Source organism: Methylosinus sp. KRF6 (assembly GCF_018887255.1).
In the GTDB taxonomy this organism is placed as follows: Bacteria; Pseudomonadota; Alphaproteobacteria; order Rhizobiales; family Beijerinckiaceae; genus Methylosinus; species Methylosinus sporium.
In genome coordinates this window covers 1591292-1647177 of record NZ_JAHLJF010000001.1, presented here as the reverse complement: position 1 = coordinate 1647177, position 55886 = coordinate 1591292, and the positions used below count along the sequence as shown (strand labels likewise).

Genomic DNA, 55886 nt, shown 5'->3' with positions numbered 1-55886 from the left:
TCGGCGCGCAGCCGCTCGAGATCGGCAAGCCCTTCTCTTATGCCTATCGCATCACCTCGCTGCTCGATCAGCCGCGTCTGTCGCCCAATGGCCGCGCGGTGAACACTTTCGACACGCCGGCGCGAGCGCTCGGCTCGGGCGAGTCGACGGCGCCCGGCGCGCATCGCTTCCTCGTCGATTTCGCCGGCGGCGATCTCGCTTATTACGTCAATGATCCCTCGCAGGTGGAGGTGGTCGCCTCGGCCGCGAACGGCTCCGTCATTCGCTCGAGCGTCGCCGCCAATCCGCATATTGACGGGATACGCGTGATGTTCGACGTGGCGGCGAAATCGGGACAGACGGCGGATGTCCGCGTCTTCCTCAAGGCCGGTCCGCTCACGTTGACGGAGACGTGGACGTATCCGTGGACGCCGTGAGGAGCCGATGGAGGCCGGCGAATAGCGAGCAGGCGGCTCGCCGCCTGCTCGCTATTCGCGTCACACCCCCAAGCTCAGCTGCGAATCGACGGCTTCGCCCGCCGGCGCCAGCGACGAGAGCGTGACGCCGAGCAAACGCACGCCCTTCGGCGAGGGAAACAGCGGATGCAGCAGCGCCCGCGCCGCCGCCTCCAGCGCGGCGCGCGAGGCGATCGGCGCCACGCTGGTGCTGCGCCGCGTGATCTGCTGAAAATCCGCATATTTGACTTTGACCGTAACCGTGCGTCCCGTGATTCGCGCGCCCTCGCAATGGGCGGCGACGCGCGTGACGATGGGCGCGAGAGCGGCGACGGCCTCGTCCAAAGCGAAGAGGTCCTGCGCGAAGGTCACTTCGGCGCCGATCGATTTTCGAATGCGGTCCGGCCGCACCTCGCGATCGTCGACGCCGCGCGCGATGCCGTAATAATAGCCGCCCGCTTTGCCGAAATGCATTTGCAGGAAAGGCAGCGTCTTGGCGCGCAGATCGAGGCCCGTCTCTATGCCGAGCGCATTCATTTTCTTCGTCGTCGCCGGCCCGACGCCGTGGAACTTGCCGATCGGCAGGGCGGCGACGAAATCGGCGCCCTTGTCCGGCGGGATGACGAAGAGACCATTCGGCTTGTTCTGGTCGGAAGCGAGCTTGGCGAGAAATTTGTTGTAGGAGACGCCGGCCGAGGCCGTGAGCCGCGTCTCCTCGCGAATGCGCGCTCTGATCTCTTCTGCGATACGAGTTGCGGAGGCGATGCGCTTGCGATTGTCGGTGACGTCGAGATAGGCCTCGTCCAGCGAGAGCGGCTCGACCAAGGGCGTATAGTCGAGAAAGATCGCGCGAATGCGGCGCGAGACCTCGCGATAGACGTCGAAGCGCGGCGGCGCGAAAACGAGATCGGGACAGCGCCTCATCGCAGTGACCGAGGGCATGGCCGAGCGCACGCCGAAAGCGCGCGCCTCATAGCTCGCCGCCGCCACGACGCCGCGCGCGCGCGGCGAGCCGACGGCGACGGGTCTTCCGCGCAATTGTGGATTATCGCGCTGTTCGACCGACGCATAGAAAGCGTCCATGTCGACGTGAATGATCTTGCGTTGTGACGCCATATGGACGCTTTGTGGGCGAAACGCCGAGCGAGCCGCTGCGGGAGCGCGAAAAATCTCACGTCGGCGCGCGGGATTCAACCCGAGGGCGTCGCTGGCGACTCGACCGCTCTTTCGAAAGGCGAGCTCGAGCGTCGCGCCGCCGCACCTTGGAACCCCGGCCGCGCGCGACAGATGAAGGACGTCAGCCCCGACGTCGCGGCGCAGTCATGATCCGATTGGAGCATGTCAGTAAATGTTTCGGCGGCGCGCGCGTCGTCGACGACGTCACGCTGACGATAGAGCCCGCGCGCGCCACGGCGCTGATCGGCCCCTCCGGCTCCGGCAAATCCACGCTTCTGTCCATGATCGTCGGGCTCACGACGCCCGATGACGGCGAGATCGAGGTGGCGCGCCATCTGCTGACGCCGCTCTCGGCGGAGAAGCTCCGGCGCCTCATGGGCTATGTGATTCAGGAGGGCGGCCTTTTCCCGCATCTCACCGCGCGCCGCAACATTGAGCTGATGGCGCGCGAGACGGGCTGGCCGGCGGAGCGTCGCGCGGCGCGGCTCGAGGAGCTGCTACAGCTCACGCGCTTTCCGGCCGAGGCGCTGGAGCGCTTTCCGGCCGAGCTTTCCGGCGGCCAGCGGCAGCGCGTGGCGCTGATGCGCGCGCTGATGCTCGATCCCGAGATTTTGCTGATGGACGAGCCTCTCGGCGCGCTCGATCCGCTGATCCGCGCCGATCTTCAGGACGATCTCGCCGCGATTTTCGCGCGGCTGCGCAAGACCGTCGTCATCGTCACGCATGATCTCGCCGAGGCCGGCTTCTTCGCCGAGAGAATCGTGCTGATGAATCGCGGCCGCATCGTCCAGCAAGGACGCTTCGCCGATTTCGTCGAGCGGCCGGCGGAAGAATTCGTGACGCGCTTCGTGCGCGCCAGCGCGCGGCGGCTGTCCGATCTGCCGCTTCCGCCCGGGGGCGCGCGATGAGGCGCGCTCTCGCAATGCTGCTCGCGCTTCTTCTGCTCGGCGCCTGCGCGCGCGAGGGAGACGCTGTGCGCATCGGCTCGAAGACCTTCACCGAATCCGTCATTCTCTCGAACATTGTCGCCGATCTCGCCGCCGCCTCGGGCGCGCGCGTCATTCGCCGGCCGGCGCTCGGCGGCACGCGGCTCGTCTGGAATGCGCTGCTCTCCGGCGAGATCGACGCCTATCCCGAATATACGGGCACGCTGCGGCAGGAGATTCTCGCCGAGCTGCGGCTCGCCAATGATCGCCAGCTCGCCGACGCGCTCGGCGAGCTCGGGCTGCGCATGAGCCTGCCGCTCGGCTTCGGCAATGGCTATGCGCTGGGAATGCGGCGCGACAAGGCCGAGGCGCTGGGCGTTCGCGATATCTCCGATCTCGCGCGGCATCCTTCGCTCGTCTTCGGCTTGAGCGAGGAATTGCTCGCCCGCGCCGATGGCTGGCCGGCGCTGCGCGCCGCCTATGGGCTCGCCGCGGAGGATGTGCGCGGGCTCGATCACGACATCGCCTATAAGGGTCTCATCGAGGGCGCGATCGATGTCGTCGATCTCTACGCCACCGATCCGCAGATCGCCGATCGGCGCATTCTCGTGCTCATCGACGACCGCAAGCTCTTCGCGGAAAATCGCGCCGTCCTGCTCTATCGCGCCGATCTCGAGCAGCGCGCGCCGCGGGCGGTCATGTCCATGCTGCGGCTCGAGGGCCGCATCGACGCGCCGGCGATGATCGCGATGAATGTCGCGGTGAGGACGGGACTTCGCACAGAACGCGAGGCGGCGGCGAATTTCGTCGCCACGCAATTCGGCGTCGAGGCGCCGGCGCCTTCGCAGAGCCTCGCCGAGCGCCTGTGGCGACGCACGCGCGAGCATCTCTTTCTCGTCGGCGTCTCGCTCGCGGCGGCGATCCTCGTCGCTGTGCCGCTCGGCGTCGCGGCGGCGAAGCGCCCGCGCCTCGGCCATGCGATTCTCGGCCTCGCCAGCGTGCTGCAGACGATTCCCTCGTTGGCTCTGCTCGTCTTCATGATTCCGCTGCTCGGCATCGGCGCGCCGCCCGCCATCGTCGCGCTCTTCCTCTATAGCCTGCTACCGATCGTGCGGAATGTCGCGACCGGCCTCACGACGATTCCGCGCGCGATCGAAAATTCGGCGATCGCCATCGGCCTTTCGCCCTGGCGGCGCTTGCTTCTCGTCGAATTGCCGATGGCTTCGCCGGCGATACTCGCGGGGCTGAAGACGGCGGCGGTCATCAATGTCGGCACGGCGACTTTGGGCGCGCTCATCGGCGCCGGCGGCTATGGCCAGCCGATCTTCACCGGCGTGCGGCTGGACAATTTCGCGCTGATCCTCGAGGGCGCGATTCCGGCGGCGCTGATGGCGCTCGCCGTGCAAGGGCTGTTCGATCTCGCCGAGTCGTGGATCGTGCCGAGAGGCTTGCGGCTGAAGGCGAGCGGATGATCTTTTCGCGCAATGTCGGCCGCGTCACTCCTTCGGGAAATCCAGCCGCATCTCGCGATAGCGCTCGGGGTCGTCGGCCCAGTTCTCGCGCACCTTCACGAACAAGAAGAGATGCACCTTCTGCTCGGCGGCCTCGGCGATCTCGCGGCGCGCGGCCTGGCCGATCGCCTTTATGGTGCGGCCGCCTTCGCCGATGACGATCTTCTTCTGCCCGTCGCGGGTGACATAGATCGTCTGCTCTATGCGCGCCGAGCCGTCCTTCTGATTTTGCCAGGAATCGGTCTCGACCGTCGATTGATAGGGCAATTCGTCGTGCAGACGCTCGAAGATTTTTTCGCGCGTGATCTCGGCGGCGAGCAGCCGCAGCGGCGCATCGGAGAGCTGGTCTTCGGGATAGAGCCAGGGCGAGGGCTTCATCAGCGCGGCGAGCTCGGCTTTGAGATCGGCGACGCCGTCGCCGTTCAGCGCCGAGATCATATAGGTCTCGATGAAATTCGCCTTTTGCGTGAGCGCCGCCGTGAGCGCCAGCAGAGAGTCGCGCGGCACGAGATCGATCTTGTTGAGCGCGAGAATCTTGGGCGCGGAGAGCGCGGCGAGCTTGGCGACGATCTCCTCCACCTCGGGAACGAGGCCGCGGCGCGCGTCGACCAGCAGCACGATGGCGTCGGCGTCTCCGGCGCCGGAGATGGCGCTCGCCACCATGGCGCGGTCGAGCCGGCGCTTTGGCGCGAAAATGCCGGGCGTGTCGACGAGGATGATCTGCGCCTCGCCCTCCAGCGCTATGCCGCGCACGAGGGCGCGCGTCGTCTGCGCCTTGCGCGAGACGATGGAGACTTTCGCGCCGACGAGCTGATTGAGCAGCGTCGATTTGCCGGCGTTGGGCGCGCCGACCAAGGCGACGAAGCCACAGCTTGTTTCGGTCACGAGAATGCGCCTTTCGATGTTGGCATGAAGCCCTGGTCCAAGTCAGCGCCCTCACCTCGAGGAGCCGGCGTCTCGAAGGGTCGCGACGCCGCGCGCTGGAGCATCCTTCGAGGCTTTTTGCGTTCCGCAAAAAGCACCTCGGGACGAGGGGATTGTGTTTTCGTGGTCGCGGAGCTGTTTCTCACGCGTCCTCCCGCTCGATCCCCTCGCGGTCGAGAAAGGCTTGGGCGGCGGATTGCTCCGCGGCGCGCTTGGAGGCGCCGGCGCCGCGCGCGGCCTCGAAACCCTCCACCTCCACCGCCACCTCGAAGAAGGGCGCGTGATCCGGCCCGCTGCGCGCGGCCAGCAGATAGCGCGGCGTGGCGAGACGTCGGGCCTGCGCCCATTCCTGCAGCGCGGTCTTGGCGTCGCGCAGCCGGCGCCCCGGCGCGCGCATACGTTCGGCGAAAGCGGCGCGCACCACGGCCTCGGCCGCCTGCGGGCCGCCGTCGAGATAGACCGCCCCGATGATCGCCTCGCACATATCGCCCAATATGGCGCGTTTCTTCCGCCCGCCCGTCTGCGCCTCGCCGTCGCCGAGCCGCATGAAGGGGCCGACGCCCCAGCGCTCGGCGACTTCGGCGCAGGATTCCTTGCGCACGAGATCGGCGAGTCGCCGCGACAATTCCCCTTCGCTCTCCTGCGGGAAATGCTCATAGAGCATATGGGCGACGACGACGCCGAGCACACGATCGCCGAGAAACTCCAGCCGCTCGTAGGATTCCGGCCGTGCGGCGGAGGCGCTGACATGGGTCAGCGCATGTTCCAGCAGGCCGCGATTGGCGAAGCCATGGCCGACATTCGCCTCGAGGACGGCGAGGTCCTCTCGACTGCGAGCGCCCATTTGCGTCTGCTTTTTGCCGAGCGGCGTCAATGCGCCGGCTTGAACAGGCGATCCCATCTGACCGTCCATGGCCAGCGCCAGAAGGCCAGAGCATATTCGTCCTTCTGCACCGAGAAGAAGATGATCTCGGCGCGGCCCACCAGATTTTCGAAGGGCACATAGCCGACGCCGCCTTCCGCCGGCGCGAAGCGCGAATCGGTGGAATTGTCGCGATTGTCGCCCATCATGAAATAATTGTTCGGCGGCACCACGAAGAGCTCGGTGTTGTCCTTATAGCCGTGATCGCCGTCGATCTCGATGATCGTATGGGCGACGCCGCCGGGCAAGGTCTCGATATAGGTCGGGACCTCGGTCTCGCGGCCGTCGCGGCTCTCGTGCTTTTCCCGGGGCTTGGCCTCGCGCGGCACGATCTCGCCGTTGAGATAGAGGCGGCCGTCGATCATCTGGACGCGGTCGCCGGGCAGACCGATCACGCGCTTGATGTAATCGGTCTCATTGTCGCGCGGCAGCTTGAACACGACGACGTCGCCGCGCTTGGGCTGCGAGCCGAGCACGCGGCCGGAGAAGAGATCGAGCCGCCAATCGAGATAAGGCACGGAGGGCAGCGAGTAGTTCGAATAGCCATAGGCGTATTTCGAGACGAAGACATAATCGCCGATCAGCAATGTCGGGATCATCGAGCCCGAGGGAATGTTGAAGGGCTGAAACAGCAGCGTGCGAATGACGAGCGCGATGACCAGCGCCTGGACGATCACCTTGATCGTCTCGAGCAATCCACCTTCGTCGCGCCGTTCGGCGACCGAGACGTTCCTGCTCAAACCACGTCACTCCTTAAGTTGGCCAAAGCCGCTCTTGGTCGTCCGCTTGCGAGCGAGCCTGAAGGCGCGGGTCCATCGGGCTTCGGACCGCGCGCCTTCAGGCTCGCTCGCAAAGCTCGTCTATCACGTCAGCGCCTCTATGAGAACCTGGGCCTGCGCGAGCGGATATTCGTCGGTCAATGTGAGGTGAATGACGATCCGCGCGCCCTGCGGCGCGATCGCGGCCAGACGCTCGGCGGCGGCGCCGGTCAGCTCGACCGTCGGCTTGCCGGAGGGCAGATTGACGACGCCCATGGTTTTCCAGGTAATTCCGTCGCTTATGCCGGTGCCGAGCGCCTTGGCGCAGGCCTCCTTGGCGGCGAAGCGCTTGGCATAGGAGGCCGCGCGGGCGGCGCGTCCTTCCGATTTCTCGCGTTCGACATCGGTGAAGCAGCGGCGGACAAAGCGCTCGCCATAGCGCTCGAGCGCCTGCTCTATGCGGCGAATGTCGCAGAGATCGCTGCCGAAGCCGATGATCATGCGGCGCCCGCGCCTTCGTCGATCGCCCGGCGCATGGCGCGGATCGATTCGGCGAGGCCGATGAAGACCGCCTCGCCGACGAGGAAATGGCCGATGTTCAGCTCGACGATCTGCGGCAGCGCCGCGATGCGCCGCGCCGTCGCATAGTCCAGCCCATGGCCGGCGTGGCACTCGAGCCCGCGCACCGTCGTATGGGCCGCGGCCGCCACGATGCGGGCGAACTCGCGCTCGGCCGCCTCGAGCTCCCCCACCTCCACCGCATGGCACCAGGCGCCCGTATGCAGCTCGACGACCGGCGCCTTGATCGAAGCCGCGGCGTCGATCGCCTCCGCGCTCGGCTCGATGAAGAGCGAGACGCGAATGCCGGCGCGATTCAGCTCGTCGACGAAGGGGACGAGATGGTCATGTCCGCCGATGACGTCGAGCCCGCCCTCGGTGGTGCGCTCGGTGCGGCGCTCCGGCACCAGGCAGACGGCGTGCGGCTTGGTCTGGAGCGCGATATCGAGCATCTGCTCGGTCGCGGCCATTTCGAAATTGAGCGGCTTTGAGATTTCGGGCTTGGAGATTTCCGCCTTCAGCCGCGCCATGTCGGCGTCGCGAATATGGCGGCGATCCTCCCGCAAATGCGCTGTAATGCCGTCGGCGCCGGCCTCGATCGCCAGCAGAGCGGCGCGCACAGGGTCCGGCGAGAGGCCGCCGCGGGCGTTGCGAACGGTGGCGACGTGATCGACATTCACGCCGAGACGTATGCGGCGAGCAGTCATGTTTCCTCACCCGATGACGCGCTCGACCTTGCTGACCAGAGCGCTGGCCCGCAGCCGGGCGATGATGTCGTTCAAATGTTTCAAATCGGCGACTTCGAGATCGAATCGCATCTCACGGAAGTCGGGAGAATGAATGGCGAAGGCGACATTGTCGATATTGGCTCCCGTTTCGCCGATCAGCGTCGCCAGCCCGCCCAGCGTTCCCGGCTCGTTGATCGCCGTCACCACGAGCCGGGCCGGGAAGAGCTCCCGATTTTCCGGGTCGATGTCCCAGCGCACGTCGAGCCAGCGGTCCGGCTGATCGTCGAAGGCGGTCAGCGCCGGCGATTGGATGGGATAGATGGTGATGCCTTCGCCCGGCGTCAGTATGCCGACGATGCGGTCGCCCGGCACGGCGCCGCCCTCGGGCGCGAAGCGCACCGGAACGTCGCCGCGCAGGCCGCGAATCGGAATGGCGCTGGCCTGATCGGAGGCGCCCGGCGCCTTGAACACCACATTGACATTGGACTTCATGCCGAACCAGCCGGGCTCGCCCGGCTCGAGGCGCATCTGCGGGGCGGGTTTGCGCTCCTCGCTGAAATCCGGATAGACGGATTTCACCACATCGCCGGAATAGATCTCGCCGCGGCCGACGGCGGCGAAAGCGTCCTCCAGCGAGGCGCGGGCGAGCCGCGGCAGCGCAGCCTTGAGCTTCTCGTCCGAGACCGGACGCCCGGCGCGCTCGAAGGCGCGAGTGACGATCTGGCGCCCGAGCCCGGCATATTGCATCCGCACGGCCTCGCGCGTCGCGCGGCGGATGGCGGAGCGCGCCTTGCCGGTGACGACGAGCGACTCCCAGGCCGCCGGCGGCACATGGCTCTCGGCGCGAATGATCTCCACCTCGTCGCCATTCTGCAATTGCGACAGCACCGGCGCAATGCGTCCGTTGATCTTGGCGCCGACGGCGGAATCGCCGACGCGCGTATGCACCGCATAGGCGAAATCGATCGGCGTCGCGCCGCGCGGCAGAGCGATCAGCCCGCCCTTGGGCGTGAAGCAGAACACCTGGTCCTGAAACAATTCGAGCCGCGTATGCTCGAGGAATTCTTCCGGGCTGTCGCCATGGGCGAGCAATTCCAGCGTGTCCTGCAGCCATTTGAAGGCGCGGCTCTCCTTGGCCAGCTCCTCCTTGCCCTCGTCGCTGGAGGAATCCTTGTAGAGCGCATGAGCGGCGATGCCGAAGCGGGCGATCTCATGCATGGTCGCGGTGCGGATCTGCAGCTCGACGCGCTGATGGCCGGGGCCGATCACAGTGGTGTGAATGGAGCGATAGTCGTTCTGCTTGGGCGTCGAGATATAATCCTTAAACCGCCCCGGCACGCTCGGCCATTTGGTGTGCACTATGCCGAGCGCGCGATAGCAATCCTCGACATCGTCGACGATGATGCGAAATCCGAAAATATCGGAGAGCTGCTCGAAGGCGATCGACTTGCGCTCCATCTTGCGCCAGACGGAATAGGGCGTCTTCTGCCGCCCGGTGACGGCCGCGTGAATTCCGCGCGTGGCGAACTCCTGCGTCAGCTCCTTCTCGATCTTTTTGATGATGCGGCCATTTTTGGCGCGCAGATCGTGCAGGCGGGATTCGATCGCCTGATAGGCCTCTGGCGTCAGATGGCGGAAGGCGAGGCCTTCCAACTCCTCGCGCAGGCGCTGCATACCCATGCGGCCAGCGAGCGGCGCATAAATGTCCAGCGTCTCCTGCGCGATGCGCGCGCGCTTTTCCGGCGGCACGAAATGCAGCGTGCGCATATTGTGCAGCCGGTCCGCGAGCTTGACCAGAAGCACGCGCACATCCTCGGCGACGGCGAGCAGAAGCTTGCGGAAATTCTCGCCCTGCGCGGCTTTTTTGGAGACGAGGTCGAGCTTCTCGATCTTGGTCAGCCCATCGACCAGCTTGCCGATCTGCGGGCCGAATAGACGGTTGATCTCGTCGAGCGTCGAGCTCGTGTCCTCCACCGTATCGTGCAGCACGGCGGCGACGATGGTGGCGTCGTCGAGCTTGAGGTCGGTGAGGATCGCCGCCACTTCGAGCGGATGCGAGAAATAAGGGTCGCCGGAGGCGCGCGTCTGCTGGCCATGCGCCTTCATGGCGTAGACATAGGCGCGATTGAGCAGGTCCTCGTCGACCTGCGGATTATATTTTCGAACTCGCTCGACGAGCTCGTATTGGCGCATCATAGGCGTCGACCGGCGATCGGGTTGCGCGGATCGTCGGGAGGCGTCGCGGAGCTCACGGGAGAAGATCGGACGGGAGACGGCGCGAGCGCCCGAAACCGGCCGACGGCCGCATTCGAGTTCGATTGTAGAACAGCTCGTCGCCAGTCCCTAGCGTTTTCGGCGGGCGAGGGCGGGGCAATCGGATGAACGCCGAAAGGCGCGCGTCCCTCCTCATCTCCCCGGCAAAGACTTAGGGTTTCATCCCCTCCCGAGCGCCTTTTCGGGAGCCGGCAATCGGAGAAACGCCCTTCGGCGGGCGATTACTCGCCTTCGTCCTCGACCTCGGCCGGAGGCACGAGACCCTCGAGGCCGCGGAGAAGATCCTCCTCCGTCATACGGTCGAACTGCGCATCGCCGCCGCCGTCGGAATCCGGCGCCGTGGCCAGAGACGGCACGGTCTCGGTCTCGGGCTCGTCGACCTCGACATGGCGTTGTAACGAATGGATGAAATCTTCCTTGAGATCGTCCGGCGAAAGCGCGGTCTCGGCGATTTCGCGAAGCGCGACGACAGGGTTTTTGTCCTTGTCGCGCTCGACCAGGATCGACTGGCCCGAGGAGATCAGCCGCGCGCGATGCGCCGCGAGCAGGACCAGATCGAAGCGGTTCTCGATTTTGTCGATGCAGTCTTCGACGGTGACGCGCGCCATGACTTCTCGGACTCCTCTAGCGTTCGATCGGTCGGCCTGCTACACTAATTTTTCGGCTCTGGCAATGCGTGGCGTCGCCCCGAGTGTCCTCCTCCTATGGTCGCCGATGTCTATTGCTGTAGTATTTCTCTGCGGAATTTTTGCCTTCCCCTCTTGACGGCCGCCGATACATGGTCGATTTACGACCATAACGAAGGGCGTGACTGTAATGTGACCGATCCTGTACGCAAAAGGCGCGAGTTGCGGCGGCACGCTCGAGGAGCGTGAGGCGGGGGGAGCGACAGCGCTGGATTTGCGTCACTTTAAGAGTCGCGTCACTGTAGAGATGCGTGCTGCCAGTAGGGTCGACAGCGCGCGCGGCAAGCGGCGGCCCCTCGATACTGGACCCATAAGCGAGACCAACAACGATGGCAGACCCGGAACGAATTGCCTTATTCATTGATGGCGCCAACCTCTATGCGACAGCCAAATCGCTCGGATTCGATATCGACTACAAGCGGCTGCTGCGGGAGTTCCAGGGCAAGGGCCGGCTGATTCGCGCCTTCTACTACACGGCGCTGATCGAGGATCAGGAATATTCGTCGATCCGCCCGCTGATCGATTGGCTCGACTACAACGGCTACGCCGTCGTCACCAAGCCGACCAAGGAGTTCGTCGATTCGCTCGGCCGCCGCAAGGTGAAGGGCAATATGGACATAGAGCTCGCCGTCGACGCGATGGAGATGGCCGAGCACATCGACCATATGGTGCTGTTCTCCGGCGACGGCGATTTCCGTTCGCTGGTCGAGGCGGTGCAGCGCAAAGGCGTGCGCGTTTCGGTGATCTCGACGATCACCACGCAGCCGCCGATGATCGCCGACGAGCTTCGCCGCCAGGCCGACGAATTCGTCGATCTCATCCATCTCGTCGGCAAGATCGGCCGCGATCCGGGTGAGCGCGCCGAGCGTATGCAGCGTTTCCAGGAGCGCCGGCCGCAGCCGGTGACGCCGGGCGGCGCCCCCGACGACGATCACGACGCCTGATCGGCCTCGAAAATCGGATTCACGCGCGGACGAGCCGGGCCCTGATTGCCCGCTCTGTCCGCGCTTGGTCGCGTACAGGCTCGAGCTGCGGGAGCGCCATCCCGATTGGCATAATGCGCCGGTCGCCGAATTCGGGCCGCGGGACGCGCGAATGCTGGTGGTCGGCCTCGCGCCGGGGCGCATGGGCGCCAATCGCACCGGCCGCCCTTTCACCGGCGACGACGCCGGCCGTCTCCTCTATGCGACGCTCGCGGAATTCGGCTTCTCCAGCGGAGTCTATGACGCCCGCGCGGATGACGGCGTCGCGCTCGTCGATTGCCGAATCACCAATGTCCTGCGTTGCGTTCCGCCCGGCAACAAGCCGCTTCCATCCGAGCTGTCCGCCTGTCGACCCTTTCTATTCGCGACATTTCGCCGGCTGAAACGGGTGCGGCTCATTGTCGCGCTCGGCCGCGTGGCGCATGAGGGCGTGCTGCGCGCCTTCGCGCTGAAGCCGGCCGATTTTCCTTTCGCCCATGGTCGCGAACATGAGATCACGGCGAATACTAGCAAACGATCGATTATTCTTATCGACAGCTATCATTGCTCGCGTCTCAACACCAATACGGGCGCGCTGACGCCGCAGATGTTCAGCGTGATCTTCGCGCGCGCCCGGGGAATTTTGGACGAATTGCACTGAGTCCTTCAGCCGCGGTCGCGCAGCAGCCGGCTCTTCTCGCGGCCCCAGTCGCGCTTCTTCTCGACCTCGCGCTTGTCGTGCAGCTTCTTGCCGCGGCCCAGCGCGATCTGCAGCTTGGCGCGGCCGCGCTCGTTGAAATAGAGCTTCATCGGCACGATGGTCATGCCCTCGCGCTCGACGCCCTGCGCCAGCTTGGCGATCTCGCGCTGCTTCAGCAGCAGCTTGCGCAGCCTTTTGGGCTCGTGATTGAAGCGATTGCCGGAGAGATATTCGGGAATAGTGGCGTTGACGAGCCAGACCTCGCCCTTGCGATCGACATGGGCGTAGCTCTCGGCGATGGTCGCCTTGCCGGTGCGCAAAGACTTCACCTCTGTGCCCATCAGCGACAGGCCGGCCTCGAAGGTCTCACCGATCTCATAATCGAAGCGCGCGCGCCGATTGTCGGCGACGACTTTGAAATTGGGCTTTTCCTTCTCGGCCACTTGTTTCGCTTCCCGCGGCTGTCCGCTCAGGCGTCCAGCACGCCGGCGACGACCATCGCGTCGCGAATGGCCTTTTTCGTCGGCTCTGAGGAGGGGACCAGCGGCAGCCGCACCTCTTCGTTCCCGCGGCCGAGCAGAGAGAGGGCGTATTTGGCCCCGGTCACGCCGGCCTCGAGGAAGACCGCCTGCTGCAGGGCGGTCAGGCGGTCCTGCAGCGCGAGAGCGGTTTTGAAATCGCCGGCAAGCGCCGCATTCTGCAGATCGGCGCAGAGCTTCGGCGCGATATTGGAGACCACGGAGATGACGCCGATCGCGCCCACGGCGACGCTCGCCAGAGCGAGAATGTCGTCGCCGGAGAACTGCACGAAGTCCGGCCCGCAGGCGGCGCGCTGCTGGAGAATGCGGCCGACATTGCCGGTCGCGTCCTTGACGCCGGCGATGTTCTCGAGCTCGGCGAGCCGGGCCATTGTGGCGACGCCGATATCGACCACGGAGCGCGGCGGGATGTTGTAGACGATGATCGGAATGGAGATCGCGTTCGCCACCGCCGCGAAGTGCTGGTAGAGGCCTTCCTGATTCGGCTTGTTGTAATAAGGCGTGACGACCAGCACGCCATCGGCGCCGGCTTCCTGCGCATGGCGGGCGAGCTCGATCGCCTCGCGCGTATTGTTGGAGCCCGCGCCGGCGATGACCGGGACGCGGCCGGCGGCCTGGCGGATCACGGTTTCGACGACGGCGCGATGTTCTTCATGGCTCAAAGTCGGGCTCTCGCCCGTCGTACCCACCGGAACCAGACCATGCGTCCCGCTCTCGATCTGCCAGTCGACGAGCGCGCGCAGGGCTGCGTGATCGACCGCGCCATCGGCGAAAGGCGTGACCAGAGCGGTGTAGGATCCTCGGAACACTGGCTTGTCGTTCATCTGCCGTCGCTTTCGCTGCGCCACGCGGGCGCCGTATTCGCCGCGCTTACTGATTGGGACTGGTACGGAGAAATTTTTCGGCTTTCCCGTGCGGCGCCGTTCCGCTCGGGCAGTCTGCGACTGTCATAGCGTCTGGGCGTTTAGGTGAAAAGGGTCCGCGGGCCCCTCCTCACGTTAATCGGCGATCAGCTCGAGCGGTCGGTCGACGCGGAGCGGAAAATTCGAAAATCCCGCGGCTTATCGATTTAGTTGACAGTTCCGCAACGAAATGGCCGCAGGCTGGCCAGGATCGAGTGTTCGGAGGTCGAGTGATCGGAGCGTGAGGCCGATGACGAATCGCCACAGGGGCGCAGCTCGCCTCGTTCTTATAGCGGCCGCCCTGGGCGCGGCGGCGGCCTTTTATCCGGCCATGCAGCGCTCCGACCGCCGCGGTGACGATCCGCCATCCCAGGCCGCCGCCTCGCCGCAGGAGCCTTGGGCGCCGCGCAATTCTGCGCGCGAGGCGATGCATGATTTTCTCGGCGAGGGCGCGGCCGCTCCGGCCGACGCGCGCGCGGCGAGCGTCCTGCGCCGGCCGCCGGAGGGCGACGGCGCCTCCAAGCTGCTCTCCTACGCGCCGGCCGACGGCGGGCTCGATTTCGACGCCCGCGCGCCGCAGCCGCCGGAGGCCGCGGTTCTTCTCGGCCCGGATCAAGAAGCCTTCGGCAGCGCGCTCGCCGCCTACAAGGCCAATGATTTTTCCGGCGGCGATCAGGCGCTCGCGAGCGTCGAGTCGCCGCTCGCCCGCGCCGTCGCGCAATGGGCGGGCTTGCGGCTGCATCCGCGCGAGGCCGGATTCGCGCGCCTGTCGAAATTCCTCGCCGAGCATCCCGAATGGCCGGCTTCGGCCTGGCTGCGCCAGCGCGTCGAGGAGGCGCTCTATGGCGACAAGCATCAAGATCGGCTGATCCTCGATTATTTCGCCGAGCGCCCGCCCAAGACGCCGGCCGGACGGCTGGCGCTCGCCCGCGTCATGGCCCGCCGCGGCGAGCCGCTGGAGGTCGCGGCGCTGATCAAGCCCATGTGGCGGGAGGATGATTTCAACGAGGCGCTGGAAACGGCGGCGCGCAAGGAATTCGCCGATTATCTCGATGTCGCCGACCATAAATATCGCGCCGACCGGCTGCTCTACGCCGAGAAGACCGGGCCGGCGCTGCGCATCGCCGCCCATGCCGGCAAGGATGCGCTCGATCTCGCCCGCGCCCGCGCGCTGGCGATCAATGAGAGCGCCTCGGAAAAAACCTTTTCCGCCCTGCCGGCCGAGGCGCAGAAGGACCCCGGAATCCTCTTCGCGCGCATTCACATGCTGCGCCATCAAAAGAAGCTCGCCGAGGCGGCGGCGCTGCTGCGCTCCGCCCCGCGCGATCCGCGCCTCATCGTCGATGGCGACGCCTGGTGGGTGGAGCGCCGGCTCATCTCGCGCAAGCTCATGGATATCGGGCAATTCCCGCAAGCCTATGAGCTTTGCGCGCAGCATTCGGCGCGCTCGCTCTCCTATCGCGTCGAGGCGGAGTTTCATGCGGGCTGGATCGCGCTGCGATTCCTGAACGATCCCGCCAAAGCGCAGCGGCATTTCGAGGAGATCGCCCGCATCGCCGAGACACCGATTCAAAAATCGCGCGGCGCCTATTGGCTCGCCCGCGCCCGGGAGGCCGCCGGCGCGGCCGAGGCGGCGCGCGCCTCCTACGAGACCGCCGCTCTGCAATCGACGACCTTCTATGGCCAGCTCGCCCGCGCGCGGCTCGGCGCTTTCGACTCGCCTGTGCGTCCGACGCCCGAGCCCGCCCATGGCGACGCCCGCGACGAAGCGGTGCGCGCGGTGGAGCTGCTCTTCGCCGCCGGCGAGAAGGAGATGGCGGCGCAGCTCGCCGCCGACGCCGCCAAGACGCTGGTCGGCGAGGCGCAGCTCTCGGCGCTGACCGATGTGGCGCAACGCCGCCGCGAGGCGAAGATTTCGCTCACGCTCGGCAAGCTCGCCTCCTATCGCGGCATAGCGATCGACGACGCGGCTTTTCCCTCTTTCGGCATACCCGCTTTCGCGGCGCTGCCGGGCTCGGCTTCGCGGGCGATCGTCTACGCCATCGCTCGGCAAGAGAGCGCCTTCGATCCCAAGGCCGTCTCCAGCGCCGGCGCCATGGGGCTGATGCAGATGATCGCCTCCACCGCGCGCCATACCGCGCAGCAGACGGGGGTCGGCTTCGATCTGAAGCGCATGATCGATGAGCCCGCCTTCAACGCGCGGCTCGGCGCGGCGCATCTCGGCATGCTGCTCGACGAGCACAAGGGCTCCTACATCCTCGCCTTCGCCGCCTATAACGCCGGCGGCAAGAGGGTGAAGGAATGGATCGACGCCTATGGCGATCCGCGCAAGAACGAGGTCGATCCCATCGATTGGGTGGAGCGCATTCCGATCAGCGAGACGCGCAATTATGTTCAGCGCGTGATCGAGAATCTGACCGTCTATCGCGCCCGCTTCGGCGATCGCGACACGCGCGCGCCGCAGGGCGATCTGTGGCGACAGCAGGCGGCGAATTGAGGGGAGCCGATTTCTCTCCTCCTTTCGTTGGCGCGGGCGCGGCGAGCCCCTATATCGAGGTCGTCGAATAATGTGTTTTCGAGCGAAGTGGGAATAGGTTCGCGTGATGAAAACACACCAGAATGAAGGAATCGAGCGTCCCGTGTCGCAGAAGCACGATATCGACAAGCCCGCCGAGATCGAGATCCTCCCGCCCGAGAGCGAGAGCCGTCCCCGCTACCGCTCACGCACGCGCATATGGATCGGCGGGACCGAGGGCGTGAAGGTCATCAAGGTCGGGCCGGTGGGCGCCGCTCTGCTGACGCTCGCCAGCGCGGTGATCCTCGCAATGGGGCTCATCTTCTTCGCCAGCGCTTTTGTGGTGCTGCTGCCGATCGCGCTGGTCGTCGGGGCGATCGCCTATCTCACCGGCGCCGGCGGCAATCCCTTCCGCCGCGGCCACTGAGACCAGATTCCGGCTTTGCGGAGCGGGCCGGCGCTGGTAGATAGGGCCATGGTCCTGCGCCGCAGCATACGAATTATTGGCCCGGCCCGCGCTCGAGCGTGATCCAAGCTCGCGCGGCGACCGGGTTCTCGCGCCATTCGTGGCGCCCTTCCGCTTGTTTTCCCTTCCCTTTCGCGCGCCGCCCCGGCTCGGGGCGCAGCCCGCGAGCGCAGCGGTTTCCGATAAGATGAACGAGAAGACCAAAGACAAGGCCTCAGACGACAAGTCCGAGCAGGACAAGGGCCCCGATTTCTCCAAGAGCCTCTATCTGCCGCAGACGGATTTCCCCATGCGCGCCGGCTTGCCGCAGCGCGAGCCGGAAATCCTCGCGCGCTGGGAGAAGATCGGCCTCTACGCCAAGCTGCGCGAGACGGCCAAGGGCCGGCCGAAATTCGTGCTGCATGACGGTCCGCCCTACGCCAATGGCAATATCCACATCGGCCATGCGTTGAACAAGATCCTCAAGGATCTCGTCACCCGCAGCCGGCAGATGAGCGGCAAGGACAGCAATTACGTCCCCGGCTGGGACTGCCACGGCCTGCCGATCGAATGGAAGATCGAGGAGGAGAATTACCGCTCCAAAGGCAAGAAGAAGCCCGATTTCGCCGATCCGACCGCCATCGTCGCCTTCCGCCAGGAGTGCCGCGCCTATGCAGCGCATTGGCTCTCCGTGCAGCGCGAGGAGTTCAAAAGGCTCGGCGTCACGGGCGATTGGGCCAATCCCTACGCCACGATGAATTTCCCCGCCGAGGCGCATATCGCCCGCGAGCTGATGAAATTCGCCGAGAACGGATTGCTCTATCGCGGCTCCAAGCCAGTGATGTGGAGCGTGGTCGAGAAGACCGCGCTCGCGGAAGCGGAGGTGGAGTATGAGGACCATGTCAGCGACACGGTGTTCGTGGCGTTTCCTTGCCAAATAGTCGTTAGAACCGGTCCCAGTGTTAGTTCCGCGGATGTTGCTTGGAATGAGCTCGGTAAACGCATTCCGGTTGACGACCGACTCGTGCCGGCCTCGATCGTAATTTGGACGACGACGCCCTGGACCCTGCCCGGCAATCGCGCGATCTCATATTCGCATAAGATCGCATATGGCCTTTACCGTGTGACACAGGCACCCGAAAATAATTGGGCTAAGGTCGGAGCAACATACGTTCTCGCTGACAAATTGGCCGCTGAGGTCTTCAAGGCAGCGAAGGTTGACGCATTCGAAAGAATTGGAACAGTCGATCCTTCGACTCTCGCAGTCGGCGTTTGTTATCACCCGCTCGCGGGGCACGACTCCGGGGGCTATCAGTTCCGCGTTCCTCTCCTCGATGGCGACCACGTCACCGACGACACCGGAACGGGCTTCGTCCACACCGCGCCCGGCCATGGCCGCGAGGACTTCGATATTTGGATGGCGAGCGGACGCATGCTCGCCGAGCGCGGAATCGATGCGCGCATTCCCTATACGGTCGACGCCGACGGCTTCTACACCGATGAAGCGCCGGGCTTTGCCGGCAAGCGCGTGCTCACCGAGAAGGGCGATAAGGGCGACGCCAATGAGGCGGTGATTCAGGCGCTGATCGCGGCGGGAAATCTCGTCGCGCGCGGACGGCTGAAGCATCAATATCCGCATTCATGGCGGTCGAAGAAGCCGGTCATCTTCCGCAACACGCCGCAATGGTTCATCGCGCTGGATAAGAAATTCGCGCAGGACGCCGGCGCTGTCGCGAAGGGCGGCGGCGCGCCCGGCGACAATGCGCCCACGCTCCGTGACATCGCGCTCGACGAAATCTCCCGAACGCAATGGGTTCCCGCGGCGGGCGAGAATCGCATTCGCGGCATGATCGCCAATCGGCCGGATTGGGTGGTCTCGCGCCAGCGCGCCTGGGGCGTGCCGATCGCCGTCTTCGTGAAGAAGGGCGGCCACGACATTCTCGTCGATCCGCGCGTGAACGCCCGTATCGTGGAGGCCTTCGAGAAGGAGGGCGCCGACGCCTGGTATGAGGAAGGCGCGGCGAAGCGTTTCCTTTCGCCCGAATACGACCCCGCCGATTACGAGAAGATCGACGATGTTCTCGACGTGTGGTTCGACTCGGGCTCGACGCATTCCTTCACGCTGGAAGACCCGGCGCATTTCCCCGGCCTCGCGGGCATAAAGCGCAAGCGCGATGGCGGCGCCGACGAGGTGCTCTATCTCGAGGGCTCGGATCAGCATCGCGGCTGGTTCCATTCCTCGCTGCTGGAATCCTGCGGCACGCGCGGCCGCGCGCCCTATGACATTGTGCTGACGCATGGCTTCACGCTCGACGAGCACGGCCATAAAATGTCGAAGTCGAAAGGCAATGTCGTCGCGCCGCAAAAGGTCATCGCCGACGCCGGCGCCGATATTCTGCGTCTGTGGGTGGCGAGCGTCGATTACAGCGACGATCAGCGCATCGGGCCGGAAATCCTCAAAAGCGTCACCGATAATTACCGCAAGCTGCGCAACACCATCCGCTGGATGCTCGGCACGCTCGCGCATTATCGCGCGCAGGAGAAGATCGCCTACGCCGATCTGCCGGAGCTGGAGCGGCTCGTGCTGCATCGTCTGTCGGAGCTCGGCGAGGAAGTCGGCGCGGCCTATGCGGAGTTCGATTACAAGAAGGTCGTCGCTCTGCTGACGCCTTTCCTCACTAGCGATCTCTCGGCCTTTTATTTCGACATTCGCAAGGACGCGCTCTATTGCGATCCGCCGTCGAGCGGCAAGCGCAAGGCGGCGCTGACCGTGGTGGAGGAGGTTTTCCGCGCGGTGACGAAATGGCTCGCGCCCATCCTCGCCTTCACGGCGGAAGAGGCTTGGCTCTCGCGTTATCCGGACGCCGTGTCCGTGCATCTCGAGACCTTCGCCGATCTGCCCGTCGCTTGGCGCGACGAGGCGCTCGCCGCGAAATGGGAGAAGCTGCGCGCCATTCGCTCCGTCGTCACTGGCGCGCTGGAGATCGAGCGCGCGCAAAAGCGCATCGGCTCCTCGCTGGAGGCGGCGCCGCTCGTCCATGTGACCGACGCCGATCTGCGCGCGACGCTCACGGGCGTGGACTTCGCCGAAATCTGCATCGTGTCGGATATAGCGATCGACGCGGGCGAGGGGCCGGCCGAGGCTTTCCGTTTGCCCGAGGTCGCCGGCGTCGCCGTGGTTCCGCGGCGGGCGGCGGGCGTCAAATGCGCCCGCTCCTGGAAATATTTCGACCCCGCGACGGCGCAGGCCGACTATCCCGGCGTCACCCCCCGCGACGCACAGGCGCTGCGGGAGCTGACGGCGGCGGGCAAATGGCCGGCGTAAGGGTTTCTTCGTCCCTGGCCGCTAGCCTCGATCTACGTGCGCGTTCCTTCTCCCACTCGTGGGAGAAGGTGGCCTCGCGAAGCGAGGTCGGATGAGGGCCTGCGCCGCAGCCCGTGATTTGCAAGATTCAGGGACGCCTCGGGGACCCTCATCCGACCCGGCTTCGCCGGGCCACCTTCTCCCGCCGAGCGGGAGAAGGAGACGCGAGCCTTCGGGAGACGTCGCAAATTGAAGGTTCTCGCCGCCTTCCTCGCCAACACCGTCGCCAATTTCCTCATCGGCCTGCTGGTGGCGAAATTCCTCGGGCCGGAGGAATATGGCCGCTTCGCGTTCGCTTTCGCGATCGGCGTCGTCATTCAGACGGGCGCCTTCGATTGGATGCGCCTCTCGGCGACGCGCTTTTATTCGACGCGCGTGCGCGAGGCCGAGCCGGCCATACGCGCCACGCTCGATTTCGCCTATCTCGCGACCACGGCGGCGGTCATTGTCGTCGGCGGGCTGTTTCTCTTCGTCGCGCCGCCTTTTGCGCTCGGCGACATTCTCATCGCGCTGGCGCTGGCGACGGCGGCGATCAACGGACTCTTCGACTATTCCACGGCGCTGCTGCGCGCGCGCTTCGAGGACAAGAGCTATAGCCGCGTCGTTCTCGCCAAGAATATTCTGGCGCTGGCGCTCACCGGCGGCGGCGCCTTCCTCTTTCATTCGGCCGGAATGGCCATCGCCGGCAGCCTCGCCAGCCTGCTCGGCGCCGTCTTCACCGCGCGCGTCTCGCTGAAGGACCCCGGCGCCTCGCCGCGCGGCGCGCGCATGGCGACGGCGCGCACGCTCGTCGCCTATAGCGCGCCCATCGTGGCGGCCAACATGCTCTACCAATCGGTGCCGCTGGCGGCGCGCGCGCTCGTCACCGCCTATTACGGCTTCGCCGAGACGGGGCAATTCTCGCTCGCCTATGATCTCGGCATTCGCGCCATTTTCGCCATGGGCTCGGCGCTGGATGTGCTGCTGTTCCAGATCGCCGTCGCCGCCCATGAGCGGCACGGCGCCGAGAAGGGCAAGGAGCAGATCGCCCGCAATATGACGATCGTCGCGGCCTTTCTGCTGCCCGCCTGCGCCGGCATATGGCTCACAATGCCTTCGATCGAGGCGCTGATCGTGCCGGCGCAATTCCGCGGGCCCTTCGGCCATTATCTCGATTTGCTGCTGCCCGGCCTCTTCGCCATGGGGCTGATTCAATTCGCGGTTAATCCGGTGTTTCAGATCGAGAAGAAGACGGCGCCGCTCATCGGCGCGGCTTCGGTCGCCGTGGTCGCGGGTCTCGTCCTCGCCTTTCTCTTCCCGCGCGGCGCGGACGCCTCCAGCCTCGCGCTCGCCCAATGCCTCGCCTATGTGGCGGCGCTGGCGGCGCTGATCCTGTTCGCGGCGCGCACCTCGCCGCAATGGCCGCGCGGACGCGACATGCTCGGCGCGCTGGCGGCGACCGGGGCGATGGTTCTGGCGCTGCATCCGCTCGCCGGGCTCGAGCCCGGCATTCTCACCCTGCTGTTGCAGGTCGGGGTCGGCGGCTTCGTCTATTGTGGCGCAGTGCTGGCGCTCGACATTGCCGGGCTGCGCGGCCTCGCGCTCTCCCGCGTCGGCCCCATATTGGCCAGAGCTCGGGCCGCGCTATAAATTGGCGCGAGGCCGGGCGTGATCGCCCGGCGCGAGCGGGCGGCGCAGCCGGGGGAGAATGGTCGAGATGGTGCTGCCGCTACACGACGACGCGCCGCTCCATTATGTGCGGCGGCCTTATGTCAATTGGACGCTGATGGCGCTCAACATCTTCGTCTTCGTCGCCGTGTTCAGCGAATCCTTCGGCGATCCGCTCACTGTGGTGCGCGGCTTCGGCCTCATACCGGCGGTGCTGTTCGGCCGCGCCGAGCTCGCTCCCTGGATCGTCACGCCGGGACCCGAGTGGACGCTGCTGACCAGCCTCTTTTTCCATTCCGGCCTGGGCCATCTCGCGGGAAACATGATCTTTCTCTATGTCTTCGGCGATAATGTCGAGGACGCCATGGGGTCCGCCGGCTATCTCGTCTTCTATATTCTGTGCGGCGTCTCCGCCGCCATGCTGTTCGCGGTGGGCGCGCCGCTCACCATCACGCCGCTCGTCGGCGCCTCCGGGGCGATCTCGGGCGTTTGCGCCGCCTTCATCCTGCTCTATCCGCGTTCGACCATTTTCGGCCTCGTCGCCGGGATCATTCCGATCCATGCGCCGGCCTCGCTGTTCGTCGGCACGTGGATTCTCTTTCAGCTCTTCAATGCGCTGACCGACGATCAGGGCAATGTCGGCTGGTGGGCGCATATCGGCGGCATATTGGCCGGGCTCGTTCTGACGCCGTTGTTCAAGCGGCGCGGCGTGCAATGGTTCGGTCCGCGCAGATTCGAGGGGCCCTGGGGATGAAAAGCGCGGCGCCGAGAGTTTGACAGGGCAGCGAGCCGAGGCTACCAGAGCGTCTTCCGAGCTTTCCGCGCGCGCCTCGCGCCGCGCGGCGCTAATTCGTTCTCGACGCGGCGCTCGAAAAAGCCGATCGGGGCCTTTCGGCCACAGAGCGCGATTTTTCGAAACAATCGAGACGAAGGTCAATCTCGCCGGGAGTTGCGCGATGAAGGTTCTCGTGCCCGTCAAACGGGTGGTCGACTACAATGTGAAGATCAGGGTCAAGCCGGACGGTTCGGGCGTCGACGTCGCCAATGTGAAATTTTCGATGAATCCTTTCGACGAGATCGCCGTCGAGGAGGCCATTCGCCTGAAAGAGGCCGGCAAGGCGACGGAAGTCGTGCTCGTCACCATCGGCCCGGCCAAGGCGGACGAGACCTTGCGCTCCGGCATGGCCATCGGCGCCGACCGCGGCATTCACGTCAAGACCGACGAGCTGGTCGAGCCGCTGGCGGTCGCCAAGATTCTCGCCAAGATCGTCGCCGATGAGGCTCCCGGTCTCGTCATTCTCGGCAAGCAGGCGATCGACGACGACAGCAATCAGACCGGCCAGATGCTCGCCGCTCTGCTCGGCTGGGGCCAGGGCACTTTCGCCTCCAAGGTCGAGATCACTGAGGGCTCCGTGGATGTGACGCGCGAGGTCGACGGCGGCCTGCAGACGGTGACGCTGAAGCTGCCGGCCGTGGTGACGACGGATCTGCGCCTCAACGAGCCGCGCTACGCCAGCCTGCCGAACATCATCAAGGCGAAAAAGAAAGAGGTCGCGGCCAAGACCCCTGCCGATTACGGCGTCGACATCACGCCGCGCCTCGAGGTGCTGAAGACGGCCGAGCCGCCGGCCCGCAAGGCCGGCATAAAGGTCGGCTCCGTCTCCGAATTGCTGGAAAAGCTCAAGACTGCGGGAGTTCTGTAAATGACGGCGCTCATCGTCGCGGAAGTCACGGAGTCCGCGCTCGCCCCCTCCACCGCCAAGGCGCTGACGGCGGCGCTGCAGATCGGCGGCGGCGTCCATATTCTCGTCGCGGGCGAGAATGTCGGCCCGGCGGCCGAGGCCGCGGCCAAGCTCTCGGGCGTCGAGAAAGTGCTCGTCGCCGACAGCGCGGCCTATGGCCACCATCTGGCCGAGCCGCTGGCGGCGCTGATCGTCGGCCTCGCCGGCGCCTATGACGCCATTCTCGCGCCTTCGACCTCCAGCTCGAAGAATGTGCTGCCGCGCGTCGCCGCTCTGCTCGACGTGGCGCAGCTGTCGGACATCATCAAGGTCGTCTCCGCCGACACGTTCGAGCGGCCGATCTACGCCGGCAACGCCATTCAGACCGTGCGGTCCAAGGACGCCAAAAAGGTCATCACTGTGCGCACCGCCTCCTTCACGGCGACGGGCGAGGGCGGCTCCGCTTCGATCGAGGCGATCGGCGCGGGCTCCGATCCGGCGGTGTCGAGCTTCAAGAGCGAGGCGCTGGCCAAGTCCGAGCGGCCGGAGCTGACGGCGGCCAAGATCATCGTCTCGGGCGGCCGCGGCCTCGCGAGCTCGGAGAATTTCAAAGAATATATCGAGCCCGTGGCGACCCGCCTCGGCGCGGCGATCGGCGCCTCGCGCGCGGCGGTCGACGCCGGCTACGCCCCCAATGATCTGCAGGTCGGCCAGACCGGCAAGGTGGTGGCGCCGGACCTCTATGTCGCCATCGGCATTTCCGGCGCGATCCAGCATCTCGCCGGCATGAAGGACTCCAAGGTCATTGTGGCGATCAACAAGGACGAGGAGGCGCCGATCTTCCAGGTGGCCGACTATGGCCTCGTCGCCGATCTCTTCCCGACCTTGAAGGAGCTCGACGCCGAGCTGGCCAAGGCCGGCCGCTGAGGGGGTTGGGGCTCTTTTCCCGCTCGCGCGCGCAGCGAGCGGCGGAAACCGGTGGGGGCGACGTCGCAAATATCTGGCGCCGCTCTCGATTCCCAGTCGGGCCGGCGGCCCGCCGGGATTGACGCCCTCCCAGGTCAGGGTGATGAAGCGGCCTGTTTCGCTGCGGTGCAAACGCCGGTTTTCACAAAGGCCGAACGCGCGCTATACTGAATTGGAAGCGTCCCGCTTCTCGCTGGTGGTGTTCGAAAGATGGGCTCTGAAATTCGCAAGATCGGCATTGTCGGCGCCGGGCAGATGGGCAAGGGCATTGCTCAGGTCTGCGCGGTCGCGGGTTTCGACGTGGCGCTCAACGACCTCTCGGAGAGCCGCATCGCCGCCGGACTAGATGACATAGCGACGTATCTCGCCAAGGCGGTGGAGCGCGGCCAGATCGACGAGGAGGCCCGCAAGGCCGCCGTCGCCCGCATCCATCCGGCCAAGGATTACGCCGCTTTCTCGGACAGCGACCTCGTAATCGAGGCCGCCACCGAGAATGAGGAGGTCAAGCGCGGCATCCTCACCGAGCTCGGCCCCAAGCTGCGGCCGGGCGCCTTCATCGGCACCAACACCTCCTCCATTTCCATCACCCGGCTCGCCGCGGTGACGGGGCGGCCGGAGCAGTTCATCGGCATTCATTTCATGAATCCGGTGCCGAAGATGCAGCTCGTCGAGGTGATTCGCGGCATCGCCACCGAGGACAAGACCTTCGAGGCGGCCAAGCAATTCATCGGCGAGCTCGGCAAGACGGTGACGGTGTCGGAGGATTTCCCGGCCTTCATCGTCAATCGCATCCTGCTGCCGATGATAAACGAGGCGATTTACACGCTCTATGAGGGCGTCGGCTCGGTGGAGGCGATCGACACGGCGATGAAGCTCGGAGCCAATCATCCGATGGGTCCGCTGCAGCTCGCCGATTTCATCGGCCTCGACGTCTGCCTCTCGGTGATGCAGGTGCTGCACGAGGGGCTGGCCGACTCCAAATATCGGCCCTGTCCGCTGCTGGTGAAATATGTCGAGGCCGGCTGGCTCGGCCGCAAGACGCAGCGCGGCTTCTACGATTACCGCAGCGGCACGCCCGTCCCGACCCGCTGAGGCGGTTTTCGGCTCATTCGGAGAAGCGAGCCCGAAGACTCGCAAAACCCTTCACTTTCGATGAAGCGGACGAGCGCGGCCGTCGCCGCGCGCCGGTCGACGACGACGCGCGGAGCCAGAGCGCGGCAATCGACCGCGGTTGCCGACGCCGCGCCGCCTTCCCAAATGGAGTCTCGTGGGCGTTCAACGAAAGACGAAAAACATGACCAATATTGCCGTTCACAATGGGGCCTGGGTTCTCGTCGGCGACGGCCGCAGGGCCTTGTTTCTGCAAAATCACGGCGATCCCGATCTGCTCGACCTGCGCGTCATGGAGGCGCGGGTGGATGAAAATCCGCCGACCCGCGAGCAGGGCAGCGATGCGCCGGGCCGCGCCTATGGCACGGCGGGCGCGCCGCGCAGCGCCGTCGAGAACGCCGATTGGCACGAGCTGGAGAAAGAGCATTTCGCTCGCGCGATCGCCGAGCGGATCAACACCGCCGCCGAGGCCGGCGAATTGAGCGAGATCGTCATCATCGCCCCGCCGCGCGTGCTCGGCGATCTGCGGCAGGAGCTGAGCCAAAAAGCCAAGAGCAAAGTGAAGGGCGAGCTGGACAAGGATCTGACCCGCCATCCTCTGCCCGAGATCGAGAAGGCCCTGGCGCGCGAATTCCGCGCGGAAGGATGAGGCCGCCTTCGCCCCGCTCCTCGCTCATGCGGCGAGGGAGCGGGGATTCTCAATAAGGCCCCAGCGGAAAATATTTCAGATAGAGCTCGGCGTAGACGCCCTTCTGGGCGACGCGCGCGAGCGCGTAATCCAGAGCGCGGCGCAGCGCTATATTGTTCTTTTTCACGGCGACGCCGACGCCGTCGCCGAAAAAATTCGGATCGGAATAAGGCCCGTCCTTGAACATGCAGCAATCGGCGGCGTCGGCGCCGTTCAGCCAAAAGGCCAGCGATATGGCGTCGCCGAACATCGCATGGGCGCGGCCCTCCTTCAGCGCCGTACGCGCCTGCTGCGCGGTGGGATAGGTCGCCAGCGTCGATTTGGGAAAGAATTTACGCAGATAGGCCTCATGCGCGCTGTCGGCGGCGACCGCTATGGTGCGATCTGCGAGCGCTTCCGGCGCGGCGCCGGGAAGCGTCGAATCCGTGCGCGTCACGAAGCGGCCCGGCGTCGTGTAATAGGGCGCGGTGAAATCCATTTTCTTGCGCGTCTCGGCGGTGATGGCGAAGGAGGCGATGGCGGCGTCGCCGGCGTTCTCGTCGAGCGCTGCGGCCAGCGTGTCCCAGCGGCGGCGCTGAATGGTGCAGGGAAGCTCCAGCTCCTCGCAAATGGCGCGCGCCAGATCGACATTGAAGCCGGCGATCGTTCCGTCCGGCAGAGCGAAATCGAAAGGCGGAAAATCATCCTCGGTGAGAAAGCGGATCTGCTTGATCGCGGAGAGGTCGGGCTTTTCTATTTTCCGCGACGGGTCCCAGAAGGAAGGAGCGGCCGCATTGGTCGTCTCCGCAGCGCGCGACGAAGCGCCCGCTAGTAATAAAATGACGAGCGCCGAGCGAAAGCTTGTCAAAATCGAGCTTCTGCGCCAAGCTTCCGCCATTGTTCTTTTCTCGCAGATCATTCGAGGCCTCGCAGCCGCACGGCGCGGCGGGAGCCCGCGCGTCGCGGAGATTAGCGTATGAGCGTGAATCCGGTCGATAGGGTTTCGCCGTATCCGCCGATTCCGCATCGCGACGACAGCGCCGGATTTGCGCGCCGGCGTGAGGCCGCGAGCGAATCCGCGCTCGCCCGCCAACGCGCGCGCCCAGCGCCGGAGACGCCGACGCCCGGCGCGGGCCGGCCGCTCCCCGCCGAGATCGCCTTTCTCGCCGCACATGGCGCGCCACTGGTTCTGCTGCAATATGGCGCGACCATCGCCCGCCGTCAGGGCGTCACGGCCGATGTCGCGCTGATCGCCGAAGGGCTGATTCCCGAAGAGCGCTTCTATCGCATTCTGGCGACCGAGCTCAGCGTTCCCTATCTCGATCCTCCGCCCGCGCTCGAGCCCTCGGACAGCATCGAGCTGGATGTCGCGCGCGGCTACGCCCGTCTCGCCGAGGAGCCGAGGGGCCTGCGCTTTCTGTTCGCGCCGCGCGGCGAGCAGATATCCCGGCTCGTCGGCGTGACGCGGTCCTCGGCCGGGCGGCCGCTCTTCGCGCTCACGCGCCCCTTCGTGTTCGAGGAGGCGTTGCGCCGCCGCTCGGCGCGCAAGCTCGCCGAGGCCGCCGCCTATTCGGTGGAGCGCGTCACGCCGGAACTCGCCGCGCGGCGGGCGCTCCACGGCCGCGCGCCGCTCGGCTTCGCGCTCGGCAATCTCGCTCTGATCGCAGCTTGGCTCGCGCCGGCGCCGCCGATCGCCTCGAGCGTCGCGGCGCTGCTCGCTGCGCTGTTCCTCGCCAATATAGGCCTGCGTCTTCATGTCTGCGCGATGCGCGGCCGCGGGCGCGAGACGGCGCCCGCGCTGGAGGAGCGCGATCTCCCGGTCTATTCCATCGTCGTGGCGCTCTATGACGAGGCCGGCGTCGTTCCGCAATTGACCGAGGCGCTCCGCGCGATCGACTATCCGCCCGCCAAGCTCGACGTGAAATTCGTCGTCGAATGCGACGATCTCGAAACCTCCGCGGCCCTGCGCGCCGCGCGTCTGCGGCCGGGCTGGGAGATTATCGTCGCGCCGTCCGGCGCGCCGCGCACCAAGCCGCGCGCGCTCAATGTGGCGGTTCCCTTTTTGCGCGGCTCGCTGGTCGCCATTTTCGACGCCGAGGATCTGCCCGATCGCCGCCAGCTGCGCGACGCCGCCGCGCTCTTCGCCGCGGCCGATGAAAATCTCGCCTGCCTGCAAGCCAGCCTCTTCATCCACAATCATCGGCGCAATTGGATGACGGCCATGTTCTGCATCGATTACGCGGTCTTGTTCGAGGTGATCGACAAGGGCGCCTCGGCGGCCGGCCTGCCGTTTTTTCTCGGCGGCTCCTCCAATCATTTTCGCCTTTCGGCGCTGCGCGCCGTCGGCGCCTGGGACGCATTCAATGTGACGGAGGACGCCGATCTCGGCCTGCGGCTGCTGCGGCGCGGCTATGCGATCCGCACCTTCGCCTCGCGCACGCAGGAGCAGGCGCCGACGCGCTTTTCGGCTCTGTTGACGCAGCGCAGCCGCTGGATGAAAGGCTGGATGCAGACTGCTCTCGTCCATTGCCGCGACCCTTCCGCCTATTTCGCCGACCTCGGCCTCCTGCGCGGAGCGGCGGCGCTGGTCCTGCTGGCAAGCGGCTTCGTCGCGCCGCTCCATGCGCCGATTTTCTTGTTCTTTCTCGCCTATGACGCAGCCTTCGGCGCGCTGCTGGCGCCGTCGACGCTCGGCGACGGTCTCGCCAGCGGCCTTTATTGCGCCGTCGCCTGTGGCGGGCTCGCGGCGAGCGTTCGGCCGCGCCTCGTCGCCATGGGCGAGGCCGACATTCTCTGGCTCTGGCCGGCGCTGTTGCTCTGGCCGCTGTGGGGTCTGATGCTGTCTTTCGCCGCCTGGCGCGCCTTGCGCGAGCTGTGCGTCAGGCCGTTCTATTGGGACAAGACCGAGCATTTTCCGATCGCCGGAGCGCGGAGCCGATGAGACCATGACCAGACGCGCGCGCGCCAAAGACGCTTCGGCCGCGACATTCGACCCGGCCGCGGCGCAGGAGGATTCGTCTTCCACGATCGCCAAACATTCGCTGGTCATCGCCGGCCACAGCACCAGCGTTTCGCTCGAGCGTGTGTTCTGGGAGGCGTTGAAGCGGGCGGCGGAGGAGGACGGCTGCTCGCTCGCCGGCCTCGTCGCGCGCGTGGACGCCGCCCGCGGCCGCGCCAATCTCTCCTCGGCGCTGCGCGTCTACGCAATGGAGCGGGCGCTCGGCCGCGGCTGACGCGCCGGTCAGATCACGACGCCGACGCAGTCCGCGCGCGGCGAGCGGCGGGAAGCGCCCGCGCGGCCAGCAGAGCGATTGTGGCGGCGGCGTAGAGCAGGGGCTCCGCCGGCCAGGATTTCACGATCAGCAGAAAATGCGCCGCCGCCAATATGGCCGCGACATAGACGAGTCGGTGCAGCCGCGCCCAGGCAGCGGCCCCGAGCCGGCGGATCGCCGCGTTGTTGGACGTCGCTGCCAGAGGGACGAGGATGACGAAAGCCGCCATGCCGATCGTCACATAGGGCCGCTTCAAAATATCGCGGCCAATGGCGGACCAGTCGAAGCCATGGTCGAGCGCGACATAGGCGGAAAGATGCAGCGCCGCATAATAGAAGGCGAGCAGCCCCAGCGCGCGGCGATAGCGCGAGAGATCGACGCCCGCGCGGCGCAGCGGCGAGATCAGCAGGCACAGCAGCAGAAAGCGCAAGGACCAGAGCCCGAGTTCCTGCTCCAGGGCCTTGATCGGCTCCGGCCCCAGCCGGTCCTGAAGGCCGAGATAAAAGGTCCAGGTCGCCGGGACCAGGCCCGCGACATAGACGACGAGCTTTGGGATGCGGAGAGCGGCGCGCATTTAAAAATACCGCTCGAGGTCCATGCCGCTATAGAGCGAGGCGACCTGATCGGCATAGCCATTGTACATCGGCGTCGGCCGCCTTTTGGCGAAGAGTCCGCCCTCGCCGATCCGCCGCTCTGTGGCCTGGCTCCAGCGCGGATGGTCGACATTGGGATTGACGTTGGAATAGAAGCCGTATTCGCGCGGATTTTGAATATTCCAGGAGGTCCTGGGCTGCGTCTCGGTGAGCGAGATGCGCACGATGGATTTGATGCCCTTGAAGCCATATTTCCACGGAACCACCAGCCGCAGCGGCGCGCCATTCTGATTGGGCAGCGTCTCGCCATAGAGGCCGGTGGCGAGAATTGTGAGCGGATGCAGCGCCTCGTCGAGCCGCAGCCCCTCGACATAGGGCCAGGGCAGAAGCTGCAGCAGGCCCTTCTGGCCGGGCATTTCCTCCGGCCGCACCAGAGTCTCGAAGGCCACATATTTGGCGGAGCCCAGAGGCTCTACGCGCTTCAATATCTCCGAGAGGGGCGCGCCGATCCAGGGAATGACCATGGACCAGCCCTCGACGCAGCGCATTCGATAGACGCGCTCCTCGAGCGCGAGCGGTTTTATGAGGTCCTCGAGCCGATAATCCGCGGGCTTTGCGACGAGTCCGTCGATCCGCACCGTCCAGGGCTCGGTGGTCAGCGTATGAGCGTTGTCGGCCGGATCGCTCTTGCGGCCGCCGAACTCATAGAAATTATTATAGGCCAGCACATCCGCCCGCGGCGTCTTGGGCTCGTTGGTCGAGAAAGCGCTGCGCGCGGCGGCGAGCGGCGCCGCCTGCGCCGCGCCCGCGAAAGCGAGGCCCGCGCTGAAGCCGGCGAGAAACTCGCGCCGCCGCAGATAGAGGGAGCGCGGCGTGATCTCGGATGGGGCGATGTCGGGCGAATGGCGAATCAGCATTTCGCGCCTCGGGCAAAAAGAAAGAGCGGCCGGCCCTATCGGGTCCGCCGCTCCTATTTCGTCGGCCGGCGCGCGAGCGTTACGCCGCGCGCGTCTCGCGTCAGAGCGAGGCCGCGGGCAGCGCCTCGAGCCGCGCAATTCCGGCGCGCACCGCGGACTGCACCTTCTCGAAGGCGCGGACCTCGATCTGCCGCACGCGCTCGCGGGAGACGCCGAACTCCTCCGACAAATCCTCGAGCGTGACGGGATCGTCGGAGAGGCGGCGCGCCTCGAAGATGCGGCGCTCGCGCGGGTTGAGCACGGTCAGCGCGCCGCGCAGCGCGTCCAGCCGGTTGTTGCTCTCCTCCTGACGCAGGAGCACATGCTCTTGATCGGCGGACGAATCGTCGACGAGCCAATCCTGCCACTCGCCTTCGCCTTCCTCGCGCAGCGGCGCGTTCAGCGAGGCGTCGCCGGCCATACGGCGATTCATCTCGATGACGTCCTGCTTGGAGACGCCGAGGCGGGTGGCGATCGTCTCGACATGCTCGGGCGTCAGATCGCCCTCCTCGAAGGCCGAAATCTTGCTCTTGGCCTTGCGGAGATTGAAGAACAGCTTCTTCTGGCTCGCGGTGGTGCCCATTTTCACGAGCGACCAGGAGCGCAGGATATATTCCTGGATCGAGGCGCGGATCCACCACATGGCGTAGGTGGCCAGCCGAAAGCCGCGGTCCGGCTCGAAGCGCTTGACCGCCTGCATCAGGCCGACATTGCCCTCGGACACGATCTCGCCGATCGGCAGGCCATAGCCGCGATAGCCCATGGCGATCTTGGCGACGAGCCGCAGATGGGAGGTGACGAGCTTTTGCGCGGCTTGCGGGTCCTCGTGCTCGCGCCAGCGCTTTGCGAGCATATATTCTTCCTGCGGCTCCAGCATGGGGAACCGGCGGATCTCGGCGAGGTATCGCGCGAGGCCGCTTTCACCGGAGACGATGGGCAGGGCGTTCGCCATTTTCACCTCCTGACGGGCCCCCGATATGCGGCGAGCCCGTAATGCGCGACCGCGAGCGCCGGCCGCAACGCCTCAATATAGACCGATCCGAGCATGGCCGAAAGATGGCTGTTCGCTAAGCGCCGAATGGCCGTCGGGTTAAATTTCTGTAATGTGCGTAGGGGCGGAGAATTCGCGCTCAACTAGCGCGCCGCGGCGCGAGGTCACGCCCTCGGAGCGCCGATCTTTTCTTCGAACGCGCTCACGCATCTTCCCCGGGTGGATCGCCGCAGCCTTCCAAATTGCTCGCGCTGGTCACATCGTCGCGCCGAGGCGTCACATCGGGCAGGGAAGACTTTGAAAAGTCGCGATGGAGATAGGGCCGGACGGCGACATAGGTCGCGACCGAGATCACGATGATTCCGGCGCCGACGCCCATGAGAATCGACAGCGTATCAGACATGGCGCCTTCTCTCGAATCCGATTGCGCGCCGCAGTATAACAGCAAGTGTAGCAGATGGCGTGAGGATAGGAGTCGAGGCAGGCGGATCAAACAGTAACGACGATCTTGCCGATCTGCGGGGAAAAGTTGCGCATCGACGGATTCTTTCCGACGCGCCGCCCGCTGCACGTGATTTTCGACCGATCGCCTTGGCCTGCGGCTGGCGTCTTTGCGCATTTCCGCGTAGATTACGTTGACGCCAAGCCACGCTCGTGGCCGACGATCGTCCGCTGGGCGGATCGACGCGTGGAAACTCGCGCTTCCGGGAGAATATTTTGCCGCCCGAGCCGAATCGAAGAAACATATTAATTGTCTGCGCCGCCGTTGCGACGCTTCGCTTCGGCGCGGCAGCGGCTCTCGCACAGGGGGCCGCATGAAAATCGTCGCGAACGAACTTCCGTGGAGCAGTCGACCGGACGCCATGGGCTGCAATTTCGCTCTCGGCCATCTCGTCGGAAACCTGCCGCGCCGCCTGACCGTCGACGGCCGTATCCACGCCGAGACCTATATTTCTGCGGTCGGTGCGATCGCCGGCTACGCGGCGCAGCGAACGCTGTTCGCCGAGAGTCCGCCCGTCGAGGGCGGCAATATCCACCGTTTCGACACGGCGTCCGGCGAGCATTTCTGGTTCGGTGACCCGCTGAACCTTATGTTGATCCCCGAGACGGAAGCCGAAGGGAACCGGTGCGTCTGGCCATTGGCTGTCGGCGGCGCGGCGAGCGCCGGCATGGAGCCGCAAAAAGCTCCTACGCTCGATGCCATGTTCAAGCATGTCGCATCTACGATCGGCGGACCGAAGGAAGGCATGTCCTCGGTTGCGGCGGAGCATCAGGCGCATCTGCCGGCCCGCGACCTCTTGAAAGCGGTCTGGCCGCTCGCGACGATGTGCTTTTCAGGAAAGTTTCCGGGCGAGGATCACGTTTATCCGGCCGTTCCCGTCGCCTGGTGGGCGGCCATCGCCGCTCAGGCATCGAGTCGTCCGATCGGCGACGTGAAATCCGTGCTGCCGCCCGAGATCGCTCTGACGTTGCTGATGGAGTCCGCCATTTATTGCAGCAAGCTCGATCGGTCGAAAATCGAAGGGACGTGATAGGGGCGGAAGGCGGGCTGGGCGGGTCAGCTCGTTGCGAGCGCATTCTGCAAGGCCGTGAGGTCTTCCGGCAATTCGCTCTCGAACATCAACTCCTCGCGCGTCACCGGATGCATGAAGCCGAGCGAGGCGGCGTGCAGCGCCTGGCGGCCGAGCGTTTCCACAGCGGCGCGGGCGGCGGGCGCGAGCAGCGCGGTCTTGGTCTTGAAGCCGGCGCCATAGGTCGCGTCGCCGATCAGCGGATGGCCGATATGGGCCATATGCACGCGAATCTGATGCGTGCGGCCGGTCTCCAGCTGGCAGGCCACGAGTGACGCAGGTCCGAAGCTCTCGACCAGCTCCCAATGCGTCACCGCCTCGCGGCCGCGCTCTTCGGGCACGACGGCCATTTTCTCGCGCTGCGTCGAGTGGCGGCCGATGGGCGCCTCGATCACGCCATGGCGACGCTCAGGCGCGCCCCAGACGAAGGCGAGATATTCGCGCACCAGATGCAGCTTGCGGCCGTGATCCTCGAAGAGGCGCGACAGGCCCTTATGCGCGGCGTCGGTCTTGGCGACGACCAGCAGGCCGGAGGTGTCCTTGTCGATGCGATGCACGATGCCGGGCTTTTTGACGCCGCCTATGCCGGATAGGCTCGCGCCGCAATGGGCGAGCAGCGCGTTGACCAGCGTTCCCGTCTCATGGCCATGGGCGGGATGCACCACGAGGCCGGCGGGCTTGTCGACGACCAGCAGATGCGCGTCTTCGAACACCACATTCAGCGGAATATTTTCTGGCTGCGGCTCGGCGGGCTCGGGCGGCGGCACGGCGAGGGTGACGGAATCGCCCGCGGCGAGGCGGCGGCTGGCGTCGCGCGCGGCGCCGCCGCCGATCGTCAGCCGCCCGTCCTCGATCAGCGCTTTCAGCCGTGTGCGGGAGAGATGCGCGGCGACGAGCTCCGGCCGCTCGGCGAGGAAGCGATCGAGCCGCGCCCCCGCCGCCTCCGGGGGAACCTCGAAGGAGAACAGAATATCGTCTTCCTCTTCGATCAAAGCGATTTCTGCGGCGCCTTCGCGCATGGATTTCCTTCTCATGCTGTCGGCGTGCTAACCAGCGCGCCTGTCCTCGATTTCGTATCGGAGCCCGACCATCACGCCCGCCCCATCCACGCCGAATTGCGTCATCGTCGGCGGCGGACCGGCCGGTCTCTTCGCCGCGGACCAGCTCGCGCAGCAGGGCGCGAGCGTCACCGTCTATGAGCGCAAGCCGAGCGTCGCCCGCAAATTTCTGATGGCCGGGCGCGGCGGCCTCAATATCACGCATAGCGAGCCGCTCGATAGGCTTATCGCCCGCTATGGCGAAGCCGCAGATCGGCTCGGCCCGATCATCGGCGCCTTTCCGCCGCAGAGCCTGCGCGATTATTGCGCCGAACTCGGCGAAGAGACCTTCGTCGGCTCCAGCGGGCGCGTCTTCCCCAAGAGCTTCAAGGCCTCGCCGCTGCTGCGGGCGCTGCTCGGGCGGCTCGCCGCCAATGGCGTGCGCATCGAGACGCGCGCCAGTTTCGAGGGCTTTGCGGAGAGCGGCGCATTGCTGATCGCGGATGCGAGCGGCGCGCGCCGCGAGATCGCGGCGGACGCCGCGATTCTGGCGCTCGGCGGCGCCTCATGGCCGCGGCTCGGCGCCGATGGCGGCTGGGTCGAGACGCTGCTCGCGAAGGGCGTCGAGATCGCGCCGCTCCTTCCCGCCAATTGCGCCGTCGTCATCGATTGGCCTGCCGATTTCGCAAAGGCCTTCGAGGGGACGCCGCTGAAGACGATCTCTCTCCACCATGGCGAGGCGCGCAGTCTCGGCGATATCGTCGTCACGCGGACGGGAATCGAGGGCGGTCCCGTCTATGCGCTGGCTTCCGCGCTCGGACGCGCGCTCGCGCGCGGCGAGGGCGCCACATTGCATGTCGATCTGCGGCCCAGCAGCACGGCGGAAGCGCTCGCGCAAAGGCTCGCGCGCCCGCGTGAAAAGCAATCGATGGCGAGCTTTCTGCGCAAGACGCTGCGGCTGACGAAATTGGAGATCGCGCTGTTGCGCTTCTGCGGGCCATTGCCGCAGGCGCCGGACGCGCTGGCGGAGCGCGTGAAAAATCTGCCGCTCGCCATTGTCGCGACAGCGGGCCTCGAGCGGGCGATCTCCACTGCCGGCGGCGTGCGCTTCGCGGCGCTGGACGATGATCTGATGCTGAAGAATCTTCCCGGCGTCTTCGTCGCCGGCGAGATGCTGGATTTCGACGCGCCCACCGGGGGCTATCTGCTTCAAGCGAGCTTTTCGAGCGCTTTCGTGGCGGCTCGCGGCGTGGCCGGGCGGCTCGGGCTGGCGGAGCGGAAATGACGACCTCTCGTCTTCGGCCGAAGTAGCACATCGCTTCTGCAGCGTCGGCGCCGGCGAGCGAATTTCGCCGAATCGACAAAAGCCGCAATTAAGCCTATTGCTTCTATAGGAATTATAATCTTTAATGGCCGGTAATGTTTCGCACGAGGGGATCATTCCATGACGGCTGCGGCTGCGGAGGCGTTCATTGCGGCGCCGGAAACGATCACGACGAAAGGTGAGCGTCGCGCCACCCAATCGCTTCTGATACTCGATGGCGGCCGCCCCAACTATGCAGTGAGCGGCGCGGCGGCGCTCGCCTATGCGCTGGCGCTGACCGCGGTGGTGAATTTCGCGCTGCCGCATACGGAGCCGACGACGGAAGAGCCGCTCGAGCTGGTCGTCGTCCCGAGCCCTGCGGTCGATCAGCCGCCGCCGGAGGAGATTCCGCAGCCCGAGGAGATCGACGACACGCCGCCGCCGCCCGAGGCGATCGAGCCCGTCGCGCCGATCGAGCCGCCGAAACCGCCGGCGCTCAAGCCGGTTCCCAAAGTGGTGGAGAAAAAGCCGCCGACGCCGCGCCCCGCCGTCGCCGCGCGCCAGGACGCCGCGCCGTCGCAGGCCGCAACGGCCAACGCCAATGCGCAGCAATCCATCGCCGCCAATCAATTTCTCTCCTGCATGCAGCGCTCGGCGCGCAACGCGGCGCCGGACGGGCCTATTCCCAAGCATGGCCGCGTCGCCTATCGCGCGACATTCAGCGCCGGCGGCGCGATGACGGGATTCAACATCGTCTCCTCCTCCGGCAACGCCACGCTGGACGCCATAGCGACGCGCGTCGGCTCGCGCTGCGGCTCGCTGCCGGCGATCGGACGCGTCTTCGCCGTCAGCGGCGGCGTCGTCTTCTAATTCGCTCGCCGCAAACGTCTCTCTCGCCGACAAAGGACGAAAATCAAGATGAGTGATCCAGCAATCGGCGCGGCCTCGGCCGCCGTCGCCCACGCCCTCTCGCCGGTCGAGCTGTTTCTGCAGGCGGATTCGATCGTCAAGACCGTCATCGTGCTGCTGCTGCTCGCTTCGGCCTGGGGTTGGGCCGTGATCGCCGAGAAGCTCATTCGCCTGTCGCTGCTGCATCGCCGCGCCAGCGCGCTGATCGAGAGTGTCCAGAACGATCTTCCGGTGACGGAGGTCGCGCCCGCCTTCCTCGCCGCGCCGGCCAGCGATCCGCTGGCGCAGGTCTACAAGGCTGCGGTGGAGGAATATCAGCGCTCCGCCGATCTCGTCGTCTCCGAGGGCCAGCGCGACGCGCTGCAGGAGCGCGTGCATCGCGTCTGTGTGCTGGCCAGCGCCGCCGCGCTCGATCAGCTGCAGCAGCGTCTCCCGGCGCTCGCCACCATCGGCGCCGTCGGGCCTTTCGTCGGCCTGTTCGGCACGGTTTGGGGCATTATGAACTCCTTCCAAGGCATCGCCGCCTCCAACAACACCAGCCTCGCGGTGGTCGCGCCCGGCATTGCGGAGGCGCTGTTCGCCACCGCGCTCGGCCTCGTCGCCGCTATTCCGGCGGTGGTCTTCTACAACCGCATCAGCGGCGACATCGGCGCTTATGGCAAGCGCGTGACCGCCTTCATCGGCGTCTTCGAGGTCGAGCTGTCCCGTCATCTGTCGCGCAAAGGAGAGCGTCATGGCCTTCGCGTTGCGTAAGCACGATTCGGAATTCGATTCTCAGCCGATCGCCGACATCAATGTCACGCCGCTCGTCGATGTGATGCTCGTCCTGCTCATCGTCTTCATGGTCGCCGCGCCGCTGATGACCTCCGGCATTCCGGTCGATCTGCCGAAGGTGCAGGCCAAGCAGCTCAACGATCAGAAGCCGCCGATCGTCGTCAGCGTCGACGCGGGCGGAGGCTTCTTCGTCGACAAGCGCGAGGTCCCGGCGGACGGATTGCTCGCCGCGCTCAGCGAGGGCAGCGACAACAGCAAGGATCGCCGCATCCATGTGCGCGCCGACAAGACCGTGCCTTACGGGCGCGTCGTGGAGGCCATGGGGGCGATCAATTCCGCCGGCTACTCCAAGGTGGCGCTGGTCTCCGAGGCGCCGACGGGCGGAGCGAAATCCGCTTCGGCGCCGTGATGTGAATTCCGTTCGCTCCGCTCGCGGAGATCGGCTTCATACATAACGAGACACTGCCGTCATGGCCGGGACAAGCCCGGCCATGACGTCGCGGGGGCGAGGTTGCTCGCAACTTCGACCTGTTTCGAGCCGCCCCGACTTTTCTAAATCCTCGACATTTCACGCATCCTCGACTTGGCCCGACTACGGGTCGTCGGCGCAACCCCTCCCCAGGCGCGCGGGCGACCCGGCTTTTCGTTGGGGCCTCAAAACGCCGTGCGGCGCTCCAGCGCTGCGGCCAGCGTGCCTTCGTCGAGATAATCCAGCTCGCCGCCGACCGGCACGCCATGGGCGAGGCGCGTCGTCTTCACGCCGAGCGGGGCCAGCAGATCGGCGAGATAATGCGCCGTCGTCTGCCCGTCGACCGTGGCGTTCACGGCGATGATCGCCTCGCGCACGGAGCCTTCGCTCACGCGCTGCATCAGGCGCGCAATGTTGAGCTCATTGGGGCCGACGCCATCCAGAGGCGACAGCACGCCGCCGAGCACATGATAGCGCGCCGCCAGCAGTCCGGCGCGCTCCAGCGCCCAGAGATCGGCCACCGTCTCGACAATGACCAGAATGCCGGCGTCGCGCCGCGTGTCGCGGCAGATGGCGCAGGGATCGCTGGTGTCGATATTGCCGCAGGTCGTGCAGGTGAGAATGCGCTCATGCGCGACGCGCATCGCCTCGCCGAGCGGGCCGAGCAATTCCTCGCGCTTGCGCATGAGATGCAGCACGGCCCGCCGCGCCGAACGCGGCCCGAGCCCGGGCAATCGCGCCAGCAATTGCACGAGGCGCTCGATCTCGGGTCCGGCGATGCGTTCGGCCAATGGGGGGAGCCTGGTGAGTGGCGAATTGCGAGTAGCGAATAGCGAATAGGTCTACTCGCTATTCGCTATTCGCTACTCGCTCCGATCAGAACGGCAGCTTCAGCCCCGGCGGCAGCTGCAATCCGCCGGTCACTTCCTTCATCTTCTCGGCGAGCGTCTCCTCCGCCTTGGCGCGCGCCTGCGCATGGGCGGTGACGATCAGATCCTCGAGAATGTCGCTCTCCTCCGGCTTCAAAAGGCTCGGATCGATGGCGAGGCGCTGCAGCGCGCCTTTGGCGGTCATCGTCACTTTCACGAGCCCGCCGCCGGCTTCGCCTTCCACCAGAGTCTGGTCGAGCTGCCCTTGCAGCTCGGCCATCTTCGATTGCATGGCCTGCGCCTGCTTCATCAGTCCCATGAAGTCGAGCATATTTCTCTCCTCGCGCGGCGACGTTTCACACGTCGTCCGGCTCCTCGTCGTCATAAGCCAATTCGGCGCCGGCCGTCGCGGCCTGCTCCGTCTCCTTGCCGCGCACGGCGACGATCTCCGCGCCGGGAAACCGCGCCAATATGCTCGCCACCAGCGGATCGGCCTCGATCCCGGAGCGCTTCTCGCTCTCGCGGGCCACGGCCTCCTCGCGCAGCGTCGGCTCGCCGCCGGCGGCGGCGAGCGCCACCAGCCAGCGCGTCCCGGTCCAGTCCTGCAGCTTCTGCATCAAGAGCTGCGGAAGCCGCGTCGAGCCGCCCGGCGCCAGCTCGAACTCGATGCGCCCCTGCTCGAAGCGCACGAGGCGAACTTCTGTCTCGAGCGCGATCTTCAATTGTATGTCGCGTTTCTCGCCCGCCAGGGCCACGAGCGCGCGGAAATCGGCGATTTTCACTCCCGCCGCCGGGGAAGGCTCCGCCGCGCGGCGCTGGGCCGGCGCGGCGCTGGTCGCGACCACCGAAGGCGCGGGCGAGAAAGTCGCGGGCTTGGGCGCCGGCGCGAGCGCGACCGGGGGCCGCTCGCCGGGCGCCGCCGCGGGGGCCGCGCCGGGCGCGGGCCGCGGCGCGCCGCCCTGGCCGAAGCCGAGCTTGCGCAGCGCCTCCTCCGGCGAGGGCATTTCGGCGGCATGGGTCAGACGCACCAGCACCATATCGGCGCTGGCGAGAGGACGCGGCGAGCTGCGCAGCTCATCGACGCCCTTCATCAAAATCTGCCACGCCCGCGTCAGCACGGAGATGGAGAGCGTCCCCGCCGCATCGCCGCCGCGGCGGCGCTCCTCCTCGGTCAGCGCATTGGATTGCGCGGCGTCCGGCGCGAGCTTCAGCCGCGTCACGAGATGGGTGAATTCAGCGAGCTCCAGCAGTACTTGCGCCGGATCGGCGCCGCCGTCGTATTGGTCCTGCAGCAGGGCGATGGCGGCGGCGATCTCGCCCTTCATCGCCGCCTCGAAGAGATCGATGACGCGCGATTTGTCGGCGACGCCGAGCATCAGCCGCAAATCCTGCGCGGCGATCGCGCCGCCGCCCGCGGCGCCATGGGCGATCGCCTGATCGAGCAGCGACAGCGCGTCGCGCGCCGAACCTTCCGCCGCGCGGGCGACCATGGCCAGCGCCTCGTCCTCGATCGTCACGGCCTCGAGATCGCAGATCTTGCGCAAATGCGCCGCGAGCAGGCCGGCGTCTATGCGGCGCAGATCGAAACGCTGGCAACGCGAGCGCACGGTGACGGGAACCTTGTCGATCTCCGTCGTCGCGAAGATGAACTTCACATGTTCCGGGGGCTCTTCCAGCGTCTTCAAGAGGCCGTTGAAGGCGGCCTTGGAGAGCATGTGCACTTCGTCGATGATGTAGACTTTGACGCGCGCCATCACCGGGCGATAGCGCGCGTTCTCGATGATCTCGCGAATATCGTCGATGCCGGTGTGCGAGGCGGCGTCCATCTCCAGCACGTCGGGATGGCGCGAATCGATGATCGCCTGACAATGCGCGCCGAGCGCGTCCATATGGATCGTCGGGCGATCGACGCCGGGGCGGCCGTCCTGCGCGGGAAGCTCATAATTGAAGGCGCGGGCGAGAATGCGCGCGGTGGTCGTCTTGCCGACGCCGCGCACGCCGGTCAGCAGATAGGCCTGATGGATGCGGTTCAGCTCGAAGGCGTTCTCGAGCGTGCGCACCATCGGCTCCTGGCCGATGAGATCGGAAAAGCCGGAGGGGCGATATTTGCGCGCCAGCACGCGATAGGCGGCCTGCCCCTCGCGCTTGGCCTGCGGCTCGGCGGGAAACAGGGCGTCGGATGGCGCAGAATGCTCGTCGTCCATCTTATCGCCCGGAGGAGGGTCCGCCCTTTGGTCAGCGCCGGGGCGGCGGCGCAAAAAGTGGGAGGCTGGACGAAGACCCGCCCGGAACTCGTTAGGGCTGCTTCCTTCCGGACCTGACCCGGTTGGCGAGTGGAGCGTCCACCGCCAACCTCCCGCGCCCTATGTGGCAAAACTCGCGCGCCGGCGCAAGGGCGCCTTTGCTAATGCTCCCCGTTGCCCGCCTCGCGCGCCTTGGCGGCGAGCTTCTCGGTCTGCTCGCTGATGTCGGCGATGATTTTAGTGGCCGCCTCCTGGCTCGCCTTGGTCGCCTGCTCGCTCGCGCTTTGGGCGGACACGAAAGCCTCTTTGGCGAGATTGGAGCACAGCTCGCCGACGCGCGAGGCGCGGGCGAAGAAATCGCCATAGGCGTTGCGGTAGAATTCCGACTGCAATTGCACGATGTCGTCGATCTTCTGCACACGCATCAGCTTCTCGAAATAGTTGCGGCTATTGTCGAGCGACTGCTTGGAGTAGTCGGTCGCCTCCTCCGCTATGGCGCGCAGGCTCTTGGCCGTCGAGCTGGTCGCGGTGTTGAAGGCGTCGAGCTGATATTTACCGAGATCGCGAAAATCGCCGAAATTCTGATTGGCCATCGGATTCTCCCGCCGGTCGCGACACACGGGGGAGGCTGGCCCTCCGACGCTACGCACGCGCGACTCTGCTCGCTGCGCGATTCTCGGCAATGCGCGCCGCGAGGGCAAATCGTGGAATCCACGTAATCGCGCTCGCGTTCGCGGCGCCCCGCGAGGGCTCAGATCGTCAGCTGAGCGCCGAGCTCCACCACGCGGTCGGTCGGTATGGAGAAGAAGTCGGTGGCGTTGGCCGATTGCCTGGTCAAGGCCACGTAGAGCTTGTCCTGCCAGACCGGCATTTCGGAGGCCGGGCTCTCCTTGATCGAGCGGCGGCCGAGGAAGAAGGAGGTCGTCATAATATCGTATTTGACGCCAGCCTTGCGCATCGCCGCCAGCGCCGCCGGCACGCGCGGGCTCTCCATGAAGCCGAAGTGCAAAGTCGCGCGGGTGAAGTCGGGCGCGAGCTTCTCGATCTCGAAGCGCTTTTCCGGCGCGACGCGCGGCGTGTCCTCCGTATTCACGCAAATGACCAGCACGCGCTCGTGCAGCACTTTATTGTGCTTGAGATTATGCAGCAGCGCCGTGGGCGCGACCTCGGGGTCGCTGGTCAGGAAGACGGCCGTGCCGGGCACGCGCGTCGGCTTGGATTTCTCCAGCATGGCGATGAGATCGCGGATGGGGATCGAATCGCGATGCGTCTTCTCCGCGAGCAGCGAGGTGCCGCGCACCCAGGTCCACATCACCACCATGGAGCCGCCGCCGAGCAGCAGCGGAACCCAGCCGCCCTCGACCACCTTCATCAGATTGGCGGCCAGAAAGGCGAGATCGACGGTCAGAAAGGCCAGGATGAACAGCGACGCCGCCCACAGCGGCCAATGCCATTTGCGCCACACCACGATGAAGGCGAGCGCCGTCGTCGTCACCATCGTGCCGGTGACGGCGATGCCATAGGCGGAGGCGAGCGCGCTCGAGCTCTTGAAGGCCGTGACCAGCACCAGCACGCCGATCAGCAGCAGCCGATTGACGCGGCCGATATAGATCTGCCCCTCCTGCGTCGCGGAAGTGTGGGTGATCTCGAGGCGCGGCAGCAGGCCGAGCTGTATCGCCTGGCGCACGATGGAGAAGGCGCCGGTGATCACCGCCTGGCTGGCGATGACGGTGGCGAGCGTCGAGAGAATGACCAGCGGCAGCAGCGCCCAGTCCGGCGCCAGCAGGAAGAAGGGATTCTCGATCGCCTTGGGATCGGCGAGGATCAGCGCGCCCTGGCCGAGATAATTGAGGAACAGCGCCGGCAGCACAAAGAAAATCCAGGCGATCTGGATCGGCGCGCGGCCGAAATGGCCCATGTCGGCGTAGAGCGCCTCGGCGCCGGTGACGACGAGGAAGACCGAGCCCAGCACGGCGAAGCCGATCCAGCCATGGGTCAGCAGAAACATGAAGCCATGGCGCGGATCGAAGGCGCGCAGCACCTGCGGGGCATCGCCGATATGGGAGGCGCCGAGCGCCGCCATCACGATGAAGAACACCGCCATCACCGGGCCGAACAGGGCGGCGACGCGCGCCGTGCCATGGCTCTGCCCCCAGAACAGCGAGACGAGAATCGCGACGGTGATGGGGAAGACGAATTCGCCGAATTTCGGATTGACGATCTCGAGGCCCTCGACCGCCGATAGCACGGAGATGGCCGGCGTGATGATGGCGTCGCCAGAGAACAGCGCCGCGCCGGCGACGCCGAGCAGGAAGACCGGGGTCGCGCGCCGCCCCAGCGCGCTCTGCGCCAGCGCCATCAGCGAGAGAATGCCGCCCTCGCCGCGATTGTCGGCGCGCATCAGGAAGAACACATATTTCGCGGTGACGGTGAAGATCAGCGCGAAAATGAGCAGCGAGATCGTGCCGATGACGACATCCTCGCCGAGCCCGCCGGATTTGGCGTGGGCGAGCGACTCGCGCAGCGCATAGAGCGGGCTGGTGCCGATGTCGCCATAGACGACGCCGATCGAGCCGATGATGAGGCCGGCGGCGTTCGCCGAGCCGTGGCCCTCGGCGACGGGCGCCGGCTGCGTCGCCGCCGCGCCCTCCGTGTCGCATCGAGAGGAAGAGCCCGCCGCGTCGCGCGGCACATTGGGATCCATGGAAATTTCCTCGAAAGACATCGGAATGCGCGGGCGCCTCCGGCCCCTCGACATGCTGTTCGACAGGCTCGGACCCGGCTGCGCCGGCGCGGCGATATACGCCTGTTCCAGATAGAAGAGAAGCCGCCGCCGGCCATTTCTGAGGAAAATCCCGTAGACGCGGGCGCTTGCGACGCGCCGCCGCCGGCCGGGCTGGCCTCGCGGCCGCGGCGATGCTATGGCCGAGCCCTCGTCACATCGTCCCCGGCGGTCCCGGCGACGCGAACGCTCGAAAAATGATCGCGATTACCCTCGCTGGCGCCGGTCTCGTCATCTGGCTCTATCTCCTGCTCGGCAATGGCGGCTTCTGGCGCCTCACCGAGCACGACCGCCGTTTCGCGCCCACGGGGGCGCTGGTTCCCCAGGGCGCGCGCGTCGTCGCCGTCATTCCGGCGCGCGACGAGGCGGATGTCGTCGCCATCGGCCTTCGATCTTTGTTCCGCCAGGAGTTTTCGGGCCGGCTCGAGATCGTCCTCGTCGATGACGAGAGCTCCGACGGCACGGCCGAGGTCGCCCGCGCCTGCGCCCGCGAGGAGAGCGCCGAGGATCGTCTCACCGTGCTCCAGGGCCGGCCGGAGCAAGGCTGGACCGGCAAGCTCGCCGCTATGGACCGCGGCGTCGCTCATGTGCTCACTTCCGGCGTCTCGCCCGATTTCGTGCTGTTCTGTGACGCCGACATCGCCTTCGCGCCGGGCCTCGTCGAGCGGCTCGTCGCCGGGGCGGCGGCGCGCGGGACGGCGCTCTCCTCGCTGATGGTCAAGCTGCGCTGCGAGAGCCTCGCCGAGCGCTGGTTCGTGCCGGCTTTCGTCTTCTTCTTCCAAATGCTCTACCCCTTCCCCCGCGTGAACGACCCGAAAAGCCCGGTCGCCGGGGCGGCCGGCGGGGTGATGCTGGTCCGCCCCGCGGCGCTGGAGGAGGCCGGCGGTCTCCAGCAGATCCGCGGCGCGCTGATCGACGATTGCGCGCTCGGCAAGCTGATGAAGAAGCAGGGGCCGATCTGGCTCGGCCTCACCGACGACGCCTGGAGCCTGCGGCCCTATCCGCATTTGCGCGACATCGAGCAGATGGTGACGCGCTCGGCCTATGCGCAATTGGGCTATTCGCCCTGGCGTCTCGCCGGCGCGGTTCTCGGCATGGGCCTCGTCTATCTCGCGCCGCCCCTTCTCGCCTTCACGGCGTCGGAGCCGGCGGCTTATCTCGCGCTCGTCGCCTATCTATTGATGGCGCAGTCCTATATGCCGTCTCTGCGTTTCTACGGACGCAATCGGCTCGGCGCCTTCGCCTTGCCGGCGGTCGCGGCCTGCTATACGTGGTTCACGCTATTGTCCGCGTGGCGGCACACACGCGGGCGCGGCGGCGCCTGGAAGGGCCGCTATCAGGCCCCCTGAGGAGGTTGAGCGAGATCACATGAGCGACATCGCCGCCGCCGCTTCGGGGAAAGGCCATAAGGACGAGAATTTCCCCGTCGCCTCTCTGTTCGCGCCGCGCCATCGCGCGGCCGTCCTCGCCTTTTACGATTTCGTGCGCGCCGCGGACGATATCTCCGACCATGCGACGCTCCCCGGCGATCAGAAGATCGCCATGCTGGACCGCATGGAGGCCGCGCTGCTCGGCTCCGGCGAGGATATTCCCGTCGCCTCGCGGCTGCGCGCCGAGCTGGCCGCGCGCGGCCTCGAGCCCCGCCATGCGCAGGATCTGCTCATCGCCTTCCGCCGCGATGTGACGCAATTGCGCTATCGCGACTGGGACGATCTCATTGATTACTGCCGCTATTCGGCCATGCCGGTCGGCCGCTTCGTGCTGGACGTCCATGGCGAAGATCGCGCGCGGACATGGGGGCCGAACGACGCGCTCTGCGCCGCCTTGCAGATCATCAATCATCTGCAAGATTGCGCGAAAGATTATCGCAATCTCGATCGGGTCTATCTGCCGCAGGACATTCTCGCCGCCAATGGAGCCGGCGTCGAGATGCTCGCCGCCGAGCGCGCCTCGCCGCAGCTCGCCGCGACCTTGCGCGCGCTGGCCGAGCGCACGCAAGAGCTGCTGAAGGAGAGCGCGCCTTTCGCCGATCTCATCGCCGACACGCGTCTCGCCATGGAAGTGGGCGCGATCCAGCGCCTCGCCGAGACGCTCACCGCGCGGCTACGCGTCGCCGATCCGCTGAGCGAGAAGGTCCACGCCTCCAAGCGCCAATATCTCCTCACGGCGCTCGCCGGCGCCGGAATCACTCTGCTGCGCCGGCTCATATCGCCGCGCGTCGCCGCCGCGAGCGTCGCGCCATGAGCATGGAGACGATCGCCCCCGAGGCGCCGCGGGTCGCCGCGAAAAGCTCCTTCTATCTCGCCATGCGCATTCTCGAGCCCGAGCGGCGCGATGCGATGTATGCGATCTACGGCTTCTGCCGCGCCGTCGACGACATAGCGGATGAGGAGGGCGACCGCGCCCTGCGCCTCTCCCAGCTCGACGATTGGCGGCGCGATCTCGATGCGCTCTATGCCGGCCGCACGCATCAGCGCTGCGCCGATCTGGCGCGGCCGGTGCGCCGCTTCGGCCTCGAGCGCGCCGATTTCGAGGCGGTCATAGACGGCATGGCCATGGATGTCGTCGAGGACATTCGCGCCCCGGAATGGGATCGGCTCGATCTCTATTGCGATCATGTCGCGAGCGCCGTGGGGCGGCTCTCGGTGCGCGTCTTCGGTCTCGCCGACGAGGTGGACTGCGCCGCCGGCGCGCTGCCGACCAAGGCGCGAATGCTCGCCTATCACATGGGCCGCGCGCTGCAGCTCACCAATATTCTGCGCGATCTCGACGAGGACGAGGCGCGCGGGCGGCTCTATCTCCCGCGCGAGGCGCTGGAGGCCGCCGGCGTCGCGGATTTCGCGCGCGGCGCTGTGCTGGCGCATCCCGGCCTGCCGCAAGTCTGCGCGGCGGTGGCCGAGCGTGCGCGCAAGCATTATGCGGAGTCGGAGCTGCTGATGCGCGTCTCGCCGCAGAGTGCGGTGAAGGCGCCCTATCTGATGGCGACGGCCTATCGCTCGGTTCTCGACCGTCTGGTGGCGCGCGGCTTCGCGCCGCCGCGTGCGCCGGTCTCCGCCTCGCGGACGAAAGTCCTGCTGGCCCTGCTCAGATTCGCGCTGACGTGACCGGAACCACCCATATCATCGGCGCCGGTCTCGCCGGACTTTCCTGCGCCATTCGCCTGACCGATGAAGGCCGCAGCGTCGCGCTCTATGAGGCCGCGCGCATGGCGGGCGGGCGCTGCCGCTCCTATCATGATTCCAGCCTCGATCTCGTCATCGACAATGGCAATCATCTGCTGCTGTCCGGCAACGCCACTGCGCTGGATTACGCCCGCCGCATCGGCTCGGCGGAGGAGCTGGTCGGGCCGAAGGAATGCGCCTTCGACTTTTTGGACACGCGCGATGGCGTCCGCTGGCGCATGAGGCCCAATTCCTCGCGCCTGCCCTGGTGGATTTTCGTGCGTGATCGCCGCGCGCCCGGCACGGCGGCCGCCGACTATCTCGGCGCGATCGGCATTCTCCTCGCCAAAAAGGGCGCGACCATCGGCGAGGCGATGAAATGCTCCGGCGTGCTCTATGAGCGGCTGTGGGGGCCTGTGCTGCTCTCCGCGCTCAACACCGAGCCGCGCGAGTCCTCCGCCGCTCTCGCCGCCGCCGTGCTGCGCGAGACGCTGGCCGCCGGCGGCGCCGCCTGCCGTCCGCTGGTCGCGCGGCGCGGGCTCGGAACGGCATTCATCGAGCCGGCGCTGACCACTCTCGCCGCCCGCGGCGCCGCGCCGCGCTTCGCCGCGCGGCTGAAGGGAATCGAATTTTCCGAGGAGCGCGCCACAGCGCTCGATTTCGGCGACGAGAAAATCGCGCCCGGCGAGAATGATCGCATCGTTCTCGCCGTCCCGCCCTGGGCGGCGCAGGAGCTCGTTCCGGGCCTCGTCGCGCCGGATGATTTCCGCGGCATCATCAATGCGCATTTCAAGATCGCGCCGCCCCCTGGCCAGCCGGCGCTGCTCGGCATGATCGGCTCGCTCACCGAATGGCTGTTCGCTTTCGAGGACAGGCTCTCTGTGACGATCAGCGGCGCCGATCGGCTGATGGACGATTCCCGCGAGAGCCTCGCCGAGCGCATATGGGCCGAGGTCGCCGCCGCTACCGGCCTGCCGGAGGAGCTGCCGCAATGGCAGATTGTGAAGGAAAAGCGCGCCACTTTCGCCGCGACGCCGGCGCAGCAGGAGCGCCGCCCCGGCGCAGTGACGCGCTGGCGCAATCTCTTCCTTTCCGGCGATTGGACCGCGACCGGGCTTCCGGCGACGATCGAAGGCGCGATCAGATCGGGCTATCGCGCGGCGGAACTGGCGGCGCGGTCGTAAAAATCCCGGCTCCCCGGCAGGGAGCTATCATCGGTAAGCGGCGAGACGCTCTGCGTCGCTGGCCGGCGCATTTTTCGAAAGGCGCGTGAGGCGCAGCGGCAGCCGGCCTTTCGGCCGCGTGGCGAAAGTCGGCGCCAGCTCCAGCCGATGGCCGGGAACGGCGTCGAAACGGAACTCGCGCAGCAGCGTGGCGACGATGGTCGCCATTTCGGTGAGCGCGAAGCCCATGCCGACGCAAATGCGCGGCCCCGCGCCGAAGGGCAGATAGGCGTAGCGATGGCGCGCCTTCACCTTCTCCGGCGCGAAACGGTCGGGATCGAAGCCGGTCGGCTCGTCCCACAGTTTCTCGTGCCGATGCAGGCACCAAGTGAGCACATAGACAGGCTCCTTCGCGGCGACGCGATAGGGGCCGAGCGTCGTATCCTCGCGCGGCTGCCGGCCGAGCGCCGCGAAAGGCGGGAAGAGTCGCATCGACTCCTGCAGGACCTGCCGCGTGAAGACGAGATTTTCGACCGTCTCCGGCGTGATCTCGCCGTTCCCGGCGACGCGCTCCGCCTCCTCGCGGGCGCGCTCCTGCGTCGCCTGATCCTTGGCCAGCAGCCAGAAGGTCCAGGCCAGCGCGACGGCGGAGGTCTCATGGCCGGCGAGCAGAAAGCCGTGCAGATTGGCGACGAGCTCGGCGTCGGTCATCACGCGCCCGCTCTCCGGGTCCTTGGCGGAGAGCAGTAGGCCCATGATGTCGCGCGTCGCCTCGGGCCGGGCGCGGCGCTCGGCGAGCAGCTTCACCGTCTCCTCATGCACGAAGCGCGAGCCGGCGCGCGCGGCGAGCAGGCCCGGATAGGGCGCCCAATCCGGCGGCAGGCGGAACATCACCGCCAGCATTCGCCAAGCAAAACTGCCGAGAACCGGACGCAGCGCCGCGATGAAGCCCTCGCTGTCGAAATTCTCGGACGCGCCGAAGACGGCCTTCTCGATGACGGCGAAGGTCGTGCGCGACATCGCCTCGGTGATCTCCACCTCGGCGCCGTCGCCGAGCCGGCGCCATTCGGCGGCCTGCGCCTGCGCGCAGCCGACGAAAAAGGGCACGAGCGCCAGAATATTCTCGTAACGAAAGGCGGGCGAGATGGCGCGCCGCTGCCATTTCCATTCGGCGCCTTCCGAGAAGAACAGCGTATCTCCCTCGACTGGCCCGCGCAGCGCCTTGCTCGCTATGTCGTCGCGGCGAAACGCTTCGGCGCGCGTGACCAGCAACTCCTCGATCAGCTCGGGGCTGACGACATAATGCATGCGCGGAAAGAACGGCCAAAGCCCATCGGTGGAGAAAAAGTCGGTGCGGTAGGCCTCGGGCGGGTAATTCTCGAGGTAATTGCGCGATACGGCGAGAAACGAAGGCTTTTCCCGCGGGGTGAAAGGGGAAAAATCGGGATCGTGAAACATCGCTGGCTCTCCATCGAAAGCGTCGATCCCGCATACCATACCAAACAGTATGCTTTTGGCAACCGGCAGATTGGCATGTAACGTGGCGCGAGCACCGGGCCAGGACGAATGAGCAGCAGCGCGCGATTCAAAAAGGAGGATTGGCTGGGGCTCGGCGCCGGCCTGCTGGCCGAGGAGGGGCCGGCGGCGCTCACCGTCGAGCGGCTGACCGCGGCCGCGCGGCGCACCAAGGGCAGCTTCTACCATCATTTCGCCGATCGTGACGCCTTCCTGCGCGCGCTGATGGAGCGCTGGCGCGTTCAGGCGATCGATGTCGCAGGGGCCCGCTATGCGCAGGACACGTCGCCCAAAGCCTGGCGCAAGCTGCTGCGCGAGGGGCCGTTCGAGATCGACTTTCGCTTCGAGCGCGAGGTGCGGCGGCTCGCGGCGAGCGAGCCGATCGTGCGGGCGATGCTCCACGAGATCGATCAATCTCGCATCCATGGCCTCGCCTGCGTGCTGACGCAGATGCGGCCGGACATAGACGATCCGCACGCCTTCGCCGCAATTCAATATGCGACCGTGGTCGGCCTGCAATGGTTGATCGACGACCCACATGATCCGCGCATCGCAGCCATTTGCCGGACCGGAAACCGGCTGTTCGGCATAGACGAGCCGGACGCGGAATGACCGCCCGGGAGCCGCCTCCTTCCCGGAACGGTTGCGTCCTCCCGCGATTGGCGGCATTTAGAAAAAATCCTGTCACCCGCGGCCCGCCGGGCCCGCCCTTGAAAAGAGCGAGAGAGAATGAGCGCGACCGAGACCACCTCCACGAACTGGCTGCCCGACGCCAAGGCGGCTTTCGCCTCCGTGGAGGCGCTTTACGGCCGCGCGCTCGCCGCCGTCCGCGCCCGCGTCACCAAGGACGGCAAGCTCTCCAATGAGCTGATCGAGGTGGAGCAGCACGCCGCCCACGGCCTCTCCTGGTTCGCCACCTATGTGCAGGGCCTGCGCGAGCTGCTCGCCTACGCCGACCGCCTCTCGGCCGAGGGCGCCTATGGCGAGGTGGAGAATCTCCTCACCCGCATCGGCTTCGCCGAATATCTGGCGCAGGTTTTCGGCGGCATTCCGATGAGCCAGGGCGAGATCGTCCGCCTCTCCGATTTCGGTCTTTCGCCGGCCGACATCGCCGCCGCCCGCATCGCCGAGGTGGACGGCCTCGTCGCCTCCGGCCTCACCACCGCCAACCGCGCCCGCCTCGCAGAGCTGATCGACCATCACGAGGCCGCCGAGACGATCGGCGCCACCGGCCTCGACGAGACGCTCGAAGCGATCCGCAGCGAGATGCGCAAATTCGCGTCCGACAATGTGACGCCGCACGCCCATGAATGGCATTTGAAGAACGACTACATCCCGCTCGAGGTCATTTCCGGCCTTTCCGAGCTGGGCGTCTTCGGCCTCACCATTCCCGAGGAATATGGCGGCTCCGGCATGGGCAAGATCGCCATGTGCGTCGTCTCGGAGGAGCTGTCGCGCGCTTACATCGGCGTCGGTTCGCTCGGCACGCGTTCGGAGATCGCGGGCGAATTGATCCTCGTCGGCGGCACCGAGGAGCAGAAACAGAAATATCTGCCCAAGATCGCCAGCGGCGAAATTCTGCCCACCGCCGTCTTCACCGAGCCGAACAATGGCTCCGACCTCGCGAACCTGCGCACCCGCGCGACGCGCGAGGGCGATGTCTACAAGGTCGTCGGCAACAAGACCTGGATCACCCATCCGGTGCGCGCCGATGTGATGACGCTGCTCGTGCGCACCAATCCAAATGAGAAGGGCTACAAAGGCCTCTCCATGCTGCTCGCCGAAAAGCCGCGCGGCACGGATGAGAATCCCTTCCCCGCCAAGGGCATGACCGGCGGCGAGATCGAGGTGCTCGGCTATCGCGGCATGAAGGAGTTCGAGATCGGCTTCGACAATTTCGAGGTGCCGGCCGAAAATCTTCTCGGCGGCGAGGAGGGCAAGGGCTTCAAGCAGCTGATGGAGACCTTCGAATCGGCCCGCATTCAGACGGCGGCGCGCGCGCTCGGCGTCGCCCAGGCGGCGCTCGATCTCGGCCTGCGCTACGCCAAGGAGCGCGTGCAATTCGGCAAGCCGCTGTTCGCCTTCCCGCGCGTTTTCGACAAGATCGTCACAATGGCGATCGAGATTCACGTCGCCCGCCAGATCACCTACTTTGCTGCGCGGGAAAAGGACGAGGGCAAGCGCTGCGATCTCGAGGCCGGCATGGCCAAGCTGCTCGGCGCGCGCGTCGCCTGGGCGGCTGCGGACAATGCGCTGCAGATTCACGGCGGCAATGGCTTCGCCTTGGAATATCCGGTCTCCCGCATCCTCTGCGACGCGCGCATCCTCAACATCTTCGAGGGCGCGGCGGAGATTCAGGCGCAGGTCATCGCGCGGCGTCTGCTGGAAGGCTGAGGAAGTAAAGTAGAATTGAGGTGTTCACCCTCCCTCTTTAGGAGCCTTCAGGGGGAGGGTCGGACCGCGAAGCGATCCGGGGTGGGGTCGCCGGCAGACACTCGGGGCGTCGCCCTTCGACATATCCGGACGAATGTCGTCGCGGGAAAGTTGAACGGAGCCGCCGACATGCTATCTTCTCGACTATGGCCGCTCTGACGATCGACACCCTCGCCATCGTGCAGGTTTTACGCAAGAGAGGCTTCTCGGAAGAGCAGGCCATCGGCGTCGTCGAGGCGTTTCGCGAGATCGACGCTGGCCTTCTCGCGACAAAATCGGACATTCGCGAGGTCGAGGCCAAGATCGAGAGCTCCTCCGCCAATCTCAAGGTGGACATTCTCCGCTGGCTCATCGTCACGCAAATGGCGCTCGGCGGCTTCCTCCTCGCGGCGCTCAAGTTCTTGAGCTGACCCGCCGCCAGAGACCCCTACTTCCGCAGCCACTCCGGCACCGAATCCAGCGCGATGAGCTGCTCCACACTCGGGCGCTCGCGCACCACGGCCCATTTCTCGCCGTCGACGAGGACCTCCGGCGCGAGCGGGCGACTGTTGTAGGTGCCCGCCTGCACAGCGCCATAGGCGCCGGCCGTCAGAATCGCCAGAAGATCGCCCTGCGCCGGCTCCGGGATCGAACGCCCGAGCGCGATGTAATCGCCCGTCTCGCAGACCGGCCCGACGACATCGGCGATAATGCGCGGATGCGACGGCGACGCCTGCGCGACCGGGATCAGCTCGTGCCAGGCGTCATAGAGCGTCGGGCGCACGAGATCATTCATGCCGGCGTCGACGATGACGAAAGACTTGGCCTCGCCCTGCTTCACATAGAGCACGCGCGTGACCAATATTCCCGAATTGCCGACGATGAGCCGCCCCGGCTCGAACAGCAATTTGCACCCGAGCCCCGCCATATGGCGGCGCACGATCTCGGCGTAGCGATCCGGGTGATAGGAGGCCGGGTCCTCGCCCTCGTGATAGGGAATGCCGAGCCCGCCGCCGAGATCGACATGGGAGATTTCGTGCCCATCGGCGCGCAGCGCCGCGACCAGCTCGGCGAGCAGCGAGAACGCCTCGTCGAAGGGCGAAAGATCGGTGATCTGCGAGCCGATATGCATATCGACGCCCGTGACCTCTATGCCCGGCAGCTTCGCGGCATGGGCGTAGATTTCGCGCGCGCGCGACAGAGGCACGCCGAATTTATTCTCGGCGAGGCCGGTCGAAATCTTGGCGTGGGTCTTGGCGTCGACGTCGGGATTGACGCGCAGCGAGATATGCGCGCGCTTACCCTTGGCGGCGGCGATGCGGGAAATCTCGGCGAGCTCGGGCTCGGATTCCACATTGAAGCAGAAAATGCCCTCGTCGATCGCCAGCGCGATTTCCGCTTCCGTCTTGCCGACGCCGGAGAAGGTGATCTTGCTCGCGGGAACGCCGGCGGCGCGGGCGCGCTTCAGCTCGCCGCCGGAGACGACGTCCATTCCGGCCCCGAGGCTGGCCAGCAGCGTCAGCACCGCCTGATTGGAATTGGCCTTCAGCGCATAGCAGACCAGCGCGTCGAGCCCGGCGAAGGCCGCCGAGAAGACCTGGAAATGACGGCGGATCGTCGTCGCCGAATAGCAGTAGAAGGGCGTTCCGACCTGCTCGGCGATTTTCGCCAATGGAACATCGTCGGCGTGCAGCGCGCCGGCGCGATAGTCGAAGTGATGCATGTCGCTCTTATCTAATCCAGCAGAGGATCGAGGATGAAGGGATATTGCTCGGGCGGACGGAAACCCGGCGTGCCGGGGATATATTCCACCGCCTTCACATCCTCGGCGACCGGCGTCGCGCCGCCGACGGGGGTGAGCGTCGTCTTCTGCGCCACCACGGCCTTGGGCCGCGCCGCGACCTCGGGCGGATAATCGAGCGGGCCGCGCCGCCCGCAGCCGGAGAGCGCGAGCGCGAGAATCAGAAGCGTCGCCGCCGAACGCGGCCGGAGCAGATCAGCCATAAGTCTCATCCATCGGAGCCCGAACGGGAGGGGGTGACACCCCTAAGTCTCGGGGACGCCCCAACCCCAGACCGCTTCGCGGTCCGACCCTCCCCCTCCAGGGGAGGGTGAAAGTGCGCGGCACTATAGACGAAAGCGCGCAGATGACGAGACCGCGCGCGCTCACTATTCAAAGCTGAAGGGGCGAGCTCCAGAAGACGGCGCCGACGGTTTCCCCGTCCTTCGAGACGGCGGCTGCGCAGCATCCTCAGGATGAGGGTTTGATCGAGGTGCGATCGGTCGGGCGGAGGCTCAGGCGAACAGCCATTGCTTGAGCGAAAAGCCGGAGCTCAGCGTTTTCCGATAATTCTCATAGAGCGCCAGATGGCCGGTCGCGGGCTTGGGCAGCTCGTTCTTCTTCAGCTTGCGGAAGAAGGGGCCGAGAATATCCTCGAAATTCTGCGTCGTGTAGCGCCCGCCATAGCGGTCGGAGACGCGCTCGGCGACATTGGCGAACAGCAGGATCAGCGCCTTGAACAGCGCCGGATTGACGATGTTCGCCTCCGCCCCGTGATAGCGCAGGCCATTGAGGCAGGCGCGCAAATAGGCGTTGAGCACCTGATAGACGTCCTGCGGCGAGGCGTCGACGAAAGCCTTGTCGATGGATTTCAGCGCGGCGTTGAAGGTCACGCGCGAGATTTTGCCCTTGCGCCGCTCCGAGGGGCTGAGCAGCCCGGCGAGCACGCTCTTCTCGTCATTGGAGAAGAGATCGAAGACATTGTGCAGCAGCGCTTCGGCCTCGGTCTCCGATTCGGAGAGGCGGCGAATGTCGAGCAGCAGCTCCGGCGGCACCGGGCGCTGCTTGGTGTTGATGTCCACGAACAGCTGACATTCCTGCGCGCGGGTCAGCCTGTTGTAGACGACGACCGGCACTTTCACGCTCTTGGCCGCGAGATTGAAGCCGTAGACGCGATGCTGCCCGTCGATGATGAGAAACGAACGCGGATCCTTGCGGAAGGTCAGCTCGCCGCTCTGGCGGTCGAAATGGAGCTGGGCGCGCGGCTGCGCGGAGAGAATGATCGCGCTCGGCACGCTGCCGAATCCGCTGTCGATATAATCGGCGATCTCTCTCGCGCGCTTCTTGTCGAGCAGGCGCTGAAAGCCGTCTATGGGATTGTCGAGCCGCGCCTCCACAGTGCAGGTGGCGGCGAGCAGATCGCTCGGCAAAACCAGCGTATAGAAGCGGTGCTTGCCCTGGGTGACGAGCAAGGCGGGCGCTTTGGCGAGGCGCGCATCGCCCGGCGGCCGTTGAAAATCCGTCTCATCGTCGCGCTGGCTCGGAAGCGCGGCTTCGAGCGCCGGCTCGACCTCGCTCGGCTCGGCCCGGTCGGATGGCGGCGCGTCGATCGGATTTTCCATGTTCTGATCCTCGGGAAAGCGCGCCGGAA

Annotated in this window: 53 protein-coding genes and 1 other RNA gene (1 of these 54 cut by a window edge); 28 read left to right on the top strand and 26 right to left on the bottom strand. The window is 66.2% G+C overall.

The window, feature by feature from the left end; genetic code table 11:
* On the top strand, window positions 1-416 hold the 3' end of the coding sequence (locus KP010_RS07930; protein ID WP_108915699.1) for a glucan biosynthesis protein. Its footprint begins 1144 nt before the window's first position; only the last 416 of its 1560 coding nucleotides appear in the window; the start codon falls outside the window, past its left edge; it ends in the stop codon at window positions 414-416.
* A gap of 60 nt (window positions 417-476) precedes the next feature.
* Here the strand turns inward: KP010_RS07930 and dinB are convergent, their stop codons facing one another.
* Window positions 477-1550, bottom strand: coding sequence for a DNA polymerase IV (gene dinB / locus KP010_RS07925; RefSeq protein ID WP_108915700.1), 1074 nt, complete (start codon window positions 1548-1550; stop codon window positions 477-479).
* A gap of 206 nt (window positions 1551-1756) precedes the next feature.
* Here dinB and KP010_RS07920 point away from each other — a divergent pair, with 206 nt between their 5' ends.
* Together KP010_RS07920 and KP010_RS07915 are read left to right on the top strand one after the other, a co-directional pair.
* On the top strand, window positions 1757-2518 hold the full coding sequence (locus tag KP010_RS07920; protein WP_166144176.1) for an ATP-binding cassette domain-containing protein: 762 nt from the start codon (window positions 1757-1759) through the stop codon (window positions 2516-2518).
* 14 nt (window positions 2519-2532) lie between these two features.
* Window positions 2533-4008: a glycine betaine ABC transporter substrate-binding protein gene (locus tag KP010_RS07915; RefSeq protein ID WP_142861619.1), complete on the top strand. Its 1476-nt coding sequence runs from the start codon at window positions 2533-2535 to the stop codon at window positions 4006-4008.
* Window positions 4009-4032: 24 nt separating this feature from the next.
* Here the strand turns inward: KP010_RS07915 and era are convergent, their stop codons facing one another.
* From era to rpoZ, 7 genes are all read right to left on the bottom strand, one after another.
* Entirely contained in the window at window positions 4033-4932 is a 900-nt protein-coding gene (gene era / locus KP010_RS07910) for a GTPase Era (protein ID WP_108915703.1), read from the bottom strand.
* 181 nt (window positions 4933-5113) lie between these two features.
* Window positions 5114-5815: a ribonuclease III gene (gene rnc / locus KP010_RS07905; RefSeq protein ID WP_108915824.1), complete on the bottom strand. Its 702-nt coding sequence runs from the start codon at window positions 5813-5815 to the stop codon at window positions 5114-5116.
* Between the two features lie 26 nt (window positions 5816-5841).
* Window positions 5842-6633 (bottom strand): signal peptidase I, encoded by a 792-nt coding sequence (gene lepB / locus KP010_RS07900; RefSeq protein WP_108915704.1) that lies wholly within the window; start codon window positions 6631-6633, stop codon window positions 5842-5844.
* Between the two features lie 123 nt (window positions 6634-6756).
* Complete coding sequence (gene acpS / locus KP010_RS07895) at window positions 6757-7152, bottom strand: holo-ACP synthase (protein WP_142861616.1); 396 nt, start codon at window positions 7150-7152, stop codon at window positions 6757-6759.
* Window positions 7149-7916: a pyridoxine 5'-phosphate synthase gene (locus KP010_RS07890; RefSeq protein WP_142861615.1), complete on the bottom strand. Its 768-nt coding sequence runs from the start codon at window positions 7914-7916 to the stop codon at window positions 7149-7151. Before KP010_RS07890 ends, acpS begins: the two co-directional genes overlap by 4 nt.
* A gap of 6 nt (window positions 7917-7922) precedes the next feature.
* On the bottom strand, window positions 7923-10133 hold the full coding sequence (locus KP010_RS07885; RefSeq protein WP_108915707.1) for a bifunctional (p)ppGpp synthetase/guanosine-3',5'-bis(diphosphate) 3'-pyrophosphohydrolase: 2211 nt from the start codon (window positions 10131-10133) through the stop codon (window positions 7923-7925).
* Between the two features lie 299 nt (window positions 10134-10432).
* Window positions 10433-10819, bottom strand: coding sequence for a DNA-directed RNA polymerase subunit omega (gene rpoZ, locus KP010_RS07880; RefSeq protein WP_142861614.1), 387 nt, complete (start codon window positions 10817-10819; stop codon window positions 10433-10435).
* A 407-nt stretch (window positions 10820-11226) separates the two neighbouring features.
* Between rpoZ and KP010_RS07875 the strand changes: the two genes are divergently transcribed.
* Both KP010_RS07875 and KP010_RS07870 read left to right on the top strand, forming a co-directional pair.
* Window positions 11227-11841, top strand: a complete 615-nt coding sequence (locus KP010_RS07875; protein WP_108915709.1) for an NYN domain-containing protein — start codon at window positions 11227-11229, stop codon at window positions 11839-11841.
* A gap of 64 nt (window positions 11842-11905) precedes the next feature.
* Window positions 11906-12520: a uracil-DNA glycosylase gene (locus KP010_RS07870; RefSeq protein WP_246659682.1), complete on the top strand. Its 615-nt coding sequence runs from the start codon at window positions 11906-11908 to the stop codon at window positions 12518-12520.
* A gap of 5 nt (window positions 12521-12525) precedes the next feature.
* Here the strand turns inward: KP010_RS07870 and smpB are convergent, their stop codons facing one another.
* Complete coding sequence (gene smpB, locus KP010_RS07865; protein ID WP_108915711.1) at window positions 12526-13002, bottom strand: SsrA-binding protein SmpB; 477 nt, start codon at window positions 13000-13002, stop codon at window positions 12526-12528.
* 26 nt (window positions 13003-13028) lie between these two features.
* Entirely contained in the window at window positions 13029-13922 is an 894-nt protein-coding gene (dapA, locus tag KP010_RS07860; protein WP_108915712.1) for a 4-hydroxy-tetrahydrodipicolinate synthase, read from the bottom strand.
* A gap of 328 nt (window positions 13923-14250) precedes the next feature.
* On the opposite strand from dapA, the gene KP010_RS07855 reads away from it, so the two are divergent.
* The 9 genes from KP010_RS07855 (at window position 14251) to KP010_RS07815 (ending at window position 26417) form a co-directional block, all read left to right on the top strand.
* The gene (locus KP010_RS07855) at window positions 14251-16497 is read left to right on the top strand and encodes a lytic transglycosylase domain-containing protein (RefSeq protein WP_142861612.1); all 2247 of its coding nucleotides are present in this window, start codon (window positions 14251-14253) and stop codon (window positions 16495-16497) included.
* 106 nt (window positions 16498-16603) lie between these two features.
* Window positions 16604-16942: a hypothetical protein gene (locus KP010_RS07850; RefSeq protein ID WP_246659683.1), complete on the top strand. Its 339-nt coding sequence runs from the start codon at window positions 16604-16606 to the stop codon at window positions 16940-16942.
* Window positions 16943-17168: 226 nt separating this feature from the next.
* On the top strand, window positions 17169-20285 hold the full coding sequence (gene ileS / locus KP010_RS07845; protein ID WP_216280724.1) for an isoleucine--tRNA ligase: 3117 nt from the start codon (window positions 17169-17171) through the stop codon (window positions 20283-20285).
* Window positions 20286-20513: 228 nt separating this feature from the next.
* On the top strand, window positions 20514-21953 hold the full coding sequence (locus KP010_RS07840; protein WP_216280723.1) for a lipopolysaccharide biosynthesis protein: 1440 nt from the start codon (window positions 20514-20516) through the stop codon (window positions 21951-21953).
* A 58-nt stretch (window positions 21954-22011) separates the two neighbouring features.
* Entirely contained in the window at window positions 22012-22725 is a 714-nt protein-coding gene (locus KP010_RS07835) for a rhomboid family intramembrane serine protease (protein WP_253203584.1), read from the top strand.
* Window positions 22726-22927: 202 nt separating this feature from the next.
* Entirely contained in the window at window positions 22928-23674 is a 747-nt protein-coding gene (locus KP010_RS07830) for an electron transfer flavoprotein subunit beta/FixA family protein (protein ID WP_216280722.1), read from the top strand.
* Complete coding sequence (locus tag KP010_RS07825; RefSeq protein WP_216280721.1) at window positions 23675-24619, top strand: electron transfer flavoprotein subunit alpha/FixB family protein; 945 nt, start codon at window positions 23675-23677, stop codon at window positions 24617-24619. It abuts the gene before it with no gap.
* Window positions 24620-24868: 249 nt separating this feature from the next.
* A complete protein-coding gene (locus KP010_RS07820; RefSeq protein ID WP_166144161.1) occupies window positions 24869-25750 on the top strand; it encodes a 3-hydroxybutyryl-CoA dehydrogenase in 882 nt (293 codons plus the stop codon).
* A 202-nt stretch (window positions 25751-25952) separates the two neighbouring features.
* Entirely contained in the window at window positions 25953-26417 is a 465-nt protein-coding gene (locus KP010_RS07815; protein ID WP_142861607.1) for a host attachment protein, read from the top strand.
* A 49-nt stretch (window positions 26418-26466) separates the two neighbouring features.
* Here the strand turns inward: KP010_RS07815 and KP010_RS07810 are convergent, their stop codons facing one another.
* On the bottom strand, window positions 26467-27303 hold the full coding sequence (locus KP010_RS07810) for a transporter substrate-binding domain-containing protein (protein WP_244620542.1): 837 nt from the start codon (window positions 27301-27303) through the stop codon (window positions 26467-26469).
* 108 nt (window positions 27304-27411) lie between these two features.
* Here KP010_RS07810 and KP010_RS07805 point away from each other — a divergent pair, with 108 nt between their 5' ends.
* The gene (locus tag KP010_RS07805; RefSeq protein ID WP_142861605.1) at window positions 27412-29376 is read left to right on the top strand and encodes a glycosyltransferase family 2 protein; all 1965 of its coding nucleotides are present in this window, start codon (window positions 27412-27414) and stop codon (window positions 29374-29376) included.
* Between the two features lie 4 nt (window positions 29377-29380).
* Window positions 29381-29668, top strand: a complete 288-nt coding sequence (locus tag KP010_RS07800) for a ribbon-helix-helix domain-containing protein (protein WP_142861604.1) — start codon at window positions 29381-29383, stop codon at window positions 29666-29668.
* Window positions 29669-29681: 13 nt separating this feature from the next.
* On the opposite strand, the gene msrQ is transcribed toward KP010_RS07800, so the two are convergent.
* From msrQ to KP010_RS07780, 4 genes are all read right to left on the bottom strand, one after another.
* Window positions 29682-30281 (bottom strand): protein-methionine-sulfoxide reductase heme-binding subunit MsrQ, encoded by a 600-nt coding sequence (gene msrQ / locus KP010_RS07795; protein WP_142861603.1) that lies wholly within the window; start codon window positions 30279-30281, stop codon window positions 29682-29684.
* On the bottom strand, window positions 30282-31217 hold the full coding sequence (msrP, locus tag KP010_RS07790) for a protein-methionine-sulfoxide reductase catalytic subunit MsrP (RefSeq protein ID WP_142861602.1): 936 nt from the start codon (window positions 31215-31217) through the stop codon (window positions 30282-30284). It abuts the gene before it with no gap.
* A 100-nt stretch (window positions 31218-31317) separates the two neighbouring features.
* Window positions 31318-32208: an RNA polymerase sigma factor RpoH gene (rpoH, locus tag KP010_RS07785; protein ID WP_142861601.1), complete on the bottom strand. Its 891-nt coding sequence runs from the start codon at window positions 32206-32208 to the stop codon at window positions 31318-31320.
* Between the two features lie 241 nt (window positions 32209-32449).
* Window positions 32450-32650, bottom strand: coding sequence for a hypothetical protein (locus KP010_RS07780; RefSeq protein ID WP_142861600.1), 201 nt, complete (start codon window positions 32648-32650; stop codon window positions 32450-32452).
* A 412-nt stretch (window positions 32651-33062) separates the two neighbouring features.
* On the opposite strand from KP010_RS07780, the gene KP010_RS07775 reads away from it, so the two are divergent.
* Window positions 33063-33779, top strand: coding sequence for a hypothetical protein (locus KP010_RS07775; RefSeq protein WP_142861599.1), 717 nt, complete (start codon window positions 33063-33065; stop codon window positions 33777-33779).
* 26 nt (window positions 33780-33805) lie between these two features.
* Here the strand turns inward: KP010_RS07775 and KP010_RS07770 are convergent, their stop codons facing one another.
* Complete coding sequence (locus tag KP010_RS07770; protein WP_142861598.1) at window positions 33806-34837, bottom strand: RluA family pseudouridine synthase; 1032 nt, start codon at window positions 34835-34837, stop codon at window positions 33806-33808.
* A gap of 70 nt (window positions 34838-34907) precedes the next feature.
* Between KP010_RS07770 and KP010_RS07765 the strand changes: the two genes are divergently transcribed.
* The 4 genes from KP010_RS07765 to tolR all read left to right on the top strand — a co-directional run bounded on the left by KP010_RS07765 (window position 34908) and on the right by tolR (window position 38250).
* A complete protein-coding gene (locus KP010_RS07765) occupies window positions 34908-36140 on the top strand; it encodes a TIGR03862 family flavoprotein (protein WP_185966385.1) in 1233 nt (410 codons plus the stop codon).
* A 159-nt stretch (window positions 36141-36299) separates the two neighbouring features.
* The gene (locus KP010_RS07760) at window positions 36300-37028 is read left to right on the top strand and encodes a hypothetical protein (RefSeq protein ID WP_142861596.1); all 729 of its coding nucleotides are present in this window, start codon (window positions 36300-36302) and stop codon (window positions 37026-37028) included.
* Between the two features lie 48 nt (window positions 37029-37076).
* Window positions 37077-37820 carry a MotA/TolQ/ExbB proton channel family protein gene (locus KP010_RS07755; RefSeq protein WP_142861595.1) on the top strand — a complete coding sequence of 248 codons (744 nt, stop codon included), beginning with the start codon at window positions 37077-37079 and terminating at the stop codon, window positions 37818-37820.
* Entirely contained in the window at window positions 37801-38250 is a 450-nt protein-coding gene (tolR, locus tag KP010_RS07750; protein ID WP_142861594.1) for a protein TolR, read from the top strand. Before KP010_RS07755 ends, tolR begins: the two co-directional genes overlap by 20 nt.
* Before the next feature lie 245 nt (window positions 38251-38495).
* Here the strand turns inward: tolR and recR are convergent, their stop codons facing one another.
* The 6 genes from recR to KP010_RS07720 form a co-directional block, all read right to left on the bottom strand.
* The gene (gene recR, locus KP010_RS07745) at window positions 38496-39101 is read right to left on the bottom strand and encodes a recombination mediator RecR (RefSeq protein WP_142861593.1); all 606 of its coding nucleotides are present in this window, start codon (window positions 39099-39101) and stop codon (window positions 38496-38498) included.
* Between the two features lie 85 nt (window positions 39102-39186).
* Window positions 39187-39510 carry a YbaB/EbfC family nucleoid-associated protein gene (locus KP010_RS07740; RefSeq protein WP_142861592.1) on the bottom strand — a complete coding sequence of 108 codons (324 nt, stop codon included), beginning with the start codon at window positions 39508-39510 and terminating at the stop codon, window positions 39187-39189.
* A gap of 25 nt (window positions 39511-39535) precedes the next feature.
* The gene (locus KP010_RS07735) at window positions 39536-41383 is read right to left on the bottom strand and encodes a DNA polymerase III subunit gamma/tau (RefSeq protein WP_216280720.1); all 1848 of its coding nucleotides are present in this window, start codon (window positions 41381-41383) and stop codon (window positions 39536-39538) included.
* Window positions 41384-41439: 56 nt separating this feature from the next.
* An RNA gene (gene ffs / locus KP010_RS07730) (signal recognition particle sRNA small type) lies at window positions 41440-41537 on the bottom strand.
* Window positions 41538-41583: 46 nt separating this feature from the next.
* Window positions 41584-42015, bottom strand: a complete 432-nt coding sequence (locus KP010_RS07725; RefSeq protein WP_142862570.1) for a phasin family protein — start codon at window positions 42013-42015, stop codon at window positions 41584-41586.
* A 158-nt stretch (window positions 42016-42173) separates the two neighbouring features.
* The gene (locus KP010_RS07720) at window positions 42174-44126 is read right to left on the bottom strand and encodes a potassium transporter Kup (protein ID WP_246659801.1); all 1953 of its coding nucleotides are present in this window, start codon (window positions 44124-44126) and stop codon (window positions 42174-42176) included.
* A gap of 275 nt (window positions 44127-44401) precedes the next feature.
* Here KP010_RS07720 and KP010_RS07715 point away from each other — a divergent pair, with 275 nt between their 5' ends.
* Genes KP010_RS07715 through hpnE form a run of 4 tightly spaced genes read left to right on the top strand, consistent with a single transcriptional unit; the run spans window position 44402 to window position 48549 of the window.
* Window positions 44402-45553, top strand: coding sequence for a glycosyltransferase (locus tag KP010_RS07715; protein WP_142862572.1), 1152 nt, complete (start codon window positions 44402-44404; stop codon window positions 45551-45553).
* Between the two features lie 19 nt (window positions 45554-45572).
* Window positions 45573-46448 carry a squalene synthase HpnC gene (gene hpnC, locus KP010_RS07710; RefSeq protein ID WP_142862573.1) on the top strand — a complete coding sequence of 292 codons (876 nt, stop codon included), beginning with the start codon at window positions 45573-45575 and terminating at the stop codon, window positions 46446-46448.
* On the top strand, window positions 46445-47308 hold the full coding sequence (gene hpnD, locus KP010_RS07705) for a presqualene diphosphate synthase HpnD (protein ID WP_142862574.1): 864 nt from the start codon (window positions 46445-46447) through the stop codon (window positions 47306-47308). Before hpnC ends, hpnD begins: the two co-directional genes overlap by 4 nt.
* The gene (gene hpnE, locus KP010_RS07700) at window positions 47305-48549 is read left to right on the top strand and encodes a hydroxysqualene dehydroxylase HpnE (RefSeq protein ID WP_142862575.1); all 1245 of its coding nucleotides are present in this window, start codon (window positions 47305-47307) and stop codon (window positions 48547-48549) included. The genes hpnD and hpnE overlap by 4 nt, the downstream gene beginning before the upstream one ends.
* A gap of 27 nt (window positions 48550-48576) precedes the next feature.
* Here the strand turns inward: hpnE and KP010_RS07695 are convergent, their stop codons facing one another.
* Window positions 48577-49986, bottom strand: coding sequence for a cytochrome P450 (locus KP010_RS07695; protein WP_216280719.1), 1410 nt, complete (start codon window positions 49984-49986; stop codon window positions 48577-48579).
* 108 nt (window positions 49987-50094) lie between these two features.
* Here KP010_RS07695 and KP010_RS07690 point away from each other — a divergent pair, with 108 nt between their 5' ends.
* The 3 genes from KP010_RS07690 to KP010_RS07680 all read left to right on the top strand — a co-directional run bounded on the left by KP010_RS07690 (window position 50095) and on the right by KP010_RS07680 (window position 52886).
* Entirely contained in the window at window positions 50095-50655 is a 561-nt protein-coding gene (locus KP010_RS07690) for a TetR/AcrR family transcriptional regulator (protein WP_216280718.1), read from the top strand.
* A 117-nt stretch (window positions 50656-50772) separates the two neighbouring features.
* The gene (locus tag KP010_RS07685) at window positions 50773-52437 is read left to right on the top strand and encodes an acyl-CoA dehydrogenase family protein (RefSeq protein WP_216280717.1); all 1665 of its coding nucleotides are present in this window, start codon (window positions 50773-50775) and stop codon (window positions 52435-52437) included.
* A gap of 185 nt (window positions 52438-52622) precedes the next feature.
* A complete protein-coding gene (locus tag KP010_RS07680; protein WP_216280716.1) occupies window positions 52623-52886 on the top strand; it encodes a CCDC90 family protein in 264 nt (87 codons plus the stop codon).
* Window positions 52887-52903: 17 nt separating this feature from the next.
* Here the strand turns inward: KP010_RS07680 and lysA are convergent, their stop codons facing one another.
* From lysA to KP010_RS07665, 3 genes are all read right to left on the bottom strand, one after another.
* Window positions 52904-54178 (bottom strand): diaminopimelate decarboxylase, encoded by a 1275-nt coding sequence (lysA, locus tag KP010_RS07675; protein WP_216280715.1) that lies wholly within the window; start codon window positions 54176-54178, stop codon window positions 52904-52906.
* A gap of 11 nt (window positions 54179-54189) precedes the next feature.
* Complete coding sequence (locus tag KP010_RS07670; protein WP_108915747.1) at window positions 54190-54459, bottom strand: lipoprotein; 270 nt, start codon at window positions 54457-54459, stop codon at window positions 54190-54192.
* Window positions 54460-54750: 291 nt separating this feature from the next.
* Window positions 54751-55857 (bottom strand): DGQHR domain-containing protein, encoded by a 1107-nt coding sequence (locus KP010_RS07665; protein ID WP_108915831.1) that lies wholly within the window; start codon window positions 55855-55857, stop codon window positions 54751-54753.
* Between the last annotated feature and the right edge of the window lie 29 nt (window positions 55858-55886).

What these genes read in the sequence shown, in the direction of transcription:
- KP010_RS07735 (WP_216280720.1), bottom strand. Translation starts at nt 41,383, where the DNA reads ATGGACGACGAGCATTCTGCGCCATCCGACGCCCTGTTTCCCGCCGAG.
- KP010_RS07885 (WP_108915707.1), bottom strand. Translation starts at nt 10,133, where the DNA reads ATGATGCGCCAATACGAGCTCGTCGAGCGAGTTCGAAAATATAATCCG.
- KP010_RS07780 (WP_142861600.1), bottom strand. Translation starts at nt 32,650, where the DNA reads ATGTCTGATACGCTGTCGATTCTCATGGGCGTCGGCGCCGGAATCATC.
- ileS (WP_216280724.1), top strand. Translation starts at nt 17,169, where the DNA reads ATGAACGAGAAGACCAAAGACAAGGCCTCAGACGACAAGTCCGAGCAG.
- KP010_RS07685 (WP_216280717.1), top strand. Translation starts at nt 50,773, where the DNA reads ATGAGCGCGACCGAGACCACCTCCACGAACTGGCTGCCCGACGCCAAG.
- rnc (WP_108915824.1), bottom strand. Translation starts at nt 5,815, where the DNA reads ATGGGCGCTCGCAGTCGAGAGGACCTCGCCGTCCTCGAGGCGAATGTC.
- hpnC (WP_142862573.1), top strand. Translation starts at nt 45,573, where the DNA reads ATGAGCGACATCGCCGCCGCCGCTTCGGGGAAAGGCCATAAGGACGAG.
- KP010_RS07805 (WP_142861605.1), top strand. Translation starts at nt 27,412, where the DNA reads ATGAGCGTGAATCCGGTCGATAGGGTTTCGCCGTATCCGCCGATTCCG.
- msrQ (WP_142861603.1), bottom strand. Translation starts at nt 30,281, where the DNA reads ATGCGCGCCGCTCTCCGCATCCCAAAGCTCGTCGTCTATGTCGCGGGC.
- KP010_RS07690 (WP_216280718.1), top strand. Translation starts at nt 50,095, where the DNA reads ATGAGCAGCAGCGCGCGATTCAAAAAGGAGGATTGGCTGGGGCTCGGC.
- acpS (WP_142861616.1), bottom strand. Translation starts at nt 7,152, where the DNA reads ATGATCATCGGCTTCGGCAGCGATCTCTGCGACATTCGCCGCATAGAG.
- KP010_RS07770 (WP_142861598.1), bottom strand. Translation starts at nt 34,837, where the DNA reads ATGCGCGAAGGCGCCGCAGAAATCGCTTTGATCGAAGAGGAAGACGAT.
- KP010_RS07725 (WP_142862570.1), bottom strand. Translation starts at nt 42,015, where the DNA reads ATGGCCAATCAGAATTTCGGCGATTTTCGCGATCTCGGTAAATATCAG.
- KP010_RS07715 (WP_142862572.1), top strand. Translation starts at nt 44,402, where the DNA reads ATGATCGCGATTACCCTCGCTGGCGCCGGTCTCGTCATCTGGCTCTAT.
- KP010_RS07760 (WP_142861596.1), top strand. Translation starts at nt 36,300, where the DNA reads ATGACGGCTGCGGCTGCGGAGGCGTTCATTGCGGCGCCGGAAACGATC.
- hpnD (WP_142862574.1), top strand. Translation starts at nt 46,445, where the DNA reads ATGAGCATGGAGACGATCGCCCCCGAGGCGCCGCGGGTCGCCGCGAAA.
- KP010_RS07775 (WP_142861599.1), top strand. Translation starts at nt 33,063, where the DNA reads ATGAAAATCGTCGCGAACGAACTTCCGTGGAGCAGTCGACCGGACGCC.
- lysA (WP_216280715.1), bottom strand. Translation starts at nt 54,178, where the DNA reads ATGCATCACTTCGACTATCGCGCCGGCGCGCTGCACGCCGACGATGTT.
- tolR (WP_142861594.1), top strand. Translation starts at nt 37,801, where the DNA reads ATGGCCTTCGCGTTGCGTAAGCACGATTCGGAATTCGATTCTCAGCCG.
- KP010_RS07850 (WP_246659683.1), top strand. Translation starts at nt 16,604, where the DNA reads ATGAAAACACACCAGAATGAAGGAATCGAGCGTCCCGTGTCGCAGAAG.
- KP010_RS07665 (WP_108915831.1), bottom strand. Translation starts at nt 55,857, where the DNA reads ATGGAAAATCCGATCGACGCGCCGCCATCCGACCGGGCCGAGCCGAGC.
- KP010_RS07720 (WP_246659801.1), bottom strand. Translation starts at nt 44,126, where the DNA reads ATGGATCCCAATGTGCCGCGCGACGCGGCGGGCTCTTCCTCTCGATGC.
- KP010_RS07820 (WP_166144161.1), top strand. Translation starts at nt 24,869, where the DNA reads ATGGGCTCTGAAATTCGCAAGATCGGCATTGTCGGCGCCGGGCAGATG.
- KP010_RS07875 (WP_108915709.1), top strand. Translation starts at nt 11,227, where the DNA reads ATGGCAGACCCGGAACGAATTGCCTTATTCATTGATGGCGCCAACCTC.
- rpoH (WP_142861601.1), bottom strand. Translation starts at nt 32,208, where the DNA reads ATGGCGAACGCCCTGCCCATCGTCTCCGGTGAAAGCGGCCTCGCGCGA.
- KP010_RS07920 (WP_166144176.1), top strand. Translation starts at nt 1,757, where the DNA reads ATGATCCGATTGGAGCATGTCAGTAAATGTTTCGGCGGCGCGCGCGTC.
- msrP (WP_142861602.1), bottom strand. Translation starts at nt 31,217, where the DNA reads ATGCTGATTCGCCATTCGCCCGACATCGCCCCATCCGAGATCACGCCG.
- KP010_RS07815 (WP_142861607.1), top strand. Translation starts at nt 25,953, where the DNA reads ATGACCAATATTGCCGTTCACAATGGGGCCTGGGTTCTCGTCGGCGAC.
- dinB (WP_108915700.1), bottom strand. Translation starts at nt 1,550, where the DNA reads ATGGCGTCACAACGCAAGATCATTCACGTCGACATGGACGCTTTCTAT.
- dapA (WP_108915712.1), bottom strand. Translation starts at nt 13,922, where the DNA reads ATGAACGACAAGCCAGTGTTCCGAGGATCCTACACCGCTCTGGTCACG.
- rpoZ (WP_142861614.1), bottom strand. Translation starts at nt 10,819, where the DNA reads ATGGCGCGCGTCACCGTCGAAGACTGCATCGACAAAATCGAGAACCGC.
- KP010_RS07890 (WP_142861615.1), bottom strand. Translation starts at nt 7,916, where the DNA reads ATGACTGCTCGCCGCATACGTCTCGGCGTGAATGTCGATCACGTCGCC.
- KP010_RS07695 (WP_216280719.1), bottom strand. Translation starts at nt 49,986, where the DNA reads ATGTTTCACGATCCCGATTTTTCCCCTTTCACCCCGCGGGAAAAGCCT.
- KP010_RS07670 (WP_108915747.1), bottom strand. Translation starts at nt 54,459, where the DNA reads ATGGCTGATCTGCTCCGGCCGCGTTCGGCGGCGACGCTTCTGATTCTC.
- KP010_RS07800 (WP_142861604.1), top strand. Translation starts at nt 29,381, where the DNA reads ATGACCAGACGCGCGCGCGCCAAAGACGCTTCGGCCGCGACATTCGAC.
- KP010_RS07835 (WP_253203584.1), top strand. Translation starts at nt 22,012, where the DNA reads ATGGTCGAGATGGTGCTGCCGCTACACGACGACGCGCCGCTCCATTAT.
- KP010_RS07830 (WP_216280722.1), top strand. Translation starts at nt 22,928, where the DNA reads ATGAAGGTTCTCGTGCCCGTCAAACGGGTGGTCGACTACAATGTGAAG.
- KP010_RS07755 (WP_142861595.1), top strand. Translation starts at nt 37,077, where the DNA reads ATGAGTGATCCAGCAATCGGCGCGGCCTCGGCCGCCGTCGCCCACGCC.
- KP010_RS07740 (WP_142861592.1), bottom strand. Translation starts at nt 39,510, where the DNA reads ATGCTCGACTTCATGGGACTGATGAAGCAGGCGCAGGCCATGCAATCG.
- KP010_RS07855 (WP_142861612.1), top strand. Translation starts at nt 14,251, where the DNA reads ATGACGAATCGCCACAGGGGCGCAGCTCGCCTCGTTCTTATAGCGGCC.
- KP010_RS07680 (WP_216280716.1), top strand. Translation starts at nt 52,623, where the DNA reads ATGGCCGCTCTGACGATCGACACCCTCGCCATCGTGCAGGTTTTACGC.
- KP010_RS07915 (WP_142861619.1), top strand. Translation starts at nt 2,533, where the DNA reads ATGCTGCTCGCGCTTCTTCTGCTCGGCGCCTGCGCGCGCGAGGGAGAC.
- KP010_RS07825 (WP_216280721.1), top strand. Translation starts at nt 23,675, where the DNA reads ATGACGGCGCTCATCGTCGCGGAAGTCACGGAGTCCGCGCTCGCCCCC.